The 57,671-nt window shown below is 46.3% G+C and carries 38 protein-coding genes and 1 riboswitch (2 of these 39 cut by a window edge); of the genes, 4 read left to right on the forward strand and 34 right to left on the reverse strand.

What is annotated here, in order from left to right:
• From A8708_RS15805 to A8708_RS15840, 8 genes are all read right to left on the reverse strand, one after another.
• A protein-coding gene (locus A8708_RS15805; RefSeq protein ID WP_068665026.1) for a carbohydrate ABC transporter permease crosses the window boundary here: on the reverse strand, positions 1-407 show its start. Its footprint begins 475 nt before the window's first position; the window shows 407 of its 882 coding nt (coding positions 1-407); it begins with the start codon at positions 405-407; its stop codon lies off the left edge, out of view.
• 16 nt (positions 408-423) lie between these two features.
• Positions 424-1,404 (reverse strand): ABC transporter permease, encoded by a 981-nt coding sequence (locus A8708_RS15810; protein ID WP_068665028.1) that lies wholly within the window; start codon positions 1,402-1,404, stop codon positions 424-426.
• Positions 1,405-1,694: 290 nt separating this feature from the next.
• Positions 1,695-3,959: a helix-turn-helix domain-containing protein gene (locus A8708_RS15815; RefSeq protein ID WP_068665030.1), complete on the reverse strand. Its 2,265-nt coding sequence runs from the start codon at positions 3,957-3,959 to the stop codon at positions 1,695-1,697.
• A gap of 188 nt (positions 3,960-4,147) precedes the next feature.
• Positions 4,148-8,854: an Ig-like domain-containing protein gene (locus A8708_RS15820; RefSeq protein ID WP_068665032.1), complete on the reverse strand. Its 4,707-nt coding sequence runs from the start codon at positions 8,852-8,854 to the stop codon at positions 4,148-4,150.
• 125 nt (positions 8,855-8,979) lie between these two features.
• Complete coding sequence (locus A8708_RS15825) at positions 8,980-10,515, reverse strand: type 2 periplasmic-binding domain-containing protein (protein WP_068665034.1); 1,536 nt, start codon at positions 10,513-10,515, stop codon at positions 8,980-8,982.
• Between the two features lie 53 nt (positions 10,516-10,568).
• Positions 10,569-11,429 (reverse strand): carbohydrate ABC transporter permease, encoded by an 861-nt coding sequence (locus tag A8708_RS15830; RefSeq protein ID WP_068665036.1) that lies wholly within the window; start codon positions 11,427-11,429, stop codon positions 10,569-10,571.
• Positions 11,430-11,442: 13 nt separating this feature from the next.
• Complete coding sequence (locus A8708_RS15835; RefSeq protein WP_068665038.1) at positions 11,443-12,378, reverse strand: ABC transporter permease; 936 nt, start codon at positions 12,376-12,378, stop codon at positions 11,443-11,445.
• A gap of 219 nt (positions 12,379-12,597) precedes the next feature.
• Positions 12,598-15,084, reverse strand: coding sequence for a glycoside hydrolase family 38 N-terminal domain-containing protein (locus A8708_RS15840; protein WP_082927540.1), 2,487 nt, complete (start codon positions 15,082-15,084; stop codon positions 12,598-12,600).
• Positions 15,085-15,255: 171 nt separating this feature from the next.
• On the opposite strand from A8708_RS15840, the gene A8708_RS15845 reads away from it, so the two are divergent.
• Positions 15,256-16,197 carry an AraC family transcriptional regulator gene (locus A8708_RS15845; RefSeq protein WP_068665042.1) on the forward strand — a complete coding sequence of 314 codons (942 nt, stop codon included), beginning with the start codon at positions 15,256-15,258 and terminating at the stop codon, positions 16,195-16,197.
• A 123-nt stretch (positions 16,198-16,320) separates the two neighbouring features.
• Here the strand turns inward: A8708_RS15845 and A8708_RS15850 are convergent, their stop codons facing one another.
• The 12 genes from A8708_RS15850 to A8708_RS15905 all read right to left on the reverse strand — a co-directional run bounded on the left by A8708_RS15850 (position 16,321) and on the right by A8708_RS15905 (position 35,292).
• The gene (locus tag A8708_RS15850; RefSeq protein ID WP_068665044.1) at positions 16,321-19,050 is read right to left on the reverse strand and encodes an alpha-mannosidase; all 2,730 of its coding nucleotides are present in this window, start codon (positions 19,048-19,050) and stop codon (positions 16,321-16,323) included.
• 3 nt (positions 19,051-19,053) lie between these two features.
• Positions 19,054-22,158, reverse strand: coding sequence for a beta-galactosidase (locus A8708_RS15855; RefSeq protein WP_068665046.1), 3,105 nt, complete (start codon positions 22,156-22,158; stop codon positions 19,054-19,056).
• Positions 22,155-23,474, reverse strand: a complete 1,320-nt coding sequence (locus A8708_RS15860; protein WP_068665048.1) for a glycoside hydrolase family 125 protein — start codon at positions 23,472-23,474, stop codon at positions 22,155-22,157. The genes A8708_RS15855 and A8708_RS15860 overlap by 4 nt, the downstream gene beginning before the upstream one ends.
• A 45-nt stretch (positions 23,475-23,519) precedes the next feature.
• Entirely contained in the window at positions 23,520-24,440 is a 921-nt protein-coding gene (locus A8708_RS15865; RefSeq protein ID WP_068665050.1) for a carbohydrate ABC transporter permease, read from the reverse strand.
• A gap of 29 nt (positions 24,441-24,469) precedes the next feature.
• Entirely contained in the window at positions 24,470-25,408 is a 939-nt protein-coding gene (locus A8708_RS15870; RefSeq protein WP_068665052.1) for an ABC transporter permease, read from the reverse strand.
• 76 nt (positions 25,409-25,484) lie between these two features.
• Positions 25,485-26,954, reverse strand: a complete 1,470-nt coding sequence (locus tag A8708_RS15875; RefSeq protein ID WP_068665054.1) for an ABC transporter substrate-binding protein — start codon at positions 26,952-26,954, stop codon at positions 25,485-25,487.
• A gap of 296 nt (positions 26,955-27,250) precedes the next feature.
• Complete coding sequence (locus A8708_RS15880) at positions 27,251-28,771, reverse strand: response regulator transcription factor (RefSeq protein ID WP_068665056.1); 1,521 nt, start codon at positions 28,769-28,771, stop codon at positions 27,251-27,253.
• The gene (locus A8708_RS15885) at positions 28,764-30,599 is read right to left on the reverse strand and encodes a histidine kinase (protein ID WP_239696711.1); all 1,836 of its coding nucleotides are present in this window, start codon (positions 30,597-30,599) and stop codon (positions 28,764-28,766) included. The genes A8708_RS15880 and A8708_RS15885 overlap by 8 nt, the downstream gene beginning before the upstream one ends.
• 229 nt (positions 30,600-30,828) lie before the next feature.
• The gene (locus tag A8708_RS15890; RefSeq protein WP_068665060.1) at positions 30,829-32,715 is read right to left on the reverse strand and encodes an FtsX-like permease family protein; all 1,887 of its coding nucleotides are present in this window, start codon (positions 32,713-32,715) and stop codon (positions 30,829-30,831) included.
• The gene (locus A8708_RS15895; RefSeq protein ID WP_068665061.1) at positions 32,712-33,464 is read right to left on the reverse strand and encodes an ABC transporter ATP-binding protein; all 753 of its coding nucleotides are present in this window, start codon (positions 33,462-33,464) and stop codon (positions 32,712-32,714) included. Before A8708_RS15895 ends, A8708_RS15890 begins: the two co-directional genes overlap by 4 nt.
• A 134-nt stretch (positions 33,465-33,598) precedes the next feature.
• Positions 33,599-34,594 (reverse strand): sensor histidine kinase, encoded by a 996-nt coding sequence (locus tag A8708_RS15900; protein ID WP_068665063.1) that lies wholly within the window; start codon positions 34,592-34,594, stop codon positions 33,599-33,601.
• Complete coding sequence (locus A8708_RS15905; protein ID WP_068665065.1) at positions 34,591-35,292, reverse strand: response regulator transcription factor; 702 nt, start codon at positions 35,290-35,292, stop codon at positions 34,591-34,593. Before A8708_RS15905 ends, A8708_RS15900 begins: the two co-directional genes overlap by 4 nt.
• 236 nt (positions 35,293-35,528) lie before the next feature.
• Here A8708_RS15905 and A8708_RS15910 point away from each other — a divergent pair, with 236 nt between their 5' ends.
• The 3 genes from A8708_RS15910 (at position 35,529) to A8708_RS15920 (ending at position 42,342) form a co-directional block, all read left to right on the forward strand.
• A complete protein-coding gene (locus tag A8708_RS15910; protein ID WP_068665068.1) occupies positions 35,529-37,040 on the forward strand; it encodes an alpha/beta hydrolase family protein in 1,512 nt (503 codons plus the stop codon).
• Positions 37,041-37,210: 170 nt separating this feature from the next.
• A riboswitch (cyclic di-GMP riboswitch) is annotated at positions 37,211-37,295 on the forward strand.
• Positions 37,296-37,448: 153 nt separating this feature from the next.
• The gene (locus A8708_RS15915; RefSeq protein WP_082927541.1) at positions 37,449-39,191 is read left to right on the forward strand and encodes a methyl-accepting chemotaxis protein; all 1,743 of its coding nucleotides are present in this window, start codon (positions 37,449-37,451) and stop codon (positions 39,189-39,191) included.
• A gap of 88 nt (positions 39,192-39,279) precedes the next feature.
• Positions 39,280-42,342, forward strand: coding sequence for an amino acid adenylation domain-containing protein (locus A8708_RS15920; RefSeq protein ID WP_068665069.1), 3,063 nt, complete (start codon positions 39,280-39,282; stop codon positions 42,340-42,342).
• 63 nt (positions 42,343-42,405) lie between these two features.
• Here the strand turns inward: A8708_RS15920 and A8708_RS15925 are convergent, their stop codons facing one another.
• The 14 genes from A8708_RS15925 to A8708_RS15980 all read right to left on the reverse strand — a co-directional run.
• Positions 42,406-43,026 (reverse strand): discoidin/SUN/FTP domain-containing protein, encoded by a 621-nt coding sequence (locus tag A8708_RS15925; protein WP_068665072.1) that lies wholly within the window; start codon positions 43,024-43,026, stop codon positions 42,406-42,408.
• 35 nt (positions 43,027-43,061) lie between these two features.
• Positions 43,062-43,394, reverse strand: coding sequence for a hypothetical protein (locus tag A8708_RS15930; RefSeq protein WP_068665074.1), 333 nt, complete (start codon positions 43,392-43,394; stop codon positions 43,062-43,064).
• On the reverse strand, positions 43,307-43,552 hold the full coding sequence (locus tag A8708_RS37090) for a hypothetical protein (RefSeq protein ID WP_157264808.1): 246 nt from the start codon (positions 43,550-43,552) through the stop codon (positions 43,307-43,309). The genes A8708_RS15930 and A8708_RS37090 overlap by 88 nt, the downstream gene beginning before the upstream one ends.
• The gene (locus tag A8708_RS35480; RefSeq protein WP_157264810.1) at positions 43,549-43,704 is read right to left on the reverse strand and encodes a hypothetical protein; all 156 of its coding nucleotides are present in this window, start codon (positions 43,702-43,704) and stop codon (positions 43,549-43,551) included. The genes A8708_RS37090 and A8708_RS35480 overlap by 4 nt, the downstream gene beginning before the upstream one ends.
• Before the next feature lie 387 nt (positions 43,705-44,091).
• Complete coding sequence (locus A8708_RS15935; protein ID WP_068665076.1) at positions 44,092-45,540, reverse strand: four-carbon acid sugar kinase family protein; 1,449 nt, start codon at positions 45,538-45,540, stop codon at positions 44,092-44,094.
• Positions 45,541-45,547: 7 nt separating this feature from the next.
• Positions 45,548-46,807 (reverse strand): ribulose-bisphosphate carboxylase large subunit family protein, encoded by a 1,260-nt coding sequence (locus A8708_RS15940; RefSeq protein ID WP_068665078.1) that lies wholly within the window; start codon positions 46,805-46,807, stop codon positions 45,548-45,550.
• Positions 46,808-46,821: 14 nt separating this feature from the next.
• Positions 46,822-47,487, reverse strand: coding sequence for an aspartate/glutamate racemase family protein (locus A8708_RS15945; RefSeq protein ID WP_068665080.1), 666 nt, complete (start codon positions 47,485-47,487; stop codon positions 46,822-46,824).
• A gap of 41 nt (positions 47,488-47,528) precedes the next feature.
• Complete coding sequence (locus A8708_RS15950) at positions 47,529-49,253, reverse strand: glycoside hydrolase family protein (protein WP_068665082.1); 1,725 nt, start codon at positions 49,251-49,253, stop codon at positions 47,529-47,531.
• Between the two features lie 15 nt (positions 49,254-49,268).
• Positions 49,269-50,852 carry a response regulator transcription factor gene (locus tag A8708_RS15955; protein ID WP_068665084.1) on the reverse strand — a complete coding sequence of 528 codons (1,584 nt, stop codon included), beginning with the start codon at positions 50,850-50,852 and terminating at the stop codon, positions 49,269-49,271.
• Between the two features lie 35 nt (positions 50,853-50,887).
• Positions 50,888-51,709: a carbohydrate ABC transporter permease gene (locus A8708_RS15960; protein WP_082927542.1), complete on the reverse strand. Its 822-nt coding sequence runs from the start codon at positions 51,707-51,709 to the stop codon at positions 50,888-50,890.
• The gene (locus A8708_RS15965; RefSeq protein WP_068665086.1) at positions 51,706-52,575 is read right to left on the reverse strand and encodes a carbohydrate ABC transporter permease; all 870 of its coding nucleotides are present in this window, start codon (positions 52,573-52,575) and stop codon (positions 51,706-51,708) included. Before A8708_RS15965 ends, A8708_RS15960 begins: the two co-directional genes overlap by 4 nt.
• 72 nt (positions 52,576-52,647) lie before the next feature.
• The gene (locus A8708_RS15970; protein ID WP_068665088.1) at positions 52,648-53,988 is read right to left on the reverse strand and encodes an ABC transporter substrate-binding protein; all 1,341 of its coding nucleotides are present in this window, start codon (positions 53,986-53,988) and stop codon (positions 52,648-52,650) included.
• Between the two features lie 116 nt (positions 53,989-54,104).
• Positions 54,105-55,922 carry a cache domain-containing sensor histidine kinase gene (locus A8708_RS15975; RefSeq protein ID WP_068665090.1) on the reverse strand — a complete coding sequence of 606 codons (1,818 nt, stop codon included), beginning with the start codon at positions 55,920-55,922 and terminating at the stop codon, positions 54,105-54,107.
• Positions 55,923-56,074: 152 nt separating this feature from the next.
• Positions 56,075-57,671: the 3' portion of a glycoside hydrolase family 78 protein gene (locus A8708_RS15980; RefSeq protein WP_068665092.1), read on the reverse strand. 1,046 nt of this gene lie beyond the right edge of the window; 1,597 of the gene's 2,643 nt are visible here — the last part of the coding sequence; its start codon lies beyond the right edge, outside the window; the stop codon is at positions 56,075-56,077.

A 57,671-nucleotide genomic window follows, 5' to 3' on the forward strand; every position in this document is an offset into this window, starting at 1 on the left:
AAGTTTAAATACTTTGTGATTAAGAGATAGGTTGGTATTAAACCTCCATTGAACAACATCGTAAAATACACGAAAAAAGCAATCTTGTTCCTATGAGTAAAGGTTTTTACAGAAAGGGCATAGGCCATAGCACTTGTAAGGATAAGACAGAGAACCGTACCCACAACAGTGAAAATGATTGTTGTCTTGTAAGCATGAAAAATGGCATTATCCTGAAATATGACCTTGTAGGCAAATAAGGATATTTCTTTTGGAATTAGAACGAAGCCGGTCATCTGTACCGCTTTTTCGTCAGATATGGAGCTTGATAGAATGAGAATAAAAGGTAAAATACAAAATAAAGAAAATATCGTCATAAACAGATAAGAAACAATATCTATCCCTTTCCCATCAAGGCGTTTAATCATCTTTAACAATCCCTTCCTAGAAAATGGCAGAATCCTGATCATATTTCTTTGCGAGCCAATTCGTTATAAATACAATGACTAAGCCGACCAACGATTGATAGAGTCCAATCGCGGTGGACATGCTGATATCATTCATCTGCCTAAGCATTCTGAATACATAAGTGTCAATAACATCGGTCGTGTCATATAAGTTCGGGTTATCGCCTACAATGGCATAAATCATCCCTAAATCTCCGTGGAATATTCCGCCTATGCCGAATAAGGTCAAAAGCACCGCAGTTGATCTGAGCTGCGGCAGCGTAATCTTGGTTATACACTGCAGGCGGCTGGCTCCATCCATTTTGGCGGCTTCATAAATTTCCTGATCAATCCCCGCTATAGCCGCCAAATATACGACGGAGCCGAAACCTGCCCCTTTCCAAATTTTCAATATGATCAGTATCCCCGTCCATAATGTCGGATTGGAATAAAAATTGATAGCTTGCCCTTCTTTCAAATAACCAACTGCTTTTAAAACGGTATTCACTAATCCTACATCCGTAGATAGCAGGCCAAAGACAAACATCGAAACCAATGTCCAAGATATAAAATTAGGCAGAATGACAATAGATTGTGTCACTTTCTTGAAATACTTCGAGCTGATTTCAGATAGCACAAGGGCAATAAAGATGGAAAAAAACAAACCAGTTACTAGGAATAAAACATTAAGATATACCGTGTTCCACGTAACGATCAGCCAGTCTTTTGAAGTGAAGAAATACTCGAAATTTTTCAACCCAACAAATTTACTTTTGAAAATACCTTTTACAACGTTAAAATTTTGAAAAGCTACAATGATACCTACCATCGGCAGGTACTTAAAAATCACAAAATACAAAATACCCGGGAGTACTAATAAGTACAAATAAAAATTTTGACTGATATCTGATAGGAATCTCTTTTTTTTCTTTTTTATTACGCTGCTGTCCGATTTGCTAGTACTCAAAGCTGTTTGCATGATGATCCTCCTTATTCTGACTTCTTTGATGAGTTAACCGAAATTTCGATATGCTGCGTTCGAACCGGCCTCTCAGTTAAGTTGATAGGACTACTATCGCAAAATTTCGGATCAAGGAATAGTTTAAGAAGCTGCAAAATCAACGAATTCCAACCATTACTACACTTCAAAAAACTTCAAATTCATTAATTTTTGTGAAACGATCCCTAAATGAACATAAAAAAAGACCGCAGTTTAAGCGGTCTTCATCAACTATCTCCTATTCTTTGTTATTGAAGAATTGCAATTAACTACAAATCAATTTTTACTTTGCGATACTCGCCCGGCGGAACACCGGTGTGCTTTTTAAACTTACGAATAAACGCATTAACACTGTAATAACCCACCATGGAAGCAATATCAAGTACTTTCAGATCGGTCGTCGCTAATAACTCCTGTGCTTTTCGCATACGAACGTTGTTGATGTAATCACTGAAGTTAACGCCTTTCTTATTCTTAAAATAGGTTGATAAATAAGTCCCTGTAATCCCTAGCTTATCAGCTATTAATTCCAGGGTAATATCATCCCCAAGATGTGTATTGATATAGTCCGTTGCATAATCGATGATCGGATCGGATTCCTCCACTTTTCTGCGAATTACTGCCAGTTCCATCTGGAGGAACCATTCGAAGTATCGTTCCAATTGCTCCAAAGTAAAGCATTCCCGTACATTCTCGTAAGGAGCAGTCCGAGGCAAGGAACGTTCTGCGAAAACCGAAATCCCCGGCTCTCTCCCGGAAGCTTTGTTCACTTTACGCATCACTTCTGTTGCATAATCATGCAGCTGTCGCATCGTCGCCCCTTTTCGATCGAGGTAGTGAAGGCGTCTTTTTACGATTTGAATTAATTCGATCGCATTGCCCTTTTCTAAGTTAGCATAGAACACTCGCTCTTCTTCATGATCCGAATGAACAGCATCCTTGGGCCCAGCCTCCGTAACAATTTGCGTATCGTCGCCCATTCGCCGTCCCTTCAATAGCAGCAGTATCTGATTATACGCATCGGAAAATTTGGAGGAGTCCTCGTACCTGTCACTAACCGAGATCGATACAAGACAGTACTCCCGGTCCAGATCGAAGACCTGCTTCCAACGCTGCAGAAATACCTCGATTCGCGACCGTTGATCTTCCTCCATGAATATCAGAGATAAGATAATGTCGTTTTCAATCTGAAACGTAACCGACTCCTCAAAAGCTTCCGTCAAATCGGCATTGACAAACTCCTTGAATAAATTAGCCGCTTTATCCTGGGCAATATCCATATCTGTCTTTAGCCGGGATTTAAATAAGAGTTGAAAACCAATCAAAATAAAGGGTTTATCAATGTTTGGAGGGATATTAGCCTCCTTCGCGTAGCCCCGAATATTTTTAAACTTATTCGTGTACGCGTAATATTTAAGCAGTGAATTCTGACGGTCCAGATCTTGATGAATGACAAGATTCGTTCGAATCAGATCATTGATTTTCTCACTAATGACATTGAACTCTTTAATTTGACTTTGCGGCGGGTTGGAGACATTGAGCTGACGAATGGATTCTAAGATTTTACGAATTGGATTGTTGAGCCGCATACTGAAAAAGATAGAGGCGGCAACACTTAACAATAGTGAAATGATGAGAATGGTAGCCAGTATAAGATTCAATTTTGAAATTTGCGAGTCGATCGAAGCTGTAGGAATCACATTGACATAGGTAAACCCGCTTAGCGTCCCTTTTTGATAGAAGAGATACGATGCTCCCACTTTCATATGCCCTTGCAGTTCATCCATCGGCGGAAAGGTCATTGTGGCGGCATGATCTGAAGCATACAACATGTTTTTCTTTTCATTTAAAATAAAGAGCTTATTCTCTGGTGAAGCCGACTTATAAAATTCCGCAGCCATTTTTTCATTATCCAGCAGCGCGATGATTGCAATGCTTTTATTGTCGCTGCTAAATAAGAGCGGCATTAGGCTGCCGCTGTACTTTTGAATATCCATCGTTTTCTGTGCAAAATTCGAGGACGGATACATGGTAATCCCATTGTTGCCCCTTATTTCTCCTTGCCAAAAATCGTAAGTATACGTGTCATTGGAATAAAATTTATCGAACATATCATGTAAAGAAGCTGATCCATCTTTATCAAACGCCAGATCAAGCCGATTCAACACAAAAATCATGTTGTATAAATACAGTGACGGATTCGTTAAATACCCTTGCAATTCATTGCGAAGTTGGGTTACCGCCACATAATCGATTCCGCGCACTTTGTTCCAATTCACGATGCTGGCGTTGACTTTTAAATACTGGGTAAACGTAAAATTTTTAATCGTTCGGATCTGATCTTCATAATGTTTGACGGTCGTGTCGGTTAGCACGCTGTTGTTCTCTATTAATTTCTCCTCCAGATTTGTCCGAAAAAAGGCATACGAAACAAAGTTAAAGGAAACCGGCAATAGCGTAATGACGATAAAACTGATCAGTAATTTAAAAAATAGTGAACCCGCCTTCTTAGGAAAAGGTCGTATATTGGCCATACCTAGCGCCCCCCTCTAGTTGCCAAAATTATATCATGTTTATCTATCAGTGTAGAACAAGCGGCACTTAGAAGGAAATGTGCTGTTCTATTCATAGTTAGCCCATCTTCACATCTTAAGTCGGTAAAAAGCCATGTTCTCGCTAACACCTCGAGAAACATGGCTATTCTACACATGGATGCTACTGTTTAATTGACGGTTGGCTTATAGACATTCACATCTTTGATACTCGTGTAGACACTTTGATTGGTACCATGTCCAAGTATCCGTATATACTTTGCACTGACACTTGAGAACGTATAGCTTTCATACTCCGCCGTTGTTCCGCTGCTTGTGCCCGAATAGACATTCGTCCAAACAGTGCCGTTAGTCGATACTTCAATATCAAAAGTCGCTTGCCGTTGATGACCCAAATACCAAGCAATATCCACTTGATTCACATTCATGACATTACCGAGATTGACTTGAAGCCACGGATAGCCTTGCGGATTGTCGGATGTCACAAGCGAGGAATCCGCTTTGGCCGACCATATGGTCGCCATGTTGTCATCGATTCCATTGGCTGCGCCAAAATCGGCACTCACAACATTGCTTGCTGCTCCAGCTACCGTAAGCAAGGAAGAATCCTCCACCGTGAGCGTGTACGTGTTGGTGACCGTACCGTTCGCAGATGTCACTTGAATTGTTGCTGTTCCTATCGCGTTGCCACTCCAAGTCGTTTGCACCGTCGCATTCTTATCATGCTTGATAGCGGAAACCGTTGCCTGCGGCAATTTCGAAGACTTCGGCACGGTATAGTTGAATACGCCGGAAGTAAACCCTTGAATGAACTTACCGTTTAGAACAATCGCATCCAATGTCGCATCGTTGCCTGTTTGGCCTCCCCCTGATCCTTGCACCCCTTGAACCGTATCTGTGGATAGGTTCAGGGCAACTGCGGATCCTTCTGCTTCAAAGGTCCATGTATCCCCTTGTTTCGTCAATGAGACGCTTTTCGGGATACTTTCCGAATCGGACCAAGAGAATGCTGCAGCATTGGCCCAATGGGTTTGCGTGGTATTGATCAACCGAAATGCCTGTCTGTCCATGTTGCTTTCATCTGTCACATAAGGCACATAGTCCACGCTGGAAGTAATATTACTTCCTGTCAGTTCCTTATATCTTAAATTCGCCGTCCCACCGGTGGTCAGATAGCTGCCATCTCCTAACGATTGAATGTTTTGGCTTTCCGGGAAAAACCGGAGCTCCAGATTTTTCGGCTCATTGACTTCGATATCGTCCACGACCACAAGAATATCCGGCTTCATATAGATGAGATGACGTTTATACTTCTGAAGACCCAGCGTACTGTCATAAGCTTGAGCCGCTTCACCAAGCATGTAATCGTACACAGCCGTGGATACGGTTTTTACAATAGTCGGCTCTGACTTTACACTTTGCAGAGGAAGGTTATTCAGGAATTGTCCTCCTTCACCCAATTGGCCCATCCCGTTGATCAATAGCGTATTATGATTGGACGTCCGCTTATTCGCATACCCATCGTCCCTTATTAACCACTCCCCATTGCCAAAAATCATAAAATGATTAGCATCAGGATGCGCATGATCCACGCCCCAGTTATCGAACGTTTCGGACTTATTCATATGGAGTGCTTTGTGGCCAATCGACGGGCCACTTTTGAACGCGACAACCGATTCGTCTCCGGACCAGTCAGATCTCGCCGAAACGATGCCTAGATCATCAAACAGATGCAGGGTAGGCAGGCTGCTCGTCGAACCTTCCGCCACCGTCGGGTCATACCACAACAGATTGCCATATTTCACATTGTCAGATTCAATATTGGCACGATCGATCTCGCCTGCAAGACCTTGTGCAAGTTCATCCCCATATTTACCTGCTAGAAGTCTTAACGACATATCAGGACCATACCAGTTCACATTGGCATCATCCCCAAAATTAAGATGATTGACGTCGGATTTCCAACTGTTCTTAGGCAACTGCATATAAGCTGCATACGTTGAAGCCTGCTCAAGCCACTGATTGCCCGTGTAAATATCGATGCCTAAGAATTTCTGAGCAAGCTCGCCATACTTCAATAAGTATTCAAGCCCGTATTGCCAATACGGATACCCCTCTTGGCTAGCTCCATCCTCCGATAAGGCTTGCAGTACTTTATCAAATTTACCTATCGAGTACGTCAGCCAAGGAAGCGTATTCTCTCCAGTTTCATAGAGTACAATGCCTGCCGCTGTAAGTCCACCTAGACTCACCCACATATGGTTCTGTAAATAGCTTTCCGTCCAGTAGATGTTATATGTTTGACCTTCAAAAGGCTGACCGCTCGCTTTCAGATACATTTCGTTTCCGCGCGATGTCAACTTTTGCTTAATGGCATTGCGCGTTGTCACATCCAGGTCGTTATACAGCCAATCATAGACGATCGCAAGACTTAATAATTGATGTCCCGCAGCAAGATCGGTATTCTGAAGAGCACCTCTTCCCCACGTTGGGTAATTGACAGAAGCAAGCGCATAGGTTTTCGCAGCATTGAAATATTTGATATCTCCGTCGATTAGATAGGCTAAGGCCAGATAGATCGTATGATCCGCCGTGTCTCTTTGCCATGATTCGCCATCATAGGTATCCACGTAGTAGGCTGTAGGCGTGATTACCGCGTAAGCATCCGCCTTCGCTTTAATTTCCTGCCAAATATCCGCATGGGTTCCGCCTGATAGAACAGCCGTTTTCAGCTGATTCACTTTCGTTCCATCAAGGAAAAGACTCGGATGCACGTTCGCGTAAGGCGCTAGTGGGGTCGACAAGGGCTGTATGCTGATAGTCACAGTCGCATAGGTAGAACTACCGTTGCCGTCGATTACCCCGACGTAAAAGCGATCGGACGTCTGGCTTCCCGGATTCGCTTTATACGTCCAAGTACCATCATTATTGACATGGACCGTACCGTGATTCGGCTCTGCCAGCTTTGTATATGAGAGGGGATGGTTGTTCGCATCAATGCCAATCACCTGCCCACCAACCGAACCGCCAAATGTTGTTGTTGCCGTGTAGTCGGGTACGGTGATGTCGGTATTTCCTCCGACCTGTACAATACTTGCGGCACGGAATCCACCATCCTGGGAAGTCGCGGTTATCCCTGCAATCCCTTGACGGATAGCGGTCACGGTACCATTGCTTACGCTTACAACACTCCCATCCGATGTTGTCCATGTCACTGTCTGGTTGGTTGCACTTACCGGAGCAATCGACGCGCTCATCACGCTGCTCTCGCCAACCTGCATAGTCAACTCATCCGGGGTGACGCTGACGCCCTCGGCATACACCCATGGAATGACACTTTCTCCGTCATACCAGGAAGTGCCCGTGCCTGTATCCGGCATGTTTTCAATCCTCATCTTCACAGCGCCTGCCGGCGCTTGGATAATCTTCTCAACAAGCTTCCAGTCTTGACTGCCTTTAATCCCACCTACGAACACCGTTGAACCAATAGGCGCGTTCGCGTTGTTATAGAAAACGATTCTGACCCGTGCTCCTTCAACGGATTGCACTTGGTTCGTCTTAATCCACGCTGAGAATTTATAATGATTCCCAGCTGTAATGGAGGTAATCTCTCTAGCGACACTAATTCTACCGGCACTGGAAGCGTCAATTTTGAGAGATTTTCCACCGTCCTTGACTGTTGAGCTGTCCAAGCTCGCTACAGGGCCAGATGTGTAATTCGTCAGCGACCAGCCATCGGGAAGCACATTCCCAGACGAAACCATTTCAAAGCTTCCGTTTCGAAGCAGGCTGTTACCATTAATTGTTGTTGATGCAGTTAGATTACCATCTACGGTTGTTACTGTTATCGTTGCGGTTCCTTGCCCAACGACTACAACGCGGCCGCTGTTATCTACTGTCGCAACGGCAGTATTGGAAGACGTCCATGCCACCCGCTGGTCATAAGCATTTGACGGCGACACGACAGCCGACAGTCTCATCGTATCTGTAACGGCAGCGGTGACTCGATTCGTATTCACAGTAATGTGACCCACACTGACTCCTGTATCCCCGACGGATACATAACATTGCGCGCTAAATCCCCCCTCGCTTGTAGCTGTAATCATGGCTGTTCCATAACCGATTGCTGTTACTGTCCCCCCGCTGTTCACTATGGCAACACTCTCACTGGAAGAGGTCCACGTTATTTGTTGATTTGTCGCATTCACTGGTGTAAGTGAAGCATGCAAAGCTGTAGTTTGCCCAATCGAAAGATGAGCTGACGTTAGGTCCAACGTTATTCCTTGCACGGGATAAACAGGTACTACTTTGACATCGTCGTACCAAGTTACGCCTGTGCCTACATCTGGCATCAGTTCAATCGCCAGTTTGACAGTTCCGACGGGTGCCTGCACCGTTTTATTCACAAGTTGCCAATTGTTGCTGCCTTTGAGACCAGATGTATACACTTGTGTGCCCGTGAGGACATTCACCGCATCATAAAAACCAATTCGTATTCGTGCTCCCTCTTGAGAAACTACATTTTCCGTTTTGATCCATGAAGAAACATTGTAAAATTGCCCTGCTGTGATCGAGGAAATATTTTGAGCTGCACTCTTTCTCCCTCCCGCAGCTGCATCGATCTTAATTGCACGGGTTCCCTCATGATAAACAGCACTATCCACCGTTACAATAGGCCCTGCGGTATATTCCTTAATCGTCCAATCGGTTGGACTTCCATTCGTCAGTTGCGTTTCAAAGCCTGCGTTCGCCACCATGTTACTCGTTTCCGCTTGTACGCTAGGATTAGCCGGAAGAAAGAGCCCCACTAGAATTGCTACTAATAAACAGTGCACAGTAAATTGAACTAACCTTTGCTTTCCTCGTTTAACTCCCACGCATTCATCTCTCCTCACTTAGATAAAAGAGTAAAACCCGCACCCGCGTTAAGCATAAACCAAGCCCTTTCGCAAAATGGCAGATGCGGGGAATGATATCCAACCCCTATATGACGGGATTCGATTTATTTCTGAACCCGGTCGAACGCAGCTTGATAGACATCAAGCGTCTTTTGAAGTCCCTGCTTTTTAAGCTCTTCCACATATTGATCCCATTCATCCAAGCTTCGTTGACCTACGATAAACTTGGAAATGCTTTCGGAATAGGCATCTGTTACCGCCTTCCCAGTAATCGATAACGTATCGAGCTCCGGTTGCGTATTTTTCGGTAACGGACTGTACACATCCATATACTTGTCAGCCTCATCGTAAGCGGATTGCAGGCTTGGAGAAATAATCGATTTGTACGCATCGAAATCAAACCAAGTGTACGTGCCCAGCGTCGTTAAGCCAAATTTATTGGCAAGCTCCGTTGCATTGGTGAACAAGCCCGGCTTATACTGTTTTTTCCCGTTTTCCACGGTAAAAGTTTCGCCTTCTTTGCCCCAGCTTGCCATCGTTTTGCCTTCTTCACTGTAGAAGAAATCCATCATTTTCATAATTTCTTTGATTTTCTTCGACTTGGCCGAAACCATCAACCCACCATCAACAGATTGGGTGTTCAAGAGCAAAGGTTTCGCACCAGCAAAACCTGCCGCAGGCGGCATGAAGGCTAGCGTAGAATCCGGATTTTCCTTCCGCATTGGCGTGTTGAAGAAATCAATTCGCACGATGTAATCATTCGTCACAAAGCTCTTATTCGTCGAAATCATATCTTGCCAACGTTTCGTATCTACGGTTAGGAAATCTTTTGGAATCAGGCCATCAACGTAAAACTTGTGCAGGTACTCTACCATTTTCTTATAGTTAGGTTCAATAGGACCGAACTTTACTTTATTCGTTTTCTTATCGAGATAATAACCGCCATTCGTATCAAACGAAGGGGCCATATTGCTAAGAATATTCAAGCCGTTTCGGAAAACAAAAGGGGTAGATTCGGGATAAATTTGCTTGAGCTGCTTTAAGGTTTGATAAAATTCATCATACGTAGTTGGCGTCTTCACATTATATTTCTGGAAAATATCTTGACGATACAACCAGCTCATCCCATTGGCCTTTCCATAACCTTCATTTGGAAACACGTACATTTTCCCATCTGACGCCAAGGAAGCTTTTACATAAGTCGGATATTTCTCCATCCATTTTTTAAAATTAGGCATGATATCCGTGTAGTCAAGAATATTGGCAAACACCCCTTGAATGCCATAGGTATTGGCCATCGGTGTGTACCCGAACGTCAGGTCCGGCACGGATCCGGAAGCGACATTGAGCGTCGTCGTATCTTGCAAATTTCCTGAGGGAAGCTGCACATTCCAAGTTGCTCCTGTCTTCTCCTCAATGTATTTCCAGATCGGCCAATCCTTGTTGTAAGGCCAGCTTGCATTGGTTTCGAGCAGCGCAGTGAACGTATTCTTCGTCACAGCTGGACTTGCGGCTGCCGTACTTCCCGGACCTCCGCTGCTGTTCGGAGACGGACTCTGTGTGGCTGTTTTTGTTGTACAACCTGCTAGAACTGTAAGAACCACGGCCATATGAAGTGCTACTAACCCAACTTTTCTCATTCACAACTTCCCCTTTATAAATAATTGTTCTGTAACTAGCGTGTTGATGTTCCTTATCCTTTAATAGAACCCACCAAAACCCCTTTATCGAAATACTTCTGCAAAAAGGGATACAGTAACAAAATCGGCAGCGTAGCTACCATAAGAACCGCGTATTTCAGCGACTCCGTGACAATGGCATCACCCTGAGCGCTGGTTGCTTCCGTGGCCATCTGCCCAGCAAGCATAATATTGCGTAATACAACAGATAACGGAAATAATTGAACGTCCCTGAGGTATAGCAGCGGAGTAAAGAAATCGTTCCACAAGCCTACAGCCGTGAATAATCCGATCGCCGTAAACACAGCTTTTGACATTGGGAATACGATACGCACGGCGATCGCTATGTCATTTAGGCCATCCATTTTACCCGACTCTTCGATTTCCTTCGGTATGCCTCGGAAGAATGAGGTCATCACCAAGAGATTCCATGAGTTCACCGCATTCGGGAGCACCATCGCCCAGATGCTATCCATAAGCCCATACGATTTGACGACAAGAAATGTCGGAATCATGCCACCACTAAAGAATAGCGTAATGACAACCATGAGTGTAAAACCTTTTGCAAACATCATCTCTTTTTTGGTGATGGCATATGCCCCGAAGGCTGTTATGGTTAAGGAGATGAGTGTTCCCACTGCCGTGTACACAAACGTATTGAGGAATCCCTTCATAATGCGTGGGTCCTTCAAAACCAGCTCGTACATAGCCAAATTAAACCCTTTGGGATACCAAGTAACGGTTCCTTTCATCACATGCGTACTATCGCTTAAGGAAACCGCTAGCATGTAAAGAAAGGGATAGAGGGTTACCAGAACCACACCAAGCATGAGCAAAAGGTTGAAAATGGAAAATACCGTGATTCTTTGCTTCATAACGATGTCCCTTCTACCATAGGCTAGTTTGCGTAATTTTGCGACTCATGTAATTCGTACCTATGAGAAAAACTAAACTAATGATGGAAGCAAACAATCCAACCGCAGATGCGTAGCTGTATTGCCCTCCGATAAGCCCCATTTTATACACGTTGGTACTTAGAATGTCCGCCGTTTTCAGGTTGATCGGGTTCGTAAGCAGGAACACCTTCTCGAAACCAACTTGCGTAATATTGCCCACACTCAGAATAAGTAACGTGACAATGGCAGGCGCTATGCCTGGCAACGTAACGTGCCACATCTTCCTCCATCGGGTAGCCCCATCCATCTCTGCCGCTTCGTATAACGTTGGGTCGATTGCCGACAAGGCCGCAAGATAAATAATGGACCCCCAGCCAAAGCTTTGCCATACACCGGAAGTAACATAAATGGTACGAAACAATCCAGGCTCCATCATAAAATTGATCGGTTGAAAGCCTAGCGATTGGATGATATCGTTGATCAATCCGCCTGAAGGCGAGAGAAACGTCACAATCATCCCTACGACTACGACATTGGATATAAAATGCGGCAAATAGCTGACGGTTTGGACAAACCGTTTGAACAACGCATTCTTCACCTCATTGAGCAGCAATGCGAGCAGGATCGGCGGCGCAAAACCAAAAAGCAAGGAGTAAAACCCTAGTAAGAAGGTATTCTTAATTAGATTTAACGAGCCTGGGTCTTGGAGAAACATGATGTAATATTTCAGTCCTACCCAGTCACTCGACCAAATCCCTTTCACTAAGTTGTAGTTCTTGAAGCTTATGACGATTCCAAGCATCGGGGCGTATTGAAACAATATATAATACACCAAACAAGGCAAAAACATCAGAAGTACATACTTCCCTTTATCGATTCGTTTGAAAAAACTTAACCTCCGGTTGCCATCATTGAGTTCGTTGACCATCCTCATTTCCCCTCCTTTCTTTGACCGACGTGAGCCCCTGACTTCACGTTTTGATCATAGCAAGCTCTCGCAGCGCTGAATATGACTCATTTTTCTTAAAGTTAACCTTGTTCTAGCCCATCGCTAGATCTGCTAATTAGTTAAAACACTGCATATCGCATATCTCTTTCTCTATAAACAAAGACGAAACCGCCCTAAATCAGGACGGTTTCGTCTTTGTTACTCTTCCATTAACTCACATTCAACTAGGGTTCTCATTTTCAGATCTAGCTTACATGTCTTTACTTCAAAACCATGGAAATCAAGGCGGATTTTCATGTCCATGTGGGGAATGCTAAGCACCGTTGATCTTGCTTGTCCTGTTGGCTCAAATAATCGCAAGATAAACTTGTCATCACTTTGTTCGGCCTGCTTGAAGGTCGTCATCTGGATGACATCATCATCTAGTTGCACAGCGGCAGCAGGGATTTGCCCTTCGCCATGAGGGAAGAACGAAAGTGCATACGGCTTCTCATTCCATTGAAGCGCCTCTCGGTCAATACTTGCGAGTCGTTCCGATTTATGACCAGCGTTCAACCAGAACCGGAACATTCGCTCCCCTTGGTCGATTCGCGGTGAAAAGCGATCATTGGGCATCAATGGTCGATCAAGAATGGGATGAGCGGTGTAAGCCGCCCCTCGTAGAAGGGAAGGTCTCATTACGCCATTTGAACTATCCGATCCGTAGATCCCATCATTGATCAGTGTAACAGTTCTTAGATCCGTTCCGGACACAAGAGCTGTCCATTTTTGTGCAACAACTTCCGTTCCATCTGTTTCAAGAGACTGCACGCCATATATCGTCTGCCCTACATAACTACCGTCATCAAGTACGGTTGGAATGGCGAGTTTCAGCATGGTGTCCTTCTCTTGCCAAAATACGCGCACATGGATCTCGATCTCCGTCCCATGTCTGGGTAGTTTATACGTGAGGACGACCGCAGAATGTCCATACGTCAAGAGCGATTCAATCACGGTACGAACTTCACCGTCTTCAATTACCCTGACTGAAGGGAGAGTGTGTGCACTCTCGGAGATACCTGAGAAAGCTGTCCCCTCTTCAGGGGACATAAGACGGAAAGACCCCTTCACTCCCTCGAACCTATCGGTATCCATCCGCCAAGGATCCCCGTTATCAATAATGACCAAGGGTTCGAAAGCTCCCGCTTTTAGATAAGGAATCCCCTCAACAACGTACTGATCCAGTAACCCGGTTTGCGTATTAATGACTACGTGTAGTGACGGTGTTCGGAAATGAATATCACCGTCTTCGAGCACCGCCTGTGGTTTAGGCTTCGAAGGCAGTAAGTCGATCTTGCAATCGAATCGGTTCATGGCAGAAGGCGATAATTGCGCCTCGAACACGACTCTTTTGCGCCAGTCCAAACTTAGATTGCTGTGTTCCTTCTCCGCTTGAGAAGGAATACGTACGCCATCTTGATAGACGACAGGCATTGAGAATTGATCCTGCCAGTTCTGATCCGCAAGCATGAATTCACATTCAAACACACCACGAACGGGATAAGGATGCGGGTTATAGACGAGTATCGGATACTCCCCTTCTCCTGCTTCTCGTTGACCGCTCGATAAGGCAAAGAATGCACGTGCTTTCAGCCTTGATGCGATTTCCAAACCATGATCCATCAGTCGAAGGGAAGCTTCTTCTGCTGGCTGGATAGAGGTTCCTGGCAAAATGTCATGGAATTCAGCCACCATCAGATCATGAAACGCATCGTTAAGCTCCTCTTTCGGATAGCGAAGATATCCTTGGAGTGCGGCAGATGATAGCATTTTTTCCGTTTGGTACAACTCATTCTCCAGGAGACGGTGCTTTTGTTTGATTCGAATCATCGAGGTGTAGCATCCAACGAAGCGTGGATTGAGATCGCGTTCATGGCGAGGCAGCGCATCCGCACCCTTGGCAAGATCCGCAAAGTAGGCTTCCGGTGTTGAATGCAACACCTCAACCGTTCCTTTCGTTGACGCAATCAAGTCGCTGATATGATTGAGATCTAGACGCGAAGGCCCACCGCCATGATTGCCTACCCCCCATAGTACAAGCTCTACTTCTTGACTCGATTGCTTATTGACTCTCTCTTTCACCTTGATATGCGCTTGACCTAGCAGCGTGTTATATCCGTCTTGTATCTGATGGGCAAGCACTTCAGAGCCATCAAACCCGATCCAGATGAACTCTTGTGCTGGGCCTGCAACGCGATCATCGGGACGCATGAACAGATAAGAATCAAATCCTGCTTTTCGCATCAGCTGAACAAGACCTCTCGAATGCCCAAAAGAATCAAAATTGATAGCCGTAGTTGGTTTTACGCCAAATTTATCTTGAAAATAGGTCCGTCCAAGCAAAATTTGCCTCACGATAGACTCCCCAGAAGGCATATTGCAATCTGGTTGTAAATACCACCCTCCCATGATGTGCCACTTGCCTGCTTGTACCAAACCCTGAATTTTACGAAATAAAGAAGGCTCGTACTCCTCAATCCATTTATATAGCAGTGCTTCATTGTGGTTGAATATATATCCCTCATATTCTTCACAAAATGCGGCCGCTGCCCGAAAGGTTGATACCGCTGCAGCTGCCCCTTCTTCCCACTCCCATTGCCATACAGGGTCTAAATGTGCATTGCTTAATAAGTGAATTTTTCGCATCGTAACTCTCTCCTCCTTGTTCATGAAATGATGCTATGTACTTACCATTTTCTCAAAATCTCCCCCTTCCGTATATTCACTGGAATCACACCTTTTTGAACAAAAATAACATGACGAAAAGGTGTGCTATACTAAGTACAAACATCCTAACTCCTCGTAAAGGTGAACTTAATGAGTCTATTGCATCCACGTCATCCGCATGAAATATCCTTTTTAGGCGTCCAACCTTATCAAACAATGCTTAGTGGAAACCTAACGCTTAATGATGCTGCCCTTGAAATTATTGATCTTCTCCTAGAAATACCTGCGGGATTCGCTCAGTGCCCACCGCACCTCCACACGTGGTATGAGCTCAATTATGTGTTTGAGGGGCATATGCAAACGAGCTTCGGGGGATCGTTGTTGGATATTCACGCTGGTGAGTTTTTCCTCATCCCTCCGGGTACGGAACATGCTCATACCTATGAACCCCATGATCCACATAAGGGGGTATGCTTAAGATGGAAGGTGGATCGTAAGTCGGAGGATACCCCTGCGAATACTTTCTCAACATACGAACAGCTCCATGTATTATCGAATTGGAAGCCGGGCGTTTACGCTGATGAGTTTGGACTAGGTCAACTTCTGATGACATGCTTTGAAAAAGCTAAGGGGAGCGGCTCTTCCATTGCTGCTTTGCTGCAAATTGTGCAAGTCATTCTCGCAATAACGGAGCTGTCTCCAGAAAGAAAGCGGTGGATTGAAACCGAAACCAATTCTGATCACGCTCTGCTCCGTAAGGTTGAAATCTATTTAAATGATGATCAAAGTTATGAGGTGGACGTCCATCGACTGGCTGCATCCCTACATATGAGCTATGGTCATTTGGCCCGAAAATACAAAAAATTAAGCGGTCATACCATCATGGATCGTATGAGTCAAATTCGTTTGGAACGCTCGCTAGAATTGCTACGATGCACGGATCAGCCCATACAAGAAATTGCCTATATAACAGGGCTATCAAGTTTATCGTATTACAGTCGTTTATTTAAAAAGAAATACGGGATGAGTCCGAAAGAATATCGAGACAGCGGTAAAGAAAAAGGGGCTGTCCCACTGCCGCATCGCATTTAAATGTAAAAACTACAGTTAAATCGTGAAGACGTTTTATTATATATGGGTCAATAACGAAAAGAGGCAGTCTCAATAAGTCTACATCGACTTTTGAAACTGCCTCTTACTTATAATGGGAAATGACTACCGCTGAATCCCGATCGTCACGATTTCACAAGGACCCACCGGCAACGTCAAGCTGCCGTCTGCCGCCACGGCCAAGTGCTCGCCTTGTATTTCCAAGATCGTGCTCTTATAGAATTTCCGCTGCGGAAGTTGCGTGCTGACCTTAACCTCCGCTTGCTGGGACTTCATGTTATACCAACGAAGCAGCACATCACCTGATGCTTCGTTCATTTTCATCGAGGATAGAGCCAGACCAGACCCTTCCCATTGGAAAGGAGCATAGGTCGAAGTAATTCGGCCGTAATGGATACCGGTTTGTGCCACTGTCCAAGGAATTTGGAATTGGTAGGCAGCCGTATAGGCTTCAAATTGTGCATGGTCACCCGTGTGCGGGAAGATCGCCAATCGAACCGTTTGTTCACCCAGACACTGCGCCTCAGGCGTCGGGAACAAGCCCCAATCGCCGAGTTCACCAACTGCGCGCAGAAGCGTTACCGCAATCGTATTCCGCCCGTCGCGCAGAACCTCGTATTCATTCAATCCAAGATTGGCAACAACCAAGCCTGCTCCTGCTTCGCTAACATCAACGAATGCCTGTTGATGCTGGGTATTGCTTGGGTTTTCCCACTCCGCGGCTGGTGTATTGTCGCGCTGCACAACTTCAAACATTGAATCGACATGATGCGTTTGCGCGGACAGGTCAGTTGGGAATAACATCCGTAGACGATGATCCTTCGCCTGATTATTGAACGATGACTCGATCTCTACCCCTTGCCCGCTCCGGCTCAAGCTAACCACCGTGCGAATGCGCATCGGAATCATGCGTGTAGAACGTTGTGCTTGGCGATGCGGATAGTAGACTAAGTCACGTTGTTCAATGTCCAGCATGTCGTCGCCCGACGCAGGAATCTCCCACTCATGGACGATTTCAACGGAAGCTAGGAAAGCTGTATCTTGGAGCACACGGATTTGCGCTTGTAATCCGCTCGTTGTCAGCGGCTTTTCGCCATCGGGTTGACGGAACATGTACTCGTTGCCGATATCTCCGGTATTCTCATATACACCCAAATCACGGTACGTGCGACCATTCTTCTTATCCGTCAGCGTGAAGGAGCCGTTATCCGCGATTTCAATCATGATTGCAGCATTTTCCATGATCCGCTCATTAGTAAACAACGAAGAATCAGCCAATTGTACTTCCTTCTTCACCCAAGCGTAAGTTTTCAAGCCTAGTGCTGGCACTTTGTCAGCTTCGAAAGTCAATCTTACTTTTCGGCACATATACGGCTGACGGAACTTATCCTCCGGCAAATCGTATCCGAATTGCAAGCCGAGATCCTGGGTTGTGCATGGGAGAGGCTGCGAAGACGCATCTACGAGTACTCGCCCTGTGATATCCGCCGCTTTGGCAAAAGCGCTCGCTTCTTCCAGTGTATAGCCATCTCGGAAATACAGGCGTAAAGCATCGATCTCGATGCTGACAACACCCGAGCGTTCCCAACCCGACGTATTAAATACGACTACGGGCAGAGCACTTTCGCCCGCTAGCGTAAAGTCGGACGTATCAATTGCGTCCGCAATAGCTTGCTTGCTGTCATCGATAATGGCTTCGGCAACATGTCGACTCTTATCAAAGCGAGTGACCATTTCACGGTGCACTTCGTCCACCGAGCAGCCGCAAATGCTGTCATGCGGGTGGTTTTGCATTAAGGTTTTCCAAGCATACGTGAACAGATGGTGGGGGTACTTCTCCCCGACTTTGAGGACATGGGCGAATGCGGCAAGAGGCTCAGCCACTTTCTCCAACATCGCTTGTCCGAGTTGATTCATCTGTTTCAAGTACACGCGCGCCGAAGCCGTATTGACGAGCGTTGACCAGCCGTCCGTCCGTTGACTGCGCAGTTCGCCTTTGACCGTCGAAAGCTCCTGCTTCCCTGAACGCTGAACGGCCGCCAAGTAATCGTTAAAATTCGAATGGACAAAAGTTGTATCCGGAAAAAGCTCGCTCGCAGCCTGAATTGCTTCCGGCAGATCCTGCTGAACAGGCTGATGATCGCAGCCATTCATGAAGAGCAATTCGCCAGTCGAGGCATATTTCTCCGCGTCCGCCAATTTGCGTTCCCAATAAGCCTTGGCTTCTTCCTTATCCACTGGGATCTCATTGCCGTTCGAATACCAGTTGGCAAAGAGAATACCTAACACCTGGGAACCATCTGGCCCCTCCCAAATCAACTCCGAGAAGGAGGATTCAAAATCACCATCGGATACGGTGTTGTTGAATCCTGTCGGTTTCACGCCTCGACCGAATAGAGCATTCGTAATACCAGACTGCTGCATCAATTGCGGTGTCTGCCCGACTAGGCCGAACGTATCGGGAAAATAACCGATTTTGGAAACATCGCCATACGCTTTTGCATCCTGATGCCCAATCTGCATATTGCGCACATTGGCTTCGCCGCTCGTCAGGAAGGCATCCTGCAAAATATACCAAGGCCCGATAAGAATGCGGCCATCCTTAATGAATTGAGTTAAGCGATCTTTCTGCTCGGGTCTAACCTGCAAATAATCTTCCAGAATAATCGTCTGACCATCGAGAAAGAAACTGCGATAGCTCTCATCTTCATCCATTTTATCTAATAACGTATCTACTAGTTTAACTAGACGCACGTGGTGCTTCTCATAAGGTAGGTACCACTCCCGATCCCAATGGGTATGGGAAATGATATGAGCCGTTCGCTTCGTACTCATGGGTTAGCTCCTTTCAATATGGACTTCATCTGGGCGGTAAATGGAAATCACTTGCCCCTGTTTATCTGCAGCAAAGAGCACGGAACGCTCTTTCTCCAATGTAAAGGCATACGTAGCATCACTATCGGTGTCCCGAACTTTGACAGCCACATCCCAGGCAAATTCTGAGACAAAGACATACAAGAAACCGTCCTTGAAGCTCAGTTTTCTTCCGTAAATACCCGGGATATCGCCTTCAAGCCACTCCAATCCGCTGCTGCACTCGGCAGCATTCACGGCATAACGGTAAAGTGTCGCTACGGTGTCCATCCGATCGTTTATTTCGACTGGCAGCGGGCTCCAAATCAATCGGCCATTGCCCAAAGGAAGATCGACAACACGATCCCCATGAACGCCTGTCTTCGTTTCCGAACTTCCAACACGTACTTCTTTTAACGTTTCGGCAATTCGGCGCCGACTATAGGAGACATGCAGTGAAGTGCCTTCCAGGTCAAGCATTTCTTCTCGACGTACATTGTGAAGTTCTGCTTCACCAAGCTCATCGACGAGACGCGGCTTGTGCTTCCAGTACGCGTCAAGGGAGATTGGGCCTGTTGCCAATAATGTCGCACCTGTGCGCTTCACATTATCAATCAACTTCACCCAAGCTCCTTCATCCAAATTATGTGCGCTTGGGAGTATAATCAGCTTCGCAGGTTGCCCCTCCAGATGATATTCCGAAGCTGCGCGGAACGGCAGCTTCATCTCGTATGACAGCACACGCGTCATGGCCGTCGTGGCATCGAATGCCAGTTTCCGATTGGAAAAATCGTTGGAGTAAGGGAATACAGCTACAATGTCTTCCAGCTCCCGCTCCTGGAATAGGTCTCTGATCTCGCCCATGAAGCGGCCGAAATCATAGGAAACATCCGCTTCCGGTTTCTCTGTGCCATCAGCACGAAGCGCTCCAATGTGAGACTCGTTCGCATTGTCCATATAGAAATTGGTGTTCCAAATCCAATGAATGGCTCCTGCGCCCCCCGTTGCAAAGGCGTAAGCATATTTGCGCTCCAGCATACTGCGCAGCTCGTTCTCCGAACGTTTCGCACGTCCATCCGGGGTCTCGACATACATAATGCCCGTCTCTTGAATCACATTCGGTTTATGGGCTGTTTTGGCAAAGATGCCATCCCAAACAAGGTTATCGTTCAGCCACCACGAATGGACGGTGGTGTAATCTACCGCTTCTTCGTAGAAAAGCGGTGAAGGCCGCTGCGCGCCAAGAGCTTCATCTTGACCAACTACAACAAGATGCCCAGGAACGATGTCTTTGATAGTATCGTATAGTTGTTTGGCCCACTGGTTGTGCATCTCCATCGAGAATAAGCAGTAATCCAGCCAACGTGTCCCTTTTTTCGCCCGGTGCATGTCTTGCACATCGAAATTGATATCAGACGCTTCGGGAATTACGGCTGCTTCATACGTCGGAAGCTGCGCAGGCGTCATATTCCAGCGTTCTTGCAGTTCTTCGATGCGCTCATGCCGCTGCTTAAGCCACGTAATGAAAGCTTTCCTCTCATACTTATCCCGACTGGAACGAGGTCCATCCGAGAATATTTGAGCGGGATCGAACATCGATGGCTCGTTAATCAGGTCCCAATCCACATGAGTCGTCGCCACATGTCGGGAAACGATGGAGCGGATAAACCGCTTCTGCGCTTCCACACTTTGCGGATCGAGATAGGGATTCTCCCCTTCCCAAGTTTCAGGTGTGAAGGAGAAGAAGGTAAACGTTACCTGTAGATCATGTTTTTTGGCTGTCAGGAGGAAGGCATCGATTGCTCTCAATACTTCTTCCGAAGCATGGCCATCAACCTGCATGATATTACGATAAGCGGTCCAAATCCCCGTACGAATCCAGTTAATGCCTGCTTTGGCCATTTGGGCCATATCCCGATCCCAGACATCGCTATTCGGCAGGAATAGGAATTTGCGAGCCACATCGGACGTCATGTACGTCATGCCAACTACGGGAAGCGGACGACCATCCTTGATGAAATAATCGCGTCCGCAAGTAATGGGCTGACCTTCTGCAAGAAGCCCCGCGTCGTGCCCCCAGAATCCTTGGCGAAGTATGCGCTGTTCGCCATCCTCGGAGATTGCCGTACACGTTACGCGATACAAACCACGCTGTATTTCAAGCGGTACAGGAATGCGCAACACGTTGAATTCTTTGTTAACTTGAGCGGTGAGACGATGCGTCCAAGCATCTTGCATACCCTTCTCATGCTCGACACGAAGATCCAGTGTCCACGCTTTAGTGCCATCGTTATCTCCGATTAGCTGCGTTTGAATTGTAAGCATCGCGTGCTCACCAGGTTCATAGCTGGCATAATTCGGCTTGATCCACAGCTCTGTCACACCGCTCGCACAGAATCTCGCCCATTGGACCAATTTCTGCGCGCCGCCTTCGCTCCAAAATGAGGGACTCAGCGGCACATTAACGAACATCCAGCGCGAACCGATAAACGCACCGCGCGAATTTTCCCATAGGACGACAGGAGCCGCTATTTCGCGTCCTCTCTTGCCAATGCTTTTCAGAAGCGGATAAATCTGTGTGCTCATCGTACCCGAAGCACCCATCTGATGAGGCAAATCACTGTCTCGCGTCGTATGCGGCACCATATTCCAAGTATCGGCAAGCGCGAATAAGGATTCTTGCCCTTCCAGCAGCGGTAAAGTTTCCGACGTGGAATAAGAGCGGAATTGCTTATCTTCAACCCGCAGTATCTCATGAATATGCAGCTGCTGGTGATAGCCCGTCTGCTCCGACTCCACATGCCAATTCTCATTTTCCCAGCGAACAGGATGCTTGAAGGCTGCGCCGCCAATACTCAGCAGGCCGCCACCGCGCTGCAAGAACGCCAGAATGTCTGTCCACGCCTCTTTCGGAAAATACGGCGCATGCAAATTGACGAAACATCCGTGGGGAGCTGATCGCAGTGCCTCTCCAAGCTCATGGACACCAACGACAATTGCTCCTTGCGCCGTCAACTGCTCGATGGGCACATCGCTCCACGTACTGCTCGGGAATCCGGGTTCATGGAATATAAGGACCGGACGACTCATAGAAGACCATCCTTCATAGCTTGATAAACCAATTGAGAGAACAGGCTGTTCGACCATGCAAACCATTTGCGTGTAAAAATGGTTGGATCATCAACGTGAAAACCTTCATGCATGAATCCCGTATCCGCATCTGTCGCCTCCAGCATCGCGATCATCTCTAGCTTCTCTTCCGCCGTCGATGCCGTAATCCCTTGCATGGATAGAGCCATATGCCAAATGTAATCATCTGGTGTATGCGGACTTCCAATACCTCTAGCTACCTTGCCTTCAAAATAAAATGGATTCTCTTTGCTGAGCGCAAAGCGTCTTGTATTTTGATAAATAGGGTCGTCCGCGGCCACGTAGCCTAGATAAGGAATCGACATAAGTCCTGGCGTCCCGGCATCATCCATCAGGCAGTGATTGCCGAAGCCGTCCGTTTCATACGCATAAATGGGACCAAATGTCGGATGACGATAAATCCCATACAATTGAATGCCATGATCAATGTCTGCTTCAAGTGCTTTGAGTTGTGCCAGGAAATCCATGTCACGGAACACCCATTCCGCGAATTCTTGCATGTGGCGAAGAGCGACTACCGCGAACATATTCGCTGGAATGTTGTAGTGAAAGTCACACGCATCGTCGCTGGAGCGGAAGCCGGACCATACCATTCCCGTATAATTCACAGGCATGCCTAAGCCATTATTGCGCAGCGAGTCGGTCGGTATCCCATTATTACGTGTAAATCGGTAAGGCGATTTCTCGAAGTGATGCTGCTCGGTTAGGAACAACTCGTAAATCTTCACCATCGCTGCTTTGAAGCCAGCATCAAAGATATCCGTCAATTCGGTTTCCTTCCAATACGCATACGCCAGACGCATCGAGAAACATAAGGAATCGAGCTCAAATTTACGCTCCCATACCCATGGAGACATCTCTGTCTGGTCTGCTTTGTTCCAATGCCAGTCATTGGCCGACTCATTAAACGCATTCGCATAAGGATCAATATGAATGTATTGAACATGACGTTTAATTAAACCGCTTATGATGCGTTGAAGATCCGTATCTTCTTTGGCAAAGGGCACGTAATGCATAACCTGTTCGACAGAATCACGCAGCCAGGATGCTGGGATATCTCCCGTGATGACAAACGTAGTGCCGTCTGGCATCAGCTTCGTTGTTGTTTCTAATGTATTTGGAAAACAATTTTTAAATAATTGCAAGAGTTTAGGACGATGTGCCAGCTTTTCTTCGGCTTCCAACAAGACATCTTGAATGGCTTGGGGCAGTTCCAGCTTAGGCATCGGAATTTTGGGCAGTCTGAATTGTTCCACGGTAAATCCTCCACATTCTATATTCTACGAAGTTGGTTTAAGGCACTACTCTTTTACAGCACCGATCGTCAAGCCTTGAATGAAGTAACGCTGGAAGAACGGATATGCGAAAATAATCGGTCCAGTCGCAAGCACGACCATCGCCATCCGTGAAGTATCCTGCGGCAGTGATTGCAGCAAGCCGATGCCAACTGAAGGGTTGCTCGTATTCTGAAGCAGGAACTGCATGCTGTTCTCAATCCGCATCAACATTGATTGCAGCGGCACCAAGTTCGGCGTGTCGATGTACAGCAGCGCATTGAACCAATCATTCCAGTACCCCAGGGTACTGAACAAGCCGATCGTCGCGAGTCCTGGCAGGGATAAGGGCAGCACGAGCCTAATGAAGATGCCGAATTCGCCGGCTCCATCGATTTTACCCGATTCAATAATCGCGTCTGGTACAGATGTACTAAAGAACGTACGCATAATCATGATGTAGAAGGCATTGCCTGCTAATGGCAACACCAAAGCCCACAAGGAATCCTTAAGCCCGAGCAATTGCGTCATTACAATATAAGTCGGCACAAGTCCGCCGTTGAAGAGCATTGTAAAAAAAGCGAAAAAGCCGAAGAAATTTCGGAATGGAAAACTTTTCCGCGAAATTGCATAAGCGAACGTAGAGGTCAGAATTAAGCTGACAAGCGTACCTACAACCGTCACAAGTATGGTGACCCCATAGGACATCAGCAATTGATCGCCTGCTTTGAAGAGATAACGGTATGCTTCTAGGCTCCATTTCTCCGGAAAGATGCTATATCCGTTCGTATTCAGCGATTTCTCATCCGTGAACGAAATAATCGTCACAAACAGAAACGGGAACACACAGGCAAGGGTAAACAGACCTGCGGCCCCATGAGCGAACATATTCAAAAGTGGCGGTAATTTATGAAAGTCTTGTTTTTTCATCGGTTTGACAGCATTCATAGCCAGTTCCTCCTTTCCGAAATCCTAGGTTAAAAGAGTGCATTGTCTCTATCGAATTTTCTAACGACATAGTTCGAAGTCATCACGAGAATGAAGCCGATCACAGACTGATACAAGCCAGCCGCTGTACTCATGCCGATTTCTCCCGTAGATTTAAGGCCCCGGTATACGTACGTATCAATAACGTTAGTTACGGAGTATAACGTTCCGGAATCCCTAGGCACTTGCAGGAACAGTCCGAAGTCTGCATAGAAAATTCGTCCGATCGCCAGCAGCGTCAGAATCGTCATTAATGGTTTTAACATCGGGAAGGTAATGTGGCGGATTTGCTGCCATTTGCTCGCACCGTCAATCATCGCTGCTTCGTATAGCGATTTATCGATCCCCATGATGGCAGCCAAATACACAACAGAGCTGTAACCAACTGATTTCCAGAGGTACACGAGAATAATGATCAGTGGCCAATACGTCTTGTCGTTATACCAACGAATCGGATCCACGCCAAACCAAGGGAGTATATGATTAAGCATTCCTTTATCCACACTTAGGAAACTGAATACGAAATAGCCAACGATGACCCATGATAAGAAATAGGGCATGAACATACCTGTTTGATAAAGCTTAGCAAGCTTTTTATTCGTAATTTCGGATAACACAATGGCGAGTCCAACGGACAGCACCAGACCTGCAATAATGAACACAATGTTGTATAGCAGCGTATTGCGCGTAATGATATAAGCGTCGTTCGTACTAAAAAGGAATTTGAAATTCTGTAAGCCAACCCACTTGCTCTCCACAATACTTGCCCAAAATCCATCACGGCTGTAACGGTACTGCTTGAAAGCAATCACCATGCCTGCCATCGGTAAATACGAGAAGAACAGGAACCAAAGCGTTGCCGGTAATGCCATGAGCAGCAGCACTCTGCTTTGTTTAACATCTTTGAAAAAAGTTCCTATTCTGTTCATACAATCACCCCTTCCTTTGATAACAAGACAAAGATCAGGTGAATGCAGAACATTCACCTCATCCTCGGGCTTGCCTCTATTTTTTGTTAGCTGTTTTCCAAGCGTCAATTTGACTTTGTGCTTCTGTCATAATTTTATCCAATCCAGCTGCTTTGAATTTCTCGTTTGCAAGCGGAATGTATTTATCCGGATCAACAGTACCCGTCATCAGTGTTGCCCAGAACTCTTCTTTCACGTTCTGTACAGCGGCGATTTCGTTGATGACTTTAGTTGGATCGAAGTTAAAGCCAAGAAGCGGAGCAGGTACGCCTGTATCGTTAAATTTCTTGAACTCTTCCCATTTGTTCTCAGGGTCTTTCACATCTTTGTATGTCAAAAGTACATTACCAAGGGAGAACGTAGGCATATCGTAGTTTTTGGATGCCGGTTGGTTTTCCATTTTGTCATTGCCGACTTTTTTGTAGTGCTCGCCTTCAATTCCGGAATCAACCATGTTGCGAAGCACTGGATCTGTGTTAAGCAGGTTCAGGAATTCCATTGCTTTCTCCGGATATTTGGAGTTAGCCGAGATTGCTTGCATGGAGCCCATAACAGACCAGTTATAAATAAGAGCAGGGCTAGCTGGTTTGGATACGACCGGGTATCCATAGCTTGCTGACCAAAGGTTGTCCGCGAAAGGTTGATTCGTCGCTTTATCTGCGAACCACTTGCCCGTCACTTGAACATCATTCAAGGAAGTCAGCGTGGATGCTTCCGTTGGAATGTAGCCTGCTTTGTAATATTTATTCATTGTTTTCAAAGCTTGTTTCATTTCTGGCGTGTCGAGAATGTTAACGACTTTCAAATCTTTATTGTCTACGCTAACAGCCATAGGCATTTTCTCAATGATGTAGTCATAAGGCACATACGGCATATAGTTTTTATCAACAGCCAATCCGTAAATGTTCGGCTCTTTCGCTTTAATCGCTGAAAGGAGCGGCTCTAAGCTTTCCAATGATTTCACGTTATCTAAGCTAAGGCTATATTTATCCGCCAGCGTTTTGTTGAAACGCCATACGTCTTGTGCCGGCAGCTCTTTATTCGCAGGAACACCGTAATTGTGACCATCTACTTTGGAGCCGTTAAGGAAAGCAGGATCCAATGCTTTGACGATGCCTTGTCCATTTTTTTGCAGCAACTCGTCGATCGACTTGAATGCACCTTTACGTGCATTTTGCACATAATCAAATGCCCATGAAGACGTGAACATTATGTCCATAGGTGTGCCGGAAGCCGTCATAACTTGCATTTTTTGAGCATAATCGCCCCAATCCGTCATATTCATCTTCACCGTAACACCGATTTTCTCTGCGGTGTATTTGCTGACTTCAGCCATTACGCGATCCACATCTTTCTGTGGCGTTCCGATTGTATACCAAATTAATTCAACGGGTTTATTCGCTGTCGCATTCCCTTTCGCATTATCGGCCTCTTTGCTGCCGCAAGCGCTAAGCGTCATAGAAACAGCTAATGTCAATCCAAGTGTTGTGACCAAACTTTTTTTCATTTTTTGAGTCCTCCCTAGTGAATACTCGTCTGTTTGTCTACGCCCGTTGGGGCTATATTTACAGTACTGCATGAAAGCAATTACAAATAGACGATAAACTAAATAAACCCTGTCTAAACTAAAGAAAAAAAACGCTACCATCTTCTATTAGATGAGAAAAACTTCTATCGAAGCACTTCGAGGATGAGCGACCGCGTTTTAAAGGTAGTTTTTATCGCCAATTATCAAGACGTTTTCGGGAACCGAAAACTTATACTTTCTAATGTGGTAAAAAAAAAGACTGCTTCTAAGTATTCCTAGAGCAATCCACGATAATCCGTTGGCGAGATCCCTACATATTTTTTGAATTGTTTATAAAAGTAACCCAATTCGGAGTAACCTACCTCTTTGGCGATCTGATGTACCTTCTCATGCGTTGTCTTGAGTAGTTCTTTCGCCTTCTCTACTCGGAAACGGTTCATATACTCCGTGAATGTTTCATTAATCTCTTTCTGAAACAGCTGCCCTAAGTAAACGGGATGGATGTGGTAGTGAGCACCCAGCATTTTGAGCGAAAGCTCCTCTGCGTAGGACTGCTGCACATATCTCAACACCTGCTGCACAATCGGACTTCGAACATCCGAAACCAAGAAGCCAATTGTCGTCTCGGCAATCTTCAGGATGGCAGCTTCCAATTCTTCCAGCGCGACCGCCTTGCGAATCTGGTCAAAAGCAAGATGATACGCCTCCAGTTCTTCTGTATGACGGATTGCTTTGATTTCCAACTTGAAATGAATGACCATTTCAAAAGCAATATTCTGAAAATCGTGCGGTGTAATTCCTGGCAAAGCTTGAATTCGCTTAAAGTCGTTATGAATGCAGGCACGCAGGTTTTCTAGATCTTTGGTAATAATAAGCTTGGCATAGGATGGCCAATCAATGATTGAGAAATCTACCTTAGGATCCTCCTGATGCATAGCCAACTCCTGATAATCGATTAGTGACAGCTCCGGATATATCCAGAAATACTCCTGCGCTTTTTTGGCGGTTTCATAGCTTTGCGTAACCCCATCCGGCAGATGACCGACAGTCCCCACAGAGATACGTACCGATTGGTCTTGAAACTCGGTATGAAGGAGCTGGAGCAACGCCATCAGTTCTTTTTTCCCCTCGTCAATTTGATCCATGGATGCAAGCAGCAGAATATCACCGTCCATATCAAGGAAAACGGTCACCCATTCGTAGGTATTCAGCCGCGACGTAATACATTCTAAGCCCTTGTCTGCATGGACAGGCATTCGCAGAACCGCTGCGACCATGTAGGGGTATGCTAAGTTGATGCCTAGAAGCTCTGCACGTTCATAGAACTCGAGCGGCGCAATCTGCTGCGTCAGCCAGCGATGCAGCGTGTTGTCTTTCAAAATTTGCTTGCTGTATGCCTGAACCAACTGCGTCTCGTTCATGGTATTCAGCTTCTCTACGGTATTTAGTAGCGAAGCCTTGAGTTCTTGGATGTTAATCGGTTTGAGCAAATAATTTTCGATGCCTAGCTGCATGCCTTCTTTCAAATATGTAAACTCATCAAATCCACTCAGCACGATCACTTTCAGTTCTGGGTGAACCGTTCTTGCATGCCGAATCAAGTCTAGTCCATTCATAATCGGCATGGAAATGTCCGTCACCAAAATATCGACCGAGGTTTCTCGTAAAGCGTCCAAAGCCTTCTGTCCATTGCTGGCATGCCCCACAATCTCCAAGCCAACTTCCGCCCAATCAATAATGTCATACAACCCTTCTATAATGAAAGGTTCATCGTCCGCAAGAAAAACCCTAAACATCGTCCACCTCCGTTCCACCGTCCATCGGCAACCAGATTTCAACAATCGTTCCTTGGCCTGGATGGCTATGTAGTTTCACACCGTATTCATTGCCATACAACAGTTTAAGCCGTTGATTGATGCTTCTGAGCCCAAATGACTCTCCTTCCAATTCCTCATCTTCCAGGAATAACGTCAATTCATGGAGCCGCTGTGGCGTAATGCCGTTGCCATTGTCTTCAATCTCCACATGTAGAAAGGCTCCTACCTGCTTCACTCGGATCTGCAGCTGATTATCCGAGCTTTCGCTTCGCAAACCATGTACAATGTAATTCTCAATGACCGGTTGCAGCGACATTTTCATCACACGCACAGACCCGAGCCGCCTGTCCCACTCCATCGTATACGTGAATTTATCCTTATACCGAATTTGAAAAAGTTCCAGATACAGACGACAGGCTTCCAACTCATTCTGAAGCGTATAAACCTTCTTCTGTTGGACAAAACTTCGGAACAGCGCCGATAAGCTGTAAATCATTTCCCCAACATCATGTGCACCTTGCGAGATAGCCCGCATCCGAATCACTTCCAGTGTATTATAGAGGAAATGAGGGTTAACCCTAGCTTGCAGCGCCGTCAGTTCCGTCTGCTTTTGCTTAATGTTCGCTTTATAGACTCGATCAATATAGAGGTTCAATTCCTCAATCATCTCATTAAAACTCCGTGAGATTTGCCCAATCTCATCCTCCCGCACATCGGGTATTCGCACACTGAGGTCACCTTGCTTCACCTTTCGTGTAAATCGGATGATTTGATTGGTCCGCTTGGCGACACTCATCACAACCAGGAACGGAATCAGGATGGCGAAAAAGATACATATGGCACTAATGAGTACAATCGTACTGCGGATTTTCTTCGAGGTAGCCTCCAGTTCCTTGCGGGGAATGATGCTGACCGTGCTGAAATTCCCTTTGCTTTGCGTAAGCTTTGTCACATAGTCGCCTTGGCTCGAACCACTATTCTCATACATGGCATTAATCGTATCCATATATGGATACGGCTTGCCAACGTATTGATTCGAAGAATCAAAGAGCACACCGCCGTCCGGCGCCAAGACAAGAAGCGTCCCTTTCAGCTCGTCCTTATCGTTCTGCAATATCTTCCAGATCGCATCCGTACTATAATAAACGACCTGCTGGCCAATCGTCTTCAGCGTTAACTTGTCCGTAATCGGCGTTCGAATCGCATATAGGTTGGGATCCCATTGCCCGATCGCTTCACGCAGCCAAACATTAGGCAATTCTACACTTTTGCTTTCGAGAGCCATCACATCTGGAATATAAGAGCGTGCGCGATTCGTGGGAACGAATTTCATCTGCCCATTGCGACCCAGCGCATATAAAGTCTGCTGATCCTCGCTATATAACAGCAAATTACTAATATTTTTGTTATCTTCCACCTGATTTTTAAAATATTGCAGCCCATCACTCCACATGCTGTTGCCGCCTAAATTATACTGCTCCAGACTATGCTGCACATATTCTTGAAAAGGATGCTGCAGCATAAACGATACACCCGAAGCCAGCGAACTATCCCGATAGAGGCCAAAAAGGATCGACTGGGCTACATCATAAGTTCCACCCAAATAGTTATTAACGTTCGTCAGTGCTTTTTTCTGTATATCCAGCTCTCTATTAATCGCCGCTTGAGACATCGAATAGTACATAAAATAAGAAAACGAAATAATCGTTAGTACAGTAATCAATGAAAAGAGGAGCAACAGCCTCATGAACAAGTTATTTTGCAAATAATTCCGATAGATCTTGCGCAGCACCATTCTAGTTATCATCTCCTGGCCTTAATCGGGTTCATTATAGCACAAAATTCTCAGGGGATGAATTTCGTGCTACTTGCAGAGAAACCTAGATAATGTGCCTACATGCATGGAAGGGGATGTCCCACTCCGCATGACATTTAGATGTAAAAACTGCAGTTAATGTGCTCGAATATGAGGTATTTTCGTGATTAGATGGAGAAAATACAGGTAAATTACGGGAAGTCGTTTTATAATCTATAAGTCAATAACCCCCCGCTGATTGTTTCAAATGCTTTAAATAACGGGCACGTATCAATAGGAAGTACAGGATTTGCGCGGCAAGGAAGACGATACAGACCGTAATGGCCGATTGAACAACCGGTGCATGAAGCAGGCTATGCAGAGCGTAGAGCGCAACCGAGCTGTGAATGAACGCGATCGCGAGCGGTACGAAAAACAACAGAGCCATCTGTAGAGTGGCCACCTTCTCGAGCTCCTTGTCGGTTAATCCGATCTTCGTGATGGAACGGTACTTCATCTTGTCATCGTTGAGATCGGTAAACAGCCGGAAATAGAGAAAGCTTCCCGATGCAACAAAAAATATGCAGCTGACAAACCCCCCGACGAAAAGTGTCAGCTTATAAGTCCGCTTCATCTGTTCTTCCGAATAGGCAGGGGATGCAAACCAATAATTAGAGGTTTGAGCATTTCCGAGCTTCTCAGCGATGGCCTCCCCCGTGTCCGCCGTTGAATTGGCGCTGTCCGTATCGTAAGCAGTTATAAGCTGATCATTTCTCGGATTGCCTAAGGAGTCAAGTATCCCATCCTGGACGATTAACAGCGGTTCATCGACAATCATTGGCGTGACCGCCTTGCCGACGGTTTGTTTCACATCCAGTATGATCGATGCCCCCTTAACTGACCACTCGTGTTCCGGAAACGGCCGGTTCTTCATCGTCCAGATAGCCGCCGCTTCATTTCCCTGAAGCGACAAGACTGGATAATCCAAGGCTTTCGCAAGCTTGGCATACTCGGACAAGCGGATGAAGTTCAGCGATTGTCCATCTATTAATTCGAAGTTCGCTATTTGAACGGTCAATTTATCATAACGAATCCCCCGTTCTAGAAGCGCTTGTTCGATTATTTTCGTTTGATGGGCTGCTTGCTCGGCATCCCCGTTAGTTTGACTATAGGTATAGGCGAACGGATAAGCATCCGAAATTTGCTTGTGGATGGTTTCCAGAAATCCCATCAAACCGCCCATAGCGCAAATCGCTACTGTCGAAACGATCGTCACGAGAAAGAACATGCGAGCGTTGTCCTTCAGGCGATACGTCATGTCGGACAAAACCAGCACATTCGTTTTGCGCAAAAAGACAGAGCGATTGTTTCTTAACGTACGAATCACAAACACGCTCAACTGTGCGTACATCAAATACGTACCGATGATGACCAATACTGCGACCGGCAAAAGAGCGAAAACGACCGAAGCTCCTTGCACCAGGAACGAGATGATGTATCCCGCAAGAAGCAGGCAGAACGCCGTGATTGAAAGAAAAACGGAAGCTTTAGGCTCAGACTTCGGTTTGGCACTGCCATTCAGCAGATCGATGGGCTTGCTGGCTCGTACGAATGCGGCAGTGAACGCGGAGATGACGACAAACAACAGCACGAATGCAGACAGCGTGAGCAGAATTGCTTGGCTAGGCATGTAGGATGGCAACGGGCTCATCTGCATCAGATCGGCTCCGATCATCATGAATAGTTTGGCGAACAGCAGTCCCGCGGCAAGCCCCCCCACTATGGAAGCGAATCCGATCACCATGCTTTCGATAAAGACGATCCAACGCAGCTGATTGTAGGTCATGCCGAGCATGATAAGCACGCCGAATTCCCGTTTGCGGGATTTCAGGAAGGCGCTGACAGAGTAGAATACGAAAAAGATGGAGAACACATAGACAATATATTCCGCAACCGTCATTTCCTGAAGGGCCGACCAATTGAAACCAGAATTTTTAATTGCAGGGTGAAAAATAAAAACGGCATAAATGAAAAAAATCATCACCGAAAATGTGCTGCTCAGAAAAAAAGCGGCATATGTCCGTTTGTTCCGGCTAACATTGCGGAAGGCGAATTGTCGCAACGTCATTTATTTAACCCTCCCATTAGCGAAAGCATATCGATAATCTGTTGGAAGAAGGCCTGCCGGTTGTTCCCCCGATAAAATTCATTATAGAGCCGACCATCCTTGATGAATACGACCCGGTGGCAGTAGCTCGCCGCGAGAGCGTCATGGGTAACCAGCAGCATGGTCGTATGATCGGCTTGGTTGATGGCTTCCATCGTTTCCATGACATCACGTGAAGATTTGGAATCGAGATTTCCTGTCGGCTCATCGGCCAGCAGCAGCGAAGGGGTATGGATGATCGCCCTTGCAATGGACGCCCTCTGCCTCTGCCCTCCCGATACTTCATAGGTTCGTTTATGCAGAATTGGGGTGATGCCCAGTTTTTCGGCCACTAGATGAAGTTTGGCGTCCATCTCTTTCACACTTTTCCCATCCAACGTAAGCGGGAGGATGATATTTTCCCCGATCGTCAGCGTATCTAGCAAATTAAAATCCTGGAAGACAAAGCCCAATTTCCGTCTGCGAAACAGGGCCAGATCGTGTTTGGATAATAAATGGGGATTCTCCCCTTGAATCAACACTTCTCCAGAAGTAGGCGTATCGATTGTGGATACTACATTCAGCAGGGTTGTTTTGCCGCTGCCTGATGGACCCATAATGCCAACAAACTCGCCTTTTTCGACAACCAGGTTCATGTCACTCATCGCCCTATACGCAATGCCGCTGCCATCATAAACTTTTCCTAGATTGCGCACGATTAGCATATCCATATCCATTATTCTTCCTTTCACGAAGTCGGAATTTCCAGTTTCTATGACTCTCGCATCATCATAACCGATCCCATGTCACGATCCCATCGATTATGCTTAAACGAATCTTACAATATTGTAATGAAAAAGCATGTTCATAGCGTTTGAACATGCGCGATTCCCATCCATATACGTACTGCTGTTCCTTGTCCCTGCTCAGATTCAAGCTCGACGCGATGATCAAGTCGCAAGGCGATCTCCCGAACCAGATAGAGCCCCATGCCGGTAGATTCGCCGAACCGTCTTCCGTTTTCCCCTGTAAAATACGCGTCAAACACCCGCTTGATATCCTGTTTCGGGATGCCGACACCATGATCCCGAATCTCAAGAACCGCCTGCTGTCCGCGCACTTCGGAAGTAATCCTGATATGACTGCTTATGCCGGCCGAATACCGTACGGCATTGGTAATTAATTGGCCGAGCGCGAATGCGAGCCACTTGTCATCGGACATGACCATCAGTCCGTCATCCACTTGGATTTCCGGGAAAACCTTATTGCGGACCCACACATTTTTGTGTTCAGCTGCCACTTTTCCGACCAACTGACGAAGATCCACCGGCTCCGCCACGAAATCCTGCTCGAACGCATCCAACCGCGATGTATAGAGCACCGTGTCAAGCCCCTTCTTCAACTTATCTATTTCCTCTCGCATGCTGTCAAAAAAGGGATCGGTTTCTTGCTGAACCGCAAGGTGCATAACGGATAGCGGGGTTTTCATCTGGTGAACCCACTGATTGATAAAGGTGATATGGTCTGTTAGCTTCTTCCGGTACCTTTCTATATCGTTCTGATAGAGACGATACTTCTCCTGGAGCAGACGCCCAACTGCATCCGCGAGCGGTGCGTTCCCGATAGATCCAGTCGATTCGTCAATTGACGAAAGAGGACGAGTCAGCCTCTGATACATTTTAAAATGACGGAAATAACGGTATATCAAGTAAAAAGCGAACAAGGCCGTATTTACCAGGCAAATGTACGCAAGATCGAAGGTATTTCGGAAACCGGATAATCGGCACATATAAACCGTCAGCAGAAGCTGTCCGGCATACATAAACACTAACGGAACATGCTCTTTCCAAAACAGCCTCATGGCTCCTCCCTCCAGATAGGCCGCAGTTTATACCCGGTTCCCCGCACGGTCTCCAACGCTTCTTCAATGCCGAGATCGGATAATTTTTTGCGGATGCGTGTGATATTGACATTAAGCGTGTTGTCGTCAACGAATTGTTGACCATCCCACAGCTTCTCCAGAAGCCAATTGCGGCTGACCACCTTGGAACTGCTTTCCATTAGTAGTTCCATCAGCATAGATTCTTTATGACTGAGATCTACGGTTTTGCCAGATAAGGTTAGTTCAAATCTTTCTGGATACAAAACGAGTCCTGTGCATTCCACAGTCCGTTCCCTTTTGTTAGAAGCATATGAGCCATAAGCGCGACGAAGCTGGCTCTTAATCTTAGCCATTACGACTTCATAATCAAATGGCTTCGCGATATAATCGTCCGCCCCATTCTCCAGTGCCATAACCTGCTCCATCTTTCCGTCACGGGCAGAGATAAATAAAATCGGGCAGATGGATACCGTTCGGATTTGTCTGCACCAGTAATAGCCGTCGTAATGGGGCAGATTAACGTCGAGCAGCACGAGATCCGGACCAATGCGCCGGAACACATCCAGAACTTGGTCGAACTCATGGACCGCTTCCGCTCGGTACCCGTATTTCTCCATATATGATTGAAGCAGCTGCGCCAGCTTAAGATCATCTTCTACTATCAAGATACTAAACATAAGACTTGGCCCCTTCCGATTAAAAATACTAGATTAGATGAAGTACCATTGTAAGCTATTATAACCTTAAGCGGCACTCTTTCAAGCTGAAAAGAAACCGTTTTACAAGTCTTCTATTCCCGTAAGATCGAATTACAACATTGTAAGGTAGATGTAAGTCAAATCGATAGCTTAGGCCACTCTGGCAGGATAAGATTGGATCAAAATAATAGGATTTTTATAAAAGGAGAATCAAGATGAGGTTGTTTGAATTGTTGCTTTTGTTGTCGAACATCGGCTTGTTTGCATTAACAGTCTTATTAAAAAAAGGACAGCGTAGAATGCCAGTTTTCGTTGCAAGCGGGATCGCCGCACTTTTTTTGGTCATTCATTGGACGGTGGAAGGATTTAGAGTTCAGCTATTTTTCTTGTATGGCTTAACGATCATTTTTTTAGCCGTTTCAAGCTATCGTTATTTGAAAAAATCCAGCCCAACACAAATCCCGCGGTTCCTATTGTGTTTTGCTTATGCCGCTGTAGCGATCATGCTGGTCGCAACAGCGGGTCTTATGTATGCTTTTCCTGTGTTTCAATTATCTGAACCGACAGGCGAATTTAAGGTAGGTGTGCAATCGTTTCATTTCGTGGACACCAATAGGGAAGAGATGTATGGCGGAGCCGGAGGTGGCAAGAGAGAATTGATGGTTCAGGTCTGGTATCCGGCTCAAGCTGGGACCGACAAACATGCTCCTTTAATTCCCGATACCCGGATATTACGTTATATGGCCGCTAACTATGGCCTTCCCGGGTTTACTTTGCAGCACCTGAAGTACGTATCCAGTCATACGTATTCGGGGGGCGAAGTCTCTTCGGCACAGACTACCTACCCGCTGATCCTTGCGAATCCCGGCTTCGGCTCCTCCAGGTTCCTCCACACGTCGCAAGCCGAAAATCTCGCAAGTCATGGATATATCGTGGCCGTGATCGACCACACCTACAATACATTTGCAACGGAGTTTCCTGACGGTCGAATCACGACCAGCTCAACCAACGACTTATTCTCCCCCGACCATGATTACCGAACGGAAAGCGGGAATCGCGACAAGTTGGGGAAAATGTTAACCGATGATGTAACGTTTGTGCTGGACCAATTCGGACTCATCCAATCGGGACAGATGCCAAGTCCTCTAAAAGGGAGGATAGATTTAGGTCACGTCGGGGTTTTCGGTCATTCCATCGGCGGAGCAACGGCTTATGACGCTTCTTACGATCGGCGAATCACGGCTGGCATCGACTTGGATGGCGCGCTTTATCGACTGCGTGACCGAGAGAGTCTACGAAAGCCGTTTTTGTTCATGAACTCGGAAAGCGAATTCGAAAGTTTAAAGCTCGTGATGGATCACCACGTTTACACGGAGGAAGAACTTAAACGCATGGGTAACACGAGAGCGTGGATGGATCAAGTAACGGAAGACAAAAAGTTAGAACTTGAACGCATGCGCGAATCGGTCGCTTCAGGAGGGCAATTCCTCTATCTCGAAAACTCGGAGCATTTGAACTTTACCGACGTACAATTCATTTCTCCGATATTCAAATTGCTAGGTATCACTGGTAAGATTGCGCCACAAAGAGCGAACGCCATTATCAATGCCTACATGCTCGATTTCTTCGATATGTATCTGAAAAATCAAGGAGGAATCTTATTGAAAGGACCGGATAGCCGCTTTCCGGAGGTGAAGTTCGGCACATCCCCTCTACATGCGAAGTGACTGATGCAATATACCTATGCAGTAAGCCTAATACGATACTTAAGCATGGCCTGAAAGTCGCATATTCGACACTTGTTTACAATACATATAAACAAATAGTATTTACATAAATGTATCGTTAACTTATAATAGTCATAATTTGTAATAGTCATAATTTGTAAGGAAGTAGTAACTGTAAAGGGCAAACTTATCGAAAGGTAAGGGCGCAAAGTTATGGGCCTAAAGCTTCGAAGCTATGGCTGCCAAACCGCCAGTTTGTGATAGTAAGCCTATCCCGAACACTTTGGGATAGGTTTTTTTTATGCCTCTATCCCTACTGAGTTTCAAAAATATGTCGAAAAATGGGGGATATTCACAGATTATAGCGTTTTATATCAAAACAAATAGCATCTAAGGAGTGCAATTAATTTGAAGACCAAGAACTATTTCGGCAAAAATCTTTTATTCTCGATGTTGAATTTGCTAGTCATCGGAGTAGTGCTTATTTCCATCAGCGCTTATTTCCAGAATCAAATTTTAACAGATACGTTGAGAACGCAGACCCATAATATGACATCCGTATGGGCACAAAGCATAACTAATAAAGATGTCCAGGGAGCACTAAGCGATAAAAACTATGAAGCAAACGAACAGCAACGATTAACCAAGCAATTTGATAGTTATACTGCCTTCAATGCCAATGTAGCGCAAGCTTACATATTTGGGGTTGAGCTAGCGGATGGGAATAAAACGTCGTTGATCTCGTTCCCGAGTCACGTTGTTACAGCTTTTAAAGAAGCAGGTTTGAAAATCGGAGATATGTATGAGCAACCGAAAGAAATCGCCAACGGTTTAAAAAGCATGTTGAAAACCAAAACCGAGACCTTCACTTCCTACTATAAAGATGATTACGGTACATGGGTCAGCGTTCTTTATCCAATTATTGACGATAGTGGCAATGTTACAGCTTACTTTGGTGTAGATGTAGACGCAAAAGTGATTCCCGATGCTCAAAAATCGTTCCTCCTGAGTTCGATCATTTTACTCTTAATCGCCTTGGTGATTTGTGGCGGAGCGCAATATTGGGTGGCAAGAAGAACGCTTATGCCGATCAACCAATTAATGCGTGGAATAGAACAAGCCTCTAACGGAAAGTTCAATTTCACATTGGAGGAAAACGGCGGCTTCGGCGAATTAAATCAAAAATTCAATATGATGCTTTCTAACATTCGCGAAGTATTAACAAGCATTAAACAAACAGCTTCAAGTGTATCCAACGCTTCCAACGAACTGTTCAGCATTACGGAAGACAATCGTCACAGCATTGAGCTGATCACAACAGAAATTAGAGATATGAATACGCATGTCGACCAGCAAAAAAATTCTACAGAAGAATGCGGACGATCCGTTGAAGAAATCGCAGCTTCTTTGCAAGTCATTGCTCAAAACGCGACCGAAGTTGCCACTGCTTCTCATGCTATGAAAAATCTATCCGAAGAAGGCAATATGGCTGCTCAAACGATCTCGGATCAAATGGGTCGAATCAATACGAACTCGATTTCTACCGCAGGTACAATCAAGCTCCTTGAATCGAAATCAGAAGAGATTGGTAGCATTCTCAACCTCATTAAGGACTTAACTGCTCAAACCAATCTACTTGCATTGAACGCAAGTATTGAAGCTGCTCGGGCAGGCGAACATGGCAGAGGGTTCGCAGTTGTAGCTGCTGAGGTTCGCAAGCTTGCCGATCAATCAAAGAATTCGACAAGTCAGATTGAAACACTTGTTGCCGACATTCAATCAGAGACTCACAATACAGCTACATTCGTGGCACAAGGTACCAATGAGACCCAAAAAGGATTGGAAATTGCCAAAAGCACTGGAGAATCCTTTACTAATATTTTGGATGCATCGCAGGTCGTGTCGAATCAAGTTATCGATATTTCATCCGCTACACAAGAAATGTCTGCAAGTACAGAGCAAGTAACTGCCATGATGGGTGAATTGGGTGGAATTTCAAGGAAAACAGCGCAAAGTACTAACAAAATTATGGAATCGGTTCTGACACAGGAGTCATCTTTACAAAGCATTTCAACTTTCGCCAGCAATCTCTCAACGGTTGCAGTGGAATTGAGTGATATCGTAGGCAAATTTGATATCGAGATGAAGTGAATAAACGAATAGGAATTCCGGATTACATGGCGGTTATCGCCCTGTAATCCGTTCCAATATAATCGTTCACATATTGAGGAGAGTGACCATGCTGAATCTCGTCAAAGAAAAACCATCCATCTACAGTGAAATCAACCGCACGGACGAAGCCTACCCAGCAACAGAAACGATATCCTCCATCTTTCGGCACGTAGCAGCAAGGTACGCAAATAAAGTTGCAATCTCCCATGGTGACATTGACATTCTTTACGCTGATTTGTTCACAAAAAGCTCGCAGATTGCTAACGAATTAACCAATGCCGGCTGTCGTAAAGGCGATTTTGTTGGTATTTATATGGAGCGCAGCCCCGAAACCGTTATCTCCATTCTTGGCGTATTACGTATGGGCGGTGTCTATGTCCCCATTGACCCGGAGCATCCGATTGAACGCAATCGATACATCGTACAGAACGCCAGTTGCAAACAATTGATCATCAAGCAGCGCCATATTGAAACTGCTGCAGAGTTATGTCTTGCTTTAGGTATCGACACCCCGATTTCAATAGAAAGCTGTTTTGCGAATGGCGAAACCAGCTTCGAGGATGCGAACATCACGCCGGATGATTTGGCTTATGTGATTTACACCTCCGGCTCCACAGGCAATCCGAAAGGTACGCTGATCGCTCACAGAGGCGTTGTAAATCTTTCAAATACGTTCGCCAACAAATTGGAGATTTCAAGCGTAGACGTGCTTACTCAATTTTCTACTTTTAGTTTTGACGCCTCAATTTTAGATACGTTCAACTGCTTACTGAACGGTGCAACGCTTGCTATTTTAACTAAAGATGAGCAATTAACTCCTGACCTTTTTTTGTCACTTCTTGAAAGCAAAAAAATAACTATCATTGGTTGTATTCCCACATCTGTTTTTAATCGCCTAACCGAGACAACAATCCCCAATCCAAAATCAATGTGGCAAACGGTAAGAAATATTACCGTAGGCGGAGAAGCACTCCTCACCGATCATGTACGCAAGTTCCAAGACAAGTTTGGTATGGATACCGTCATTTTTAACGCTTATGGACCAACAGAGTGCACAGTCGTTACAACGACCTTTAAAATAACTGAATATTGGAATAGTAATTCCATAACTGTCCCTATCGGTTCCCCTATTGGCAATTACAAAATTTATGTAGTTAAATCTGACGGGACGCTGGCCGAAGTCGGGGAAGAAGGAGAGCTTTTCATTGAATCTTTTGCCCTCGCCAAAGGATATTTGAATCTCCCTGACAAAACGAACGAAGTTTTCGTTACTAACCCATTCAGCAGCGCTCCCAATTCCAAAATTTATAAATCGGGTGATATCGTCAAGGTTCTATCCGATGGCAATCTCGAATTTCAATACCGAAAAGACGGGCAATTAAAACTGCGCGGCTTCCGCATTGAAATTGGTGAAATTGAGAACGCTTTGTCCAAGCATCCTTCCATTCTCGATGCCAGCGTAGTCGCTATCCAAGAAAACAATACAGTGAAGCATCTTTCTTGCTTTTACTCAATCAAATCCGTGGTTTCCAGCGCAGAGCTGCGCGCGCATTTAAAATCGTACGTCCCCTATTATATGATTCCTAGCTTTTTTTATTGCCTAGAGGAAATACCGCTCTCACCAACTGGCAAAGTAGACAGGAAAAAGCTACTCGCCATGGATAATATCGATCTCGCAGAGACGAATACGCCATTTGAAGAACCCATTGGCGAATTAGAGTTTGACATTGCATCGGTTTGGGCTAAAACGCTAGGACTTACGCGAGTTGGCCGCAATGAAAGTTTCTTCGAGATTGGCGGAGACTCTCTAGGTGTTATGGCTGTTCTATCTTCTTTGAAACAGGATTACCTCAACTTGAGAATGAATGATTTGTATGAACATCCAACCGTGAAAGATTTGGCTGCCTACATATCTATCTTATCCCGTGACGCTGATGAAATTGAAGAAACGCCTTTCACCGAGTACAAGCTACTTAGGGAGCTGCCCATACTTCCGAAGGTGCAGTTTCATGGTCAAGACGGTTTAGGTTCAAACATTTTGCTAACTGGCGCAACCGGATATTTGGGATCACATTTGATATATGAGCTGTTGACAACCACTGATGCTAATCTCCACTTGCTTGTTCGCCCCAAATTGGGTCATAACGGGATAGCTCGGGTTTGGGAAATTTTAGACGCCTATTGGGGGCAAACGTTTTTTGCCAAGTATACGAATAGGATTTTCGTACTCGAGGGTGATTTGGCTAATGCTGACTTAGGCTTGGCGGCCGAAGACCGTAAGTTTGTTTCTACTAAAATCACTTCAATTATCCATGCTGGTGCGGATGTAAGACATTTTGGCAATATGGATGATTTTCATGCAACCAATGTGATTGGCACTCAAAACCTATTGCGATTGGTACACGATAGGCCGACTGTTTCCTTCCACTTCATTTCCACATTAGGCATACCCGAAGATATGGCCTCATCCGGGCATTGGGAAACCGTTTCGCAAAGTTCTCAGGACTTTTATAGCTTTCAACTGGAAAATGTATATACAAACAGTAAGCTTCTAGCAGAAAAAAGCGTTATGAATGCCATTATGGCTGGGTTACCATGTTCGATATATCGAGCAGGCAATTTGTCCTGCCACAGTGTATCTGGTCGCTTCCAACAAAATATGCATGAAAACTATTTCTACCGTATGATCAAGGCATTCCTGCTTCTAGGTAAAGCGCCTATCGTAGACGCCTATTTGGATATCTCCCCCATAGACTTTGCAAGCAACTTTATGGCTTCCTTAATGAAGCAGCGAACTTTCGGTGAAATCTACCACATTTGCAATCCGATTCAAGAACATTATGATGCTTTGATTGGATCGCTGAGAGAACTAGGCTATGCGATTGACCTCTTACCGCAAAAAGAGTTTGAAAGATGGGTCATCACCGAAGGCAACAACATCAGTAAGGAAGCCGTTCAATTAGCAATTCCATTATTGGAAGGCGACGGGGTTCGCACCTCACCGTACCTTTATAGCTGCGAGAGCACCATTCAGAAGGCTAGTCTTTTAACCCAATTGCCAAGCTTGAGAGCGTTGGTAACGGCAATGGTCGAACATGCAGTCGATCGCGGATATTTCCCCAAACCGTAGTAGCAAGTCATCATACCGAATAACTAATCGAAAAAGTGAACGTTAAAAGGGGCAGACAAATTTTTAATTTGACCTGCCCCTTTTAACTAAACACTCTCTACAATTAAAACCCCGGCGCCACAATTTTACCTGTGCGATGGCGGCATTATCTGTAAAGAACGCTATGGAGGTCGTCTCCGGATTGAAATTATAATCTGTTCCGTCTGACAATACTCCCTTAACAGAGAGCTGAAGCTGGTCTCCTACCTTGTTGGAGGAAGGGGCGAAATATTCATCCCATTTGGAAGCATCCAAATTGGCCTGCTCCTGGTTGGTATAGAAGCGAACCTCCGAGAACCCATTCCAGCCATCCTTCGTTGGACCATAACCATACGACTGAAGCCTGATATAGCGGGTTTGAACATTTCCTAGATAACCTGACACGGACATCGAATGCACATTTACTTTATTCCCTAGATCGTAGCGGATCCATTTCACCTCACCTTGACTTGTCGCCGACCATCTAGTGTTCAGATCATTATCAATTGTCCGATCTGGCGTGTTCACGTTAGCATAACCATCATTAGCATCCACATAAGTTACAGGAATCCATGTAGGCACGAATTCCACTTCCGCCTCGCCTTCAATGGATACTTTGAGTCCAGCCAGCTGCTGTAAGGCGTTGTCCGAGTTCTGGTCTTCCACAAACGTAAACGTGTAAATACCAACTCCATCAATGTTCAGAACAGTCGCTTCTGTTCTCGAGCCTGTGTAACCGTAAAGCTTGTTCCGTCCCCAAGCTCGAGATCAATAACCGGAATATGCCCGTCCTCTGGCAGTAAAAGTCGGTAGTCCTTCTGCTTCGGATTGAAAAATGCGGCATATTCTCCGTCCACCTTCAAACGGAGGTTCAGCAGATTGAACAGCTCTTCCTTTAGTGCTGCATCATCATTGCCTGAGAAATGAAAAGGGAAATCACTATAAACTAGCAGTCCTGACGAGTCCCGAAGCACATGTACCCCGAGTGCCTCAGCCAGTTTATCCTCTGCAAGTGTAGTAACACCGTTAACCAATGCGCATTCGCTTTACTATCAAGACGTGTAATATGGACGGTGTACACCATCACCCGTTGCTCCTTGGAAATCACGGCAATGGTAACCGGATTGTCCCCCACCACCAAGGAAGCCATATAGGTCGTACCCGTTACATGGGGGCTACCATTGATCGTCATATGATCGTAGAAACTGGAGGATGAGGCAGCACAACACTCATTCCAGAATCATCTGCAGCCAGTGCAGGTGCTACCGTTCCAAGAAACAAACTGAAAAACATACAAAATGCCAAAATACCTGAAACTCTTTTTTTCCAAAATTTCACTAACATTAGGAGTACCTCCAAATTACTCTATTCGAATGCATGATGTAAGCGGTTGCAGTTCTTCCTAATTTTCGTTCCTTTCTAACATTGCGATGATTTGTGTTTCTGCTTAACGAAAGAATAACATACATAGGCATGAACTTTTCGGACAGGGCGATCTTATATTAATTGCTCCAATGTGCGAATAATTCTAATTTTGCATAGAAGTCCTCTAATAGAAACCGCGAATCCACATTCCGGTATACCCGTATTTTACGATTTTCTGGTTTGGGTCTATAACCCATCTCTGAATAAAAAATGCCAGTACACAGGTACTCCTGTGTCTGGCATCTTTTTATTGTTCTTACATTTCACATTTTTTTACGAGAATGACTCAAACAAGCTGCCCTGCGTTCATTTCCTGAACGAACTACGTTCGCTGCACGAGTCAGCAAGCTTTACTCTTTCGAAGAAGTGCTCCCCGCCCACTTGACCTCCCTTGAGTACAACCTCAAGTCCATCAAACTGCGAGTCCGAAGAATACGCGCGGCATAGCGGACCGCCCGGCTCCAGAGCAGCCTTGCAGGAGAGGGCATATATGCCCAGCTCGCGCGTAATGTAGCCCGACGTATCGCCGCCAGCAATCAGTATCCGGGACAAACCCATGTCCGCCACGATTTGGCGAGTCAACGTGCCAAGCACTTTGCCGAGGAGAGGACCGCTATCCTCCGCTCGCAGTCCTTGCTCGGCCAACGTCTCACGGATCAGAGCGATCGTCCCATCCTGCGGGCCCGATGCGGAGTACACCACAACACTCCGTCCACTCTCCAGCGCAGCCTGCACGTCAACCAGCAAGCTTGCGTATGCCTCTGCAGCTAATGCAGGCCGCAGCAGAGCATCAACAGGGACGCGAATCCCCATGAAGCCAGCTTCAATAGCACGCTGGATTTGTTTTTCTGTGATTGGCGAGCAGCTGCCTGAAACAACAAACAGGCGGTCTACTGCCTTGACGTCTTCCTGCGCCTTCCCTTGGAAGGCGGAAGCCAGCAATTCATCCGCCCTCCAGGCAGCGGTAAGCGCATATTCAATTCCGGATGAGCCGACCACGAATAGTCCTTCACCAGACTCGGCTTCCTCCCAGATCAGCCTGCCTGTCGTTTGGAGCCTCTGCTCATCGAGCACGTCGAACACCACGATGTCCGGCTGCTCCGCTTGGATCTGATGGGCAAGTCTTCCCTTTACCTCCTCATAAGCGCCTTCGAGCGCAAGGAGATCAAAAGAAGTCGAACGCAGCAGCGTCTGCTCGTGCAAATGCTTCCGCAAGTCTGCCTCTGCCATCGGCGTCACCGGATGTCTAGCCATCGTCGGATGGCGGTCCAACCGATGAATCTCTGCTCCCGTTCCTACCCCAGTTCCGGCAAAATGTTGACCAAAGACGGTGTACCTCCGCAGATAGGGAACACCGACTACTAGCGGTATATACCGTCCGCCGAATACTTCCCGACCGATCTCCATCGCTTTCCCAATGCTGCCAATACCAGGTGATGAATCAAAGGTCGAGCAAATTTTGTAATGGATGACAGCGGCTCCCGCTGTTTGTAAAGTGGCAAAAATCGGCCGTAGTTCCCGCTCCATCTCCTCGGGAGACAAGGATCTTCCAACACCCGCGACACCAAAGCAAGCGACATCACGAAACTGTGTATTCAGCCTCTCCGGTGAGGGCGGTTCAAGGAACAGAACCGTGGACAGTCCCGCCGCAAATAAAGCTTCCAACACGTCCGTTGAACCCGTGAAATCATCGCCATAATAGCATAACAGCCGCCCTACCTGATCTTGACCTTGGTCATCTCCCTGCGTATTCATCGAAGAATCAACCTCTTCCATATTTCTCAATCGCCCGTCGCAGTGCGGGATGCTGTGCCGCATACGCCTCTAGGGGGATGCCCTGAACAGCAGCTTCCCACCCCAGCTTCATGCTTTCAAAGCCTGCCGCTGGTCCATCGGGATGCGCTAGCATCCCTCCGCCGGCCAGATGCATCACATCGACGGATCGCGTAGCTTCGTAAGTAGCAGGGGCCGTTCCGGCCCACTGCATCGAAGATACGACAGGCAGTGTGTTATAGCCGCCTAATAGCGGCGTAGTGCAAGCCTCGATGGAACGGAGCACAGATTCGTTGCTTTCATAGAACTTGCTGTTCAGGCCGTTGACATGAAGATGATCGGCTCCAGCCAGACGGCATAGCTTCTGATACGCCGTAAATTCAATCCCCAGCAGCGGGCTGCGCGTCAGCATGCCCCATTGATTGCGGTGACCGTGAATCGGCACTTCACTAAAGCTGTTCAAGTAAGCGAGCCCGCTTAATCCTACGCTTAGGATGCTAACCATTACACTGGTGCCGCCTGCTCCCACGACGATGTCGTGATTGCGGCGCAGTTCATCTATATCGCCGGTAATATTAAAAGCGTACATCAGCTTCTTCCCGGTCGCGTCTGCTGCGCGTTCAATCGCTTCCATGACAGCCTTGACTTTTTGCTCCAAAGGAGCAAAAGGCGGATTCGCATTTAATTCATCATCTTTTATAAAGTCCATTCCGGCTCTTGCCAGTTTCTCTACCAACTCCGATAATTGCTCTGTGGATAGCCCAATGCTAGGCTTAACAATGGTCCCAAGAATAGGACGGTCATACACACCCGTCAGCTTTCGAGTACCTTCAATCCCGAACTTCGGCCCAGGGTAACGGGCAGCGAAAGCATCCGGCAGCTCTAGATCAAGCAGACGTAATCCCGACAACTCTTGTAATTCGTATAAATTTCCCGCTACAGCGGATAATAGATTAGGTATCGAGGGACCGAAATTATGAAGCGGGAATGACACCGTCACGCGGCCTTGCCGATACTTGCCATTATGCCCAGCCGGTGGCTTCGCACCCGGCAATGATGGCTCATCAACTTCACCGATCTCTTCAATATGCTCCACGTTAGCGCCGAATCTCGCTTTCAGTTCATCCGTCTCTCCCGGTACGGATGTAAAGGTTCCCGTGGATTGCTCCCCCGCAATCGTGGCGGCTGCTCGCTCCAAGGTATATGGCGTTTCTACCAAATAAGTAGCTGTGACACGTTCCTGACTCATTCTGCCTCTCCCCCTCAGCTGTGCTCCAGTATCGCTTTGACCGCCTCAACGCCCATTCGCGGAGAAGAAAGAACGGGCTTGCCGGTCACTTCCCGCAGCGTCTGCTCCATACGCGCCATAGAGCCTTGCGCAAGCACGAGGACATCCGACTCATCGGAAACTCGCTTCGCCGTTTCCAACAGAATGCGGTCATGTTCTGCAGGATTTCCTCCAACAAGCGCATCGAAAGCGCCTGCAGCAAGTCCGTTGACGACTGTCACTGCCTTGCCTGCTGCATCAGCCTGCTTCTGTATCAATCGGATCGTTGGCTCCAAGGTAGATGGCAGCGTCGCGAGGACTGCTATTCGTTCATAAGTCACAGCAGCCAAGGCTGCCATCGACTGGTCGATTTTCACAATGGGTACCCCTATAAATCGACTAGCGTCATCAGCTACTTCGCCAACCGAGGAGCACGTATTCAAGATAACGTCCGCACCAAGTTCTTCGGCATGATGGAAGTATTGCACTAATCTTCGCGCTACACCCGGTGGCACATGGCCAGCTTTCACCACATCACCGATCAGGCTGTCATCGATGATAGTCACGAGCCGCACATCAGGAAGCAACTCCTTAAATATTGTCTTCATCGGATCGGCCAACCCTTGGCCCGTGTATACAGCTACTACCGTTTTTTGTTGCATATGAATAATCCCCTCCTACCAAGTTGGCTCTTAGAGCATCTTTACCATACGAACTCTTTATCCAACCTGCGGTAATTCCCCTCACGCATCGGAGTTTCATTAAAGACTTTGCGCCCGCTGTAGAGCGGCTTCTTCTTCCCTTGCGGCGTAATATTCACCACGTCATCACCGCGCCATTCTGTTTCGAAGGTTTGACCTACCGCATTCTCCATTGTTTTGCGGAAGCTCAGCGGGAAAGTTACCATGATTTTCTCTCCAGCAGTTGCGGAACCGAGTACGAGGAAATGCTTGTTGACCCAGCGGCTCTCTTCACTGCCTCTTCCTTCTGTTACACGGCCATTCAGCTCACGCGTAAAATGAATTTTCGTAAAGCCTGCCCATTCCGGAATACGAATCATTACACGCGGCAAATCGGTGTGCACATCAATGACAACTTTGCCTTCATGCGGCAAATAACTGCTGACATCCAGCCATTTGGAGCCACGATTGAGCAGGAAATTGATTGAGATTGTGCCATTTTTCTCCGTAATCGTGTTGCTCCATCCCATGAAAAGGCCACGCGTACCTGAGCCCAGACAGCAGATTTGCAAATCACTTGTATGGCCGCGTCCTTCATTCACATCACAGATAAAATCATTAGGTGCGGAATATCCAGCGAACGATCCTCGCGTTCGCTGCGCAACTTGAAAGAATGACTTATTGGCATGAATATCATTCGATGCATCGTCCGTCTCCTCCACCCAATCCAAATCCAGCAGTTGAGACTCCGCCAAATGGTTGCGAAGAAAGCGTTCTACTGTTCCCCAGTACTCTACATATCCGCTCTGCGCTAACGTAATTCCTGTCGCAATGAGATCGACAAGTGAGCAAGTTTCGTGCTCATAGGCCTGCTCGTGCAGGTCCCCCGGTGTCCAGCCAAATGACGTGCATTTGGTCAGCGCCCAATCGAAGCTCTTCTTCACCCAACTGATGATGGCCGCATCGCCCGTAAACACACCGAATCTAGCAATCGCATCCAACGTGCCCAGACGGGTATGAAAGTGACCGCTGCGGTAAGCCAGCGCATCATTAAAGCTCCCGTCTGGATGAAATACGCCACTGCGCTCAATAATTAAGGCGGTGAAAAACTGACACAGATCAAAAGCATCCTGATTGCCTGTCAGCTCATGGTATTTGAGAAGCGGCATCACCAGCCTGCCGCAGAAAGCAGCGGGATCTGGTGCCAATCGAAGCTGAATACCGTTCGCTGACGGCCACCCCGTTTCCTTATATTCAGATGCCGGATAGTACCAAGTATCCCGCTCTTTAACCGCTATTCGTTTCAGCGCCGCCACATGGCGGTCGGCTGCTTCTTTCACCTTAGGATCGCCCGTTTCCATAAACCAGGTAGTGAGTGATAGAATAACCGCCCGTTGATCGATCAAGTTCGCATTCGGTTCCCAATCGCGTGACGGGTTGATTTGGCGATAGCTCATACCGTCCTCTTTGAAAAACGACAGCAGGTTCTCCCTATAACGCTCTTCAACTTCCTTCCCGTACGTCTCTCCCGACATATGCCGCGCCAGAATCAAGCCGTCAATCATTCGACCATGCGAGGAGCCATAATCCCAATCCCCATGGGTCATAAATGCAGGCTTGTGCGTTAAATCCGCGTTGAAAAACGGAATGTAGTTGTGATCCTTATCAGCCATCCCTACCATCGCATTAATAGCGTGGCCGGCACGTTCTTCTAGCATTAATGTATCGGGAATCTGTTTATGTTCCATCTGTTCTCCACTCCTTCATTTAACGTTATTTTCACGGTATTCCCCTATGGTCATCCCCGTTTTTTTCTTGAAAATTTGACTGAAATATCGATAGTCCTCATAACCAACCATCTGGGCAATTTCGTAATTTTTATAGGTGGACAATTTCATCAATTCTTTCGATTTATGAATGCGAAAATCGGTCAAATAATCAACAAAATTTTGTCCAGTCGTTTTTTTGAACAAGCGGCTCAGATAATCCGTATTCATGTAATGACTATCGGCAATGTGGTGAAGGGACAGCGGCTGATCATAATGAGTCTCAATCAACTTTTGAATGCCACGAACGATCTTCTCTCCCTGCTTCTCATTAGAGCGCAAATAATAAGCAAGCACAGAAGGAATGATCTCTTCAGCGAAAATGTGCTTGACAGATGCCGCATCGTTCCGTCGCTTAATTCTCTCTGTGTACACAAGGGAAGATACACCGCAGGCTTCCTCCAGCCTCGTTTCTATGCCACGAAGCTGTTTCTCTATGGAATGAACGAGCAGCATCGCACTGCGCTGCAAATAGTCCACCGTTACGTCGTTACCGCTTATCCCAGCAAACAGTTTGTCAAACTCCTGTTGAACCCCCTCCCTGCTGCCCACCTGGAGAGCTAAGAGAAAGGCATTCTCCTTCTCTTGCGGATACGCGGCTAGCTGCGAGTTTTTATCGTTGTCCGCAAAAATAACCGTCCCTGTCGTATGAAGCTTTTTCCGCTTTAACGCACGCCCCGCCTCCGCGTAAGAATGACGCAGTGAATGCGCATCCAGCTGCTTATTGCTAATTCCGAAGCTATAACTGCCTCTACCCGATTGCTCGAGCACCGATCGTACAGATTGGCAGAACTTATTGAAATCTTCCTGCTGAAGCCGCTCCCCTACAATTGCCACAACGAGCTCTTGCCTCGCATCCGGTGCTGCTGTTATAACAAATTGACAAGTTCCTTTACATAAGAAAGGCTGGTTCCGATGCACATGCTCCCGCAAAAGGGGAATCACCTTGTTGATGGATTCACTGCCATCACGAAACGTATCCGGTTGACCGACCAAAACGTAAGTCTCACCGAGAAGCCACCCTTCAGGAATCGCTGCTTCTGCGGCTTCTTCATGCGACTCAAGGCTTGCATCCGCTTGGTATAAGATGCGCCGAAACCAGTCCTCCTTACTCTCTACCTGAGGGCTGTGTTTTTCTTCATCTCGCCGCTGTAGCTCAGCGAGCGCTTTCTCCAACACTGCGATCAGCTCTTCCTTTTTGACCGGCTTCAGTAAATATTCAAACGCCTTATGCCTAATCGCTTCTTTCATATATTCAAAGTCGGAATATCCGCTAACAACAACAGTTAGTACCTCGGGCATATCCCGATTCAGCATTCCAATCAGTTGTTTTCCGTCCAACCCTGGCATCCGCATATCCAGAAATAGAAGATCCGGTTTCTCAGCAAGGGCCATGGCGTAGGCCTCTTCGCCATCCCCTGCCTCGCCAACTAACTCCAGATCGAATCGATCCCAGGGAATAGAGCTGATTAACCCCCTTCGGATCCACTTTTCATCATCAACAATGATAACCTTGCGCATGGACGAGACCCTCCTGGACTATGTTTAGAGACATGTTATCCTTTTAGAGAACCGGCCGTCAATCCATCAATAATATACCTTTGGAGGAATAAATAAATAATTAATATCGGGGCGACAACGACGACCATGAAGGCGAACACAACACCCCAATTCGTACTGTACATCGTCACGAAGTTGAAAATTTGCAGCACGATCGTCCACTTTGTGCTGTCAGTCATTAAATAAAAGGGACCGAAAAAATCATTCCAGACGGACACCAGCACGACAATGGTAACCGTCACCAGCACGGTTATAATCAGCGGCAGAATAATTTGCCAATACAATCGGAAGTACCCGCATCCTTCAAGCAGAGCCGCTTCATCCAGTTCTCTTGGAATGGATTTCATAAAACCAACAAGCAGGAACACCGCAAAAGGCAGCAGCAGCGCCGTATAATACATAATGAGGCTGAAGTACGTGCCCCGGATGTGCAGGTCGCCCATCAATTTAATCGTCGGAACGATGGAGACAGGTACGATTAATCCCATAATAAACATGTAGTAGGCTGAACGTAGAAAGCGGCTGTCTCTTCTCTGAATAATAAAGGCTGCCATCGACGCGAAAATATTGACAATGACGACAACACATCCCGATATGAAAATACTGTTCATAAATCCTCGGAAGATATGAGCTTGACCAAAAATATCCTTGTAGTTGCTGAACTGCCATTTGGTTGGCAGCGATAATCCAAATAGAGCGGATTCCCGAATATCTTTGAACGAATTAACAAGAATCATAAAAAAGGGAATGAGGATCATTAATGCCAGACAGATCGCAATCAATTCAAGAAAGATCAGCATCCCGCGCTTCTGTATCACATCTCCACCTCCCTTTTCTTCATTTTCATTAATACAGGCACGCCAACGACCGTCACTAGAACGAAGAGTACAACGTTAACCGCTGTGGCATAACCGAACTCCCCCGAACTGAACATGCTGCGAATATAGGTGAAAAAGACTTCCGTCGAATAACCAGGCCCACCTTCCGTCAGCACCATAACCATCTCAAACACCTTCATAGACCCGATCATGGAAAGAAGCACATTGACGGTAAAAGCAGGCGCGAGCAGCGGGAAAATGATATTTTTGAAGCGGCTCCAGTAATGAGCTCCATCCATGGAGGCGCTTTCTGTCAAATCTTTAGGAATGAACTGCAAGCCTGCCAAATACACCACCATCGAAAAACCAGCAACACGCCATATATCCGTAACAATAATAGAGAATAGCGCAAATCTCGGATCATTGAGCCAATCTTGCACCAGCATATGAAGTCCTATCGAATCCAGAATCTGGTTTACAATCCCGTGCTCTGGATGATAAATAGCTCGAAATATATAACCAATAACGATTGGAGCAATTACATAAGGAAGAAAAAATATCATACGCAGCACATTGCGCAGGACCAAGGCTTCGTTCAGTATGAGAGCTAAACCAAGACCGCATACATTCTGAAGCACGGTTACAACAGCGGCGAAAATTAACGTGTTGAACAAAGCAGTTGTCAGCCTAGGCTCTTTGAAGAGTTCGACGTAATTATGAAAACCGATAAATTTAATGTCCGGCGCATTAATGTTCCAGTCCGTGAAGCTGTAATAAAACCCAATAAGTGTCGGAGTAATAAAAAATAGTAGAAATACGGCCAATGCTGGAAATGAAAAATACAGTGGATATTTACTTTTCCCCATGTCTCCCCCTCCTGTCCAAGTGCCCGGCCGGAACCTGATTCCGACCGGTTAGATTTTGATAGTCTGAATGTGTTATTCGAAGCCTGCTAAACGTTTGTTCTTACCATCTTTTTTGTAGTTGGCGTCGAATTCCTTCACAGCAGCATCAATGTCGCCAAGGATGAAGAAGTTTTGCAGCGTTTTTTGGAAATCAGCAAAGGTCGGAGTCAGACGGTTTTGCACATTGATTTTGGCTTTGCCAGCATCGATCAGATCTTTCACTGTTTGTTGAACGGGATACAGCTCACTCTTTGCATCTTTAAAGATAGGAATACCAGGAGCTGCTTGGTAGTAGAGATTAACCATTTCCGGTGTGATCATGTATTTGATTAGCTCCATTGCTTCTTTAGCATGCTTTGCTTTCTCAGGAACCATCAATTGATTCGGAGGCGTAATTAGGGCAGTTCCTGCGTCCTTATCCGATGGGAATGGGAAGAAGCCAATGTGATCTTTCACGAAATCCTTACTGAATTTCTTCTCCAATTGGGGAATAATGCCATCGAGCATGAACGTCATTGCGACTTTGCCGTCGCCTAATTTGGTTTGCAGTTCATCGTAGGTTCCAGCCATCGGACTATCTTGATACAAACCTAGATCCTTGATCTCCTTTTGCTTCTTAAACAAGTTTCTCACTTCCGGGATATCCGCGAGATTCAGTTGGTTGCTCTCCAGCTTCTGCACACCTGCATCGCCAATCGCCGGATCTACATTCGAAACCCAACCTGTTAAATAGAAGATTTGCGCGGGCCAGCCATCTTTCACGCCTTCGTAGAAAGGAGTTGCGCCGGAAGCTTTAATTTTTTTCGCATTCTCAATTAAATCGGCATAATTTTTGGGGGCCTGCACCCCAGCCTTACTGAACACATCTTTATTGTAAAAAACACCCATCATGCCCGTAGCTCCGAATGGAACTCCGTAGATTTTTTTGTCTGTTGTGGTTTGGAATTCTTTCATCGAAGGGATGATACGATCCCATACAGCTGTATCTGAACTCCAATCATGGAGTGTCTCTTCCGCTCTCAACTTGACGTTCTGCTTCGTTCCTGGCTGCATCAAGAATAAATCAGGAAAATCGCCTGTGGCAAAGCGAGTTTTCATCATATTATCGAAATCTCCGCCTGGCAGAGCTTGCAATTCAACTTTATTGCCTGTCTGCTTTTGATACGCCTCAAAAATCTTGTTAAAAGGCGCTGCATCCACCGTATTGGAAATGACGAAAGTTAAAGTGACTGGATTTTTCGCCACAGCTGTTGTAGGAACTGCACTTGCTGCTGGCGTACCCACGGCGCTGCTGCCACTGCTGCTGCATCCAGCAAATGTGCTGGCTGCCAAACATACCGTTACCATCGATAAGACTGTTTTCATTTTTCTCATATCTTGTACCCTCCTTTAGGAATCGCTTACATATTTATTATATGAAAACGCTTCCTCCCCCTCTATGCACGATTTCGACTAATAATGTTTAATTTTCCGACACTGCAATCGACTTTTTAAAGATTCCATGATGAAATAATAAGGGTGACACTCGTTCCGACTCCTTGCTTGCTCTCCAATTTGCACTCGAATTGATTGCCTAAGCGGATAGCGTAACGGGCATACACATTCCGTATACCAATTCCCCCTTCAACAGATGACATCGGAACGTCTTCCGTATAAATAGGAGCACTGACCTTCGATCGAAGCTCAGTCAACCGCTCCTCTGTCATGCCCACCCCATTATCACTAACCGTTAGTACTAAAGCTTCGCCATCCCTGCGTGCGTTCAAGCGGATAATGCTGTGTCCCCGTTTAGGCTCCACGCCATGGAAAACCGCGTTCTCTACTAGCGGCTGCAACGTCATTTTCAACAGGGGATGATCATACAGCGACGCCTCCACCTCTACCTCGTACGTCACTTTGTCCTCGAAGCGAATCCCTTGAATACGCATATACGCATCAATCTGTTCCAACTCTTCGCGTAGCGTTACGATTTCTGTCTTATTCTTGATATTATAGCGAAACATATCGGCAAGAGATTGCGACATTTCGCCAATCTTCTCTACCTCATAGTAGTCTGCCATAGCTTTAATGCTATCCAGCGTATTGTATAGGAAATGGGGATTGATTTGTGAATAGAGCATAGCCAGCTCCACTTGCTGCAGCTTGATTTGATAGATATATTTGGATTCGATTAAGTTCTGCAGCTCATCTTGCATATCATTAAAGTTCATGGCAATTCTGCCGATCTCATCATTCCTTGTAATCTGTACACGGATAGAAAAATCCCCCCTTTTCACGCGGGAAATGGTTTTATACAGATCAAGAATAGGATTCGTGATTCGTTGACCAAAGAGAACGGAGATGAAAAAGGTGACCACCAGCGCAATAATCGCGGTAAGAATCGTTGTTGTTTTGATTTGATTCAGTGGACCGAATATTTCATTCTTAGGCATCATCAGAACGACTTTCCAATTGGAATACTCGGATCGTATGTAGGTCACAAGAACATCCTTCTGCTTTCCGTACCAGAATGTCCCGTCATCCGCCTTAATCCGTTCCAGCAAGTCAGACTTTGACGTATCGAGGAGTGATTCCCTTGACGTAAAGATTTGTTTATTGTCCTCGTCTAGAATAAGCAGCTGGCTTTCTGCAGAGAGACTATCATTCTGTCCGATCATCCGAAATAATTCAGCTCGGTACTCGGCCCGCACAATCATAAAATAATCGGGATTGGCAAAATCTCGAATTAAAATGGAAGATGAGAACGCTGGCTTATCATTGTCCGCAGGAGAATTGGCAGGAGGACCGCTGAAGTAGACCCGGCCATCTCTGGCTACTGTCTGGCGAAACCAATTGGATTGCCTCACTTCTTCGGCTGTCCATTGCTTCAGATTATCCGAAGCATTCAGCAGCTCTCCGTTGCTGTAATAGATTTGAAAGCGAATAAAACCTGGAATCGGTGTAATATTGAAGCTTTTCAGAAAAAGATCGCCCAGCTTTTGTTTGAACTGGAACTTGGCCTGAACGTCCATCCTGGCATATGCGTTAATTCCATCAATATACTCTTGGTTAAAGTAGGGTGCTAGCAGGAGGTTTCGCTTATTCTGGAAATCGTTGTCCATATTTTTCTCAATTTGCCGCACGATTTGGATGCTTGATGACTCCGCTTTCTCCGACATAGAACGATAAGAAATATAAAAGGAAATAGATCCTAGAAGCGCTATGCAAATAAAAATAATAATAAAATAACTGAGCAGCAGCACAATGCGAATGCGAGAAAAGATCGATCGCAATTTTCCCCACAATGTCCGTTGTTTTGTCCCCAGCATATGAAAACCGCCTTTCTCAGTAGAAACAACCTTCCCCCAAAATACATACAGCCGGACACAATGCGCATCGACAAAGTCACTGAAGACTCCCGACGGCAATTAGGTCCGGTCTGTTCGCAGAAGATTAGCTGCGTTCTCCTCAATCTATATGCTTACTTTGGCATTGCACACTGGAATTCGTATTCGCCAGAACCAATTCGATATGACTTCTGCCCATCCTGCTTCGCAGCTGGAATACCGTCCATTTGACACTGATCACCAGGCAGGTAAACCGTTGCCGACGTATTAGCGGGCAGGCTCACTTTCAAGTGGAACTGGCCACTGTCCGACACCTGCCATGCAATGGCAATAGTGCCGTACAAAGATTCATACGATGCAGTCACATGCGTTAATTCACCACCTGGCTGAGGCTTGATCACTGAATGCCTGAACCCTCCTTCTACCATGTCCGTATCGATACCAGCCATGTAGCGGAACATCCATTCCCCAACAGAACCTAACGAATAGTGGTTAAATGAATTCATTTGCGGGGTTTGGAAGCCCTGCTCTTCGGTCCAACCATCCCAGCGCTCCCAGATGGTCGTGGCTCCGTGCTTGATGGAATACATCCACGATGGGAACGCCTCTTGGGTTAAGAGCTTATAGGCGACGTCGAGTCGGCCATGCTCCGTCAACGCAGGCAATAAATAACCGACGCCAAGGAATCCGGTCGATAAGCGGTCTCCCCGTTGATGAATGTCGGCCACCAGATGATCGACCGCTTGATCGCGTAACGTGTCTGTGAGCAGTCCGAATTGGAGCGCAAGCACGTAGACGGTTTGCGTGCCGCCGTGAATGCGTCCATCTTCATTCACGAACGCTTTGCGAAATGCTAGAGCAATATCTTCGAATAGCGAACCGTACTTTGCAGCATCCTCCGACTTGCCCAGAACGTGGGCGATTTGTGCAAGCAATTTCGTGCTGTAAGCGAAATACGCGGTTGCCAGCACTTCATTCGGCGTGTCCGCCTCTATGGACAACCAGTCCCCATAGTTCGCATAATTCGGACGGACCAAATCGGTGGTGTTCGCCTTTAAATAATGAACCCAACGGACCATCGCTTCATAATGCGTTGCCAAAATGCGCGTATCTCCATACATCAGGTACAGGGTCCATGGAATAACGACTCCCGCATCGCCCCAACCGGCATTATCTGGTGCGAACCAATTCAATCTGGTGTTCCACATTTTATGACGAATCCAACCCGCATCCGGCGCTACATCAGTGAAGGCTCCGGATGGCTGCTGACTATCCACCATATCCCACATGAATTTCGAAAAGAATCGAGAAACATCCATATTATAAGCAGCCGTCCGTGCAAAAATCTGGGCATCGCCCGTCCAGCCCAGTCGCTCATCCCGCTGTGGACAATCCGTCGGCACAGACAGGAAGTTGCCGCGCTGTCCCCATGTGATGTTGGCATACAGCTTGTTGACCCTTTCATCAGACGTCTCGAGCTTGCCCGCAACAGGGGTATCGGAATGAACCACCTTCCCCACAATGCTGTCCAGATCCGGCACCCCCGGATATCCAATCAATTCCACGTAGCGGAAGCCGTGGAACGTAAAGCGCGGCTCATAAACCTCAACATCCTTGCCTTTCAATATATAATTCTCTTGCTGCACGGCTACACGCAAATTATCCAAGTACATCGTGCCGTCCGGATTCAGCATCTCTGCGTGACTGACGGTTACTTTCTTTCCGCGCTCA

Source organism: Paenibacillus oryzisoli, assembly GCF_001653565.1.
Classification (GTDB): Bacteria; Bacillota; Bacilli; order Paenibacillales; family NBRC-103111; genus Paenibacillus_E; species Paenibacillus_E oryzisoli.

Coding starts and splice junctions, on each gene's coding strand:
- A8708_RS15810 (WP_068665028.1), bottom strand. CDS start 1,404: ATGCAAACAGCTTTGAGTACTAGCAAATCGGACAGCAGCGTAATAAAA.
- A8708_RS15815 (WP_068665030.1), bottom strand. CDS start 3,959: ATGGCCAATATACGACCTTTTCCTAAGAAGGCGGGTTCACTATTTTTT.
- A8708_RS15825 (WP_068665034.1), bottom strand. CDS start 10,515: ATGAGAAAAGTTGGGTTAGTAGCACTTCATATGGCCGTGGTTCTTACA.
- A8708_RS15830 (WP_068665036.1), bottom strand. CDS start 11,429: ATGAAGCAAAGAATCACGGTATTTTCCATTTTCAACCTTTTGCTCATG.
- A8708_RS15835 (WP_068665038.1), bottom strand. CDS start 12,378: ATGGTCAACGAACTCAATGATGGCAACCGGAGGTTAAGTTTTTTCAAA.
- A8708_RS15840 (WP_082927540.1), bottom strand. CDS start 15,084: ATGCGAAAAATTCACTTATTAAGCAATGCACATTTAGACCCTGTATGG.
- A8708_RS15845 (WP_068665042.1), top strand. CDS start 15,256: ATGAGTCTATTGCATCCACGTCATCCGCATGAAATATCCTTTTTAGGC.
- A8708_RS15850 (WP_068665044.1), bottom strand. CDS start 19,050: ATGAGTACGAAGCGAACGGCTCATATCATTTCCCATACCCATTGGGAT.
- A8708_RS15855 (WP_068665046.1), bottom strand. CDS start 22,158: ATGAGTCGTCCGGTCCTTATATTCCATGAACCCGGATTCCCGAGCAGT.
- A8708_RS15865 (WP_068665050.1), bottom strand. CDS start 24,440: ATGAATGCTGTCAAACCGATGAAAAAACAAGACTTTCATAAATTACCG.
- A8708_RS15870 (WP_068665052.1), bottom strand. CDS start 25,408: ATGAACAGAATAGGAACTTTTTTCAAAGATGTTAAACAAAGCAGAGTG.
- A8708_RS15875 (WP_068665054.1), bottom strand. CDS start 26,954: ATGAAAAAAAGTTTGGTCACAACACTTGGATTGACATTAGCTGTTTCT.
- A8708_RS15880 (WP_068665056.1), bottom strand. CDS start 28,771: ATGTTTAGGGTTTTTCTTGCGGACGATGAACCTTTCATTATAGAAGGG.
- A8708_RS15885 (WP_239696711.1), bottom strand. CDS start 30,599: ATGATAACTAGAATGGTGCTGCGCAAGATCTATCGGAATTATTTGCAA.
- A8708_RS15890 (WP_068665060.1), bottom strand. CDS start 32,715: ATGACGTTGCGACAATTCGCCTTCCGCAATGTTAGCCGGAACAAACGG.
- A8708_RS15895 (WP_068665061.1), bottom strand. CDS start 33,464: ATGGATATGCTAATCGTGCGCAATCTAGGAAAAGTTTATGATGGCAGC.
- A8708_RS15900 (WP_068665063.1), bottom strand. CDS start 34,594: ATGAGGCTGTTTTGGAAAGAGCATGTTCCGTTAGTGTTTATGTATGCC.
- A8708_RS15905 (WP_068665065.1), bottom strand. CDS start 35,292: ATGTTTAGTATCTTGATAGTAGAAGATGATCTTAAGCTGGCGCAGCTG.
- A8708_RS15910 (WP_068665068.1), top strand. CDS start 35,529: ATGAGGTTGTTTGAATTGTTGCTTTTGTTGTCGAACATCGGCTTGTTT.
- A8708_RS15920 (WP_068665069.1), top strand. CDS start 39,280: ATGCTGAATCTCGTCAAAGAAAAACCATCCATCTACAGTGAAATCAAC.
- A8708_RS37090 (WP_157264808.1), bottom strand. CDS start 43,552: ATGACGATCAATGGTAGCCCCCATGTAACGGGTACGACCTATATGGCT.
- A8708_RS35480 (WP_157264810.1), bottom strand. CDS start 43,704: ATGTTAGTGAAATTTTGGAAAAAAAGAGTTTCAGGTATTTTGGCATTT.
- A8708_RS15935 (WP_068665076.1), bottom strand. CDS start 45,540: ATGAATACGCAGGGAGATGACCAAGGTCAAGATCAGGTAGGGCGGCTG.
- A8708_RS15940 (WP_068665078.1), bottom strand. CDS start 46,807: ATGAGTCAGGAACGTGTCACAGCTACTTATTTGGTAGAAACGCCATAT.
- A8708_RS15945 (WP_068665080.1), bottom strand. CDS start 47,487: ATGCAACAAAAAACGGTAGTAGCTGTATACACGGGCCAAGGGTTGGCC.
- A8708_RS15950 (WP_068665082.1), bottom strand. CDS start 49,253: ATGGAACATAAACAGATTCCCGATACATTAATGCTAGAAGAACGTGCC.
- A8708_RS15955 (WP_068665084.1), bottom strand. CDS start 50,852: ATGCGCAAGGTTATCATTGTTGATGATGAAAAGTGGATCCGAAGGGGG.
- A8708_RS15965 (WP_068665086.1), bottom strand. CDS start 52,575: ATGGGGAAAAGTAAATATCCACTGTATTTTTCATTTCCAGCATTGGCC.
- A8708_RS15970 (WP_068665088.1), bottom strand. CDS start 53,988: ATGAGAAAAATGAAAACAGTCTTATCGATGGTAACGGTATGTTTGGCA.
- A8708_RS15975 (WP_068665090.1), bottom strand. CDS start 55,922: ATGCTGGGGACAAAACAACGGACATTGTGGGGAAAATTGCGATCGATC.